We start from the raw sequence: 56,102 nt of genomic DNA on the forward strand, positions 1-56,102 counted from the left end.
GTTCCGACGGGAGCCAGAGCCGGCACCGGTCGCGCCGCGATGCTCGACTACCTCACCGGACGTCCCCCTGTCGGCCGGCAACATCGACTGCTGCGTCGCGCACAGGACGGCGACGTCCAGTTCGCCCAGGGAGCCGTCACCGAGCACGGCGATGTCGTCACGGGCTATTTCGTCGCGGCGATGCACCTCGACGAGAACGGACTGATCGACCGCTACCAGGTGTCGTTCGATCCTGACCACGCACTGGTGCCGTGGACCGGTTCCGACGCGACCTCCACCGACCCGACAGGAGCATGACGATGACGACCGATGCGACAGGAGTCCTGCGAACCTGGTTCTCGTACATGGACTCCGAGGATCCGGACCGGGTGCTGACCATGATCACGGACGACTTCCGGATGTCCGTGCAGTTCTCCCGTGGCGAGGGAGCGTCCGCCGAATTCGTCGGCGACAGAGCAGGACTCGTTCTCTACCTCGCCCAGCGGGAGAAGAGCACCCTCGTCCATCACATCGACGTCGGATCCCGGGTGGGCGACGTGGAACTCGTACTGGGGCGGACCACGCGAGACGGCGACTTCGAGGCGTCCTTCAACGCGAGCGCATCGGTCGACGCGGCCGGCTCGATACGCCGGTTGCTCATCTGCCGCACACCGGAACTCGCGTTCGACTGAAGCCGTCGACCAGAACTGACAGGAGACCCGCATGAGAAGGTGTTTTCGTACGCTCGCGGCACTGACATCGGCAGCTGCAGTCGGGTTGTCGGCGGCCTGCAGCGGTGGGGCGTCAGCGTCCGGACCGGTGTCGGGCACCTGGGACGAGGTGATCGCCGCAGCGAAGAACGAGGAATCCGTCTACCTGTACTCGTCGCAACATCCCGAGAACCTCGCCTCGGTGAAAGCCGGATTCGAAGCGAAGTATCCCGGCATCATGCTGGAGTTCACGCGGGGTTCCGACGTCGAGCTGAACCCCCGCGTGGACGCGGAGCACAAGTCCGGACGCGGGATCGGTGACGTCCACATGACCACCGACCCCGCGTGGATCCGCGCAGCCGCAGACTCGGGCGAATACTCGGTGAACGCCATCGGCCCCTCGTTCGACAACCCCGACTACGGTCGAGACACCAGCGTGCTGAACGACACACTCTTCCTCACCAGCGCCGCCGTTCTGGGGCTCGGCTGGAACACCACTGCGTTGCCGGACGGTCTCGACAGTCCGCAGGATCTGTTGTCATCGGACCTGCGCGGCCGTATCGGCGTCGTGAATCCGGCGGGCTTCGCCGCCGTGACCGATCAGTTCCGGTTCTTCGACCGGAACTGGTCACCCGACTACACCGACGAACTCGCGCAGAACGAGCCACGTGTCTATCCCGGCGTTCTGGCCGTCGCGCAGGGCCTCGGGTCCGGAGAGATCATCGCCACGCCGATGGTCCAACCCCTCGTGCGCGAGCAGGAGGCCGGCGCACCCGTCGGGTGGTTCAGGCCGGACCCGGCGTGGGGCGCCCCGTACTACTCGCATGTTCTCGCGTCCGCACCGCATCCGAATGCAGCGCAACTTCTCGCCGACTTCCTCATCTCCCCCGAGGGCCAGCAGGCGTTGTCCAAGGGGTACGCGAGTGTGCTGCCGAACATCCCGGAGGCGGTCGGGCGCGCACAGGACATCGCACTGACCGACCCCGCGGACCTCGACCCTGCAGCGGTCACCGAGTACCAAGCGGAGTGGGAACAGCGTTTCATCCGGTGACGTCGGGCTTCATCCGGTGATGCCGGCGGACGGCGAAGGGGCACGGGCCATGACACGACCACCGACCGTCACACTCCTGACGCCGTTGCGTGTGCACCGATTACGCATGATGTTGGGTTTCGAACTCGGCGCTGCGATCGGGATCTGGATCCTGGTTCTCGCGGTGCAGTGGACCATGACGCAAGCGGGAGAATCTGCGTTCGCAGTGTCGGCCGTCCAGTTCGCCGCCAGCCTGCCGTTCTTTCTGCTCTCCCTCCCCCTCGGCGCCGTCGCGGAGCACGCCGGCCATCGAACTCTGTTGACCGGCACGGCGATCGGTCTACTGATCACGTCGGCAGTGCTCACGGCGCTCCAGGCCCTCGACCTCGCTACGACGCCGGTTCTGATGGCGGCCGTGTTCCTGTCGGGGTGCGGTCTGGCGTCGGTGGCGATCGTCTGGCAATCGCTGCTGCCGACGCTGGCGACCCGCGAGATGATGACCGTCGTGCCCGCGATCGACGGTGCCATCTTCAACGGTGCGCGCGCCATCGGTCCGGTACTCGGCGGAGCGCTCCTGGCCGCATGGGGCGCTACCTCGACCTTCGGCCTCGTCACGGTCGTGTTCGCGATCTGCGTTGTCCTGGCCGCCAGTCAGATCCCGCCCCGGTCCGGGCGAGTCCCCAGGACCGAGTCGGTTCTCGAATCGGTGGCGACGAGTCTGCGGTTCATCCGTCACTCGCGTTGGACGCGGAGGTTGTTGTTCCGTGTCGTGATGTTCGGCCTGCCGGCGAGTTGCCTGTGGGCTCTGCTGCCGGTCGTGGCGTACGAGATGCTTCACGTGACGACGTTCGAGTTCGGAGTGTTGTCCGGAGCGATCGGTGTCGGCGCGGTGGCGGGCACCATCGCCTCGATGCCTCTGCGAAGCCGCTTGAGCTGGAACGTGTTCGCGGCCCTGGGCTCTGCCGCGTACGCACTGGTTCTGCTGGGTATCGCCGTCGTGGCGTGGATGCCCGTCGTGGTCGCTCTGCTGGTGATCGTAGGCGCGGCCTGGGTGGGCGTGCAGAGTACGTGGATGATCGCGACGCACGCGGTCATGCCACCCTGGATCAAAGCTCGAGTGATCGCCGTCGTGATGCTGACGTTCCAGGGCAGCCAAGCAGTCGGTGCCCTTCTGTGGGGATTTCTCGCCGACACGATGGGGCTCGTCTCCGCGGTCGTAGTCTCCGCCATCGCGATGTCGGTGTCGTCGATCGGACTACTGCGCCGAGGCATTCTGCCCAGCGATTCGATCGCGCCCGATCCGTCCGGTGCCGCCGGCCCTCCCGAACTCGAACCGCATCATCGTGGAGCGACGATCGTCGTCGAGACGACGTACGCGGTCCTCCCGCAACGGGCGGACCACTTCGTCCACGCCATGACTCGTCTGAGGTCGTCGCGCCTGCGCCTCGGCGCATCGCGGTGGGCGCTGACCAGGGTGAGCGACTCCGCCTCCACGTACGTCGAATCCTGCACCTTTCGGAACTGGGCCGAGTATTCCGCCCAGGAGACCGTCCGTCTCACCGTTCCGGAACGGCTCGTCCGAACGGACCTCGCGCTCGACCTGGCGGAGGAACCGCGTGTTCGAGTTCTCGTCCGCCCCCGAACACCCGCCGACAGAACCGAGTCCACATGAACGATCACTTCCCCCACCTGTTCTCACCGATCCGGATCGGCGGACTCACGCTGAAGAACAGGCTGGTCGCACTCCCGGCGGGCACGTCGATGGCGGTCGACGGTGTGCCCACCCACGGGGACACCGAGCACGTCGAGCGTCTGGCCGCGGGTGGAGTGGGCTTGATCATCGGGGGTGCCACGGTCGTGCACCCGACGACGACGCTGCGATCGCGCAAGCTGATCGAGGCGTACCGGGTCGACGTCATTCCGAGCACAGCGGCCAAAGTGTCTGCCGCGCATCGCCACGACGCGCGATTCATCGGCCAACTCTGCCATCTCGGACGTGAGTTCATCGGCGGCGAATCGGATGCGCCACCCTCCGCGCCCTCGGCGATCAAGACCGCGCGCGATGCCTACCCACCCCACGAACTGTCGGTCGCGGAGATCGAGGACATCGTCGAGGGTTGGCGCACGTCGACGCGAAACCTGGTGCGAGCAGGTGTCGACGGGGTGGAGCTCCACGCTGCGCACGGGTATCTCCCCGCTCAGTTCATGTCACCGCTCACGAACCGACGGACGGACGATTTCGGCGGCTCGTTCGACGGCCGAATGCGCTTCACTCGCATGGTGATCGAGGCGATGCGGTCGGAGATGCCCGCAGGGCTCGCGCTGGGAGTGAGGCTGAGCGGGGAGGAGGAGATCCCCGGCGGAATGACGATCGACGACTGCGTTCGTATCGCCGAGAACGTGGCCGCGGTCGGCGTCGACTACTTCAGCATCACCCACGGCACCCGCGGGAAGTACGTCAAGGATTCCACCGGCGCGGACGCGGTCGCGATCCCGTCGGCTGCGAGGGTCCGATCGGCGACCGCGACACCGACTCTCGTCGGACAGCGAATACGCGACGCGGGCGTTGCGGACCACGCCATCAAGACCGGACAGGTGGACATGGTCGGCATGGCACGGGCGCTGATAGCGGACCCCGAACTGCCGAACAAGTCCCGAACCGGTCGCCTCGACGAGATCCGCGGCTGCCTCGGCGTCAGCCAGGACTGCAGGGCCTTCGACCCGCATCTGCACTGCGCGGTCAATGCCGAGATCGGGCGTGGTCGCCACGTCGACGTCGGTCGACGAGCCCGCGCGACGAAGGACGTCATCGTGATCGGCGGCGGCCCCGCCGGCCTGGAAGCCGCTCGCGTGGCCGCGGGGAGGGGCCACCGCGTCACTGTGTTCGAGAAGAGCAGTGCCCTCGGAGGATCCGTACGCGTGGCTGCCTCGGCGCCCCATCGCGCGACGCTCATCGACATCGTCGACTATCTGGAACGTGAGATGCGTCGGCTGAAGGTCGAGGTTCACCTGTCGGCCGGAATCGGCGAGGACGACCTGGACGAGATTCGCTCCGCGTCGGACCACATCGTGGTGGCGACAGGATCGCGTCCCGCGGACGTGACCCCGTCCCTCCGGACGCGGACCGCCTACAGCGTCGACGACGTTCTGCTCGGCCGCGTATCGAGCGATGCGGGCAGGGTGGTGGTGTTCGACGACGGTGACGGCTTCTGGCCGGCGTACAGCGCGGCCGAAGCATTCGTGCAGCGTGGCTGGGAGGTCACCGTGGCCACGACGCTCACGGCTCTCGCGTCCCGAATCCCTACCGAGAGTGCAGGACCGCTGCTCGATCGACTGGGTGACGCAAGGGTCGACTTCAAGGTCGCGCACGCCCTTCACGTTCCCGACGACCCGGCAGATCCGGTGACCTTGCGCCCGGTCTTCGGGGCCGGCGACCTGCCCTACGAGGACGCCGCCATCGTGTGGCACCAGCCGCGAGTGGCACTGTCGTCGTTCGGACTCGACTCGAGCTCCACCGTCAGCGTCATCGGAGATTGCGTCACACCACGGCGCATCGGTCACGCGATCGCAGAGGGATATCGAACAGGCGCAGAACTCTAGAACTCGGAAGCCGCTGAACCACACCAGCGGCACATCACGAAAGAAATGGAGACACATCATGTCGTTCGTACTCGTGCACGGTGCCGGAATGGGCGCGTCGTGTTGGGACCGCCTCGTACCGCGGTTGACCGGTCGCGTGGTCGCGGTCGACCTTCCCGGCCGCGGTGAACGCGCAGACATCGACCTGCGCACCGTCACCCTGGAGGACTGCGCCGACGCAATCGTCGCGGACGTGGAGCGTGAGGATGTCACCGACATCGTGCTGGTGGCCCACTCGTTCGCCGGAGTGTCGGTCCCGCGCGTCCTCGACAGGCTGCAGGACCGTGTCCGGCACGTGGTCTTCGTGGCCGCGGTAGTCCCGCCGGACGGAACGGCGGTGATCGACGGGATCGACCCTGCGGTTCGCGACATCGTGAAGGCGTCCATCGTGGACGGCAGATACGTCCAGGGCCCCGAGGGGGCACAGGCCATGTTGTGCAACGACATGGACGACGAGCAGACCGCGTGGACTCTCGAGCAGCTCGTCGACGACTCCGGCGCGCTGCTCACCGAGACCGTCGATCTCTCCGGCCTCCAGGTCGACGTCCCCCGCACCTACATCCGGACGGCGAGGGACACGTGCTACCCGCCGGAACTGCAGGAAGCCTCGTCCGCACTGGTCCGCGCCGGAGCCGGGTCGGGGCACGTCGTGCACATGGACTCCGGACACATGCCGATGATCAGCGCCCCCGACCGCCTCGCAACGCTGCTCGAATCCCTCTCCGCCGACTGAGTTCCGACGGTGACGCCCGCGAGGTCATCCCAGTCGGACGAGCGTCTTACCGATGTTCTCCCCTGCCAGCATCGAGACCAGTGCGGCCGGGGCCGAATCGAGCCCGTCGAATACCCATTCGTCGTACCCGAGACGGCACGCGTCGATGAGGGAGGTGATCTCCGCGCGCATGTCGGCTTCGAGGTGCAGGAACGATCCGGCCCGGTACCCCCGCATCGACAGATTCTTCGACACGAACTGGAACAGGTTGCCGGGAAGACTCGGCGCGTCGGCCGCGTCGTACTGGGACATCTGGCCGCACATCGCGATACGTCCGTTCGGTCGGAGTGCGTCGATCGCTGCAGTCAGGTGATCACCGCCGACACAGTCGAAGTACGCGTCGATGCCGTCCGGCGCCGCGGCGGCCACCGCCGCGGGTAGAGATTCGTGATGATCGAAGGCGTCCGCCAGGCCGGACGCTCGCAGGTGGGCCACCTTGGCCGCGGACCCTGCCGATCCGATGACGGTGGCCCCTCGTGCCACCGCGAGTCCCGCCGCGAGCCCACCGACCGCACCGGCAGCGGACGACACCCACACCGTGTCCGCGGGCCCCACGTCGAGGATGCCGATCATCCCCGCGTACGCGGTGAGACCGGAACTGCCCAGGGGCCCGAGGAACCATTGTTCGGGCAGACCGCCCGGACGGACGACGGTGGGCGACCCGTAGCCGCCGATCGTCGCGGTGTCGGCCGAGATGAGGGCGTGCTCGCGGAAACCCAGTGTGTGAGTGACGATGTCACCGACAGCGAAAGCGGAGCTTTCCGATCGTTCGACGACACCGAGAGCGAGACCTTCCAGTGCCTGCCCCGGCGCGAAGGGCGGTAGATAGCCTCCCGGCGTCTGCCTCGACAGCCGGATACGGATCGACGGATCGATCGAGAGCCACGTGTTGCGGACGAGCACGTCGCCGGAACGGAGCTCGGGCACCGGCGCCTCCACCACCTCGAGGTCACCACTCGTCAGTGCGCCGTTCGGCCACGAACGCAACACGACGTGACGGGTCGAGGTCACCCCGGTCATGCCGCACCGACCGCACTCGGGGTCATCCCGGTCCACCGTCGGAAGGCGCGCCGGAACGCCCGTGGTTCCGAGTAGCCCAATCGGGCCGACACGATGTCCAGGGCCTCGCCGCGCCGCAGTGCCTCCACCGCGCGGGCGGCGTCGTGTCGAGCACGCAGAGCACCCAGAGTGGTCGACTCACCGGCGAGCAGGCGCCGTAGGTGCGGCTCGCTGATGTGGAGAGCGCGGGCCACCGCGGTGGTGCTCGGCAGGGGTCCGCGGGCACAGGATGCGAACTCGCACAACACTCGTCGCGATACCGGTCCGAGTTCGACCTCTCCGGATCGCGTGTCGGTCATCGGTCCCCCACGGTCCGAGACGACCTGGCGGGCGTCCGCCGCACGACCGGCGGGCTCCACGCCCGGTCCGAGGGTCCGTACAGCCGCAGCATCAACCGGAAGTCTCCGGACGGCGTCGGGAGCCAGTTGCCCGCCCCCTCCGCGGGGGCTGTCGTCGCGAGTCGAACGACCAACGATCCGTCGTCCGCCATCGTCAGGCCGGGCGTGCGGTCGGTGATCGCATATCGGTCGATCGCGTTCTGACACAACAGTCCTCGCTTGTGGTAGACGGTGAGAGACCAGAAGAAGCGCGCCGGAGGCATCCGGTCGGCCGCGAAGGTGATGTCGTAGGAGTGCTCACCCGAGAGCTGGTGTCCGTCCTCGTCCACCTCGCACACCGGGTACAGCGCCTCGTCCGCGGGGTTGACGTAGATCTGAGACAACGCGACGGCCGCGCGCAGAAGATGGTCGTCGCCGAAATCCGTACCGAGTTCGTTGACCGACCAGCCGTTCGTCGTCCGGCCCAGCGACCCCACCCGGTCGGCGATCGCGTCCAGGCCGTCGGACAACCCTGCTGCGAATTGCGAACGTGCTCGGGTGGACTGCTCCCCTGTGTGCAACGCTCCGCGCAGTCGCGCCATGCTCTCGCGGACCACGGGTGGCACGTCGGCCGTCGCGACACCGGCGACGGCGTGGTCCAGAGAGTCGAGAAAACCCTCGGGATCGCGGAGCTCGTCGTCCCGTTCCCGAAGCACGAGCGCGCGGGTGGCTGCGTCGCCCGCAGGGCCGGGCGCAGGCGGCCCGTCCAGCACGATGGAGTCCTGCAACGCGATCACCCGCCGGAGATCCTCGGCATCGTCCGGTCGCACCAGGATGCGCACTGCCACCATGACATGACGTGTTCGGCAGGCCACCAGTAGTTCGTCGTCCGCCATGACCACCTCGCTGCCCGAGCGAACGATATGCAGTGTCGGCAAACAGCTCCCGTGTGTCCGCTGACCCTGTACCGCGATGGTCGTCGAGTCGGCCTCACCTATCTGAATGCAGTAGTAGCGGTCCCCGAGATCGGGCATTCGAAGCGTGAACGACCCGGCATCGAGGTCGACGAAGGCCAGTGAGTAGAGCGTGTCCACGTTGGGAGCCACTCCTGCGGTGAGGGTGGGATCGGACAACCTGCGTTGATAGCCCATCGTGTTCAGCGCTGCACCCGCCGATGTGAGCGGCCGGTCCACGTCAGGCTCCAGCGGGGATGTGAACCGGAGACGCAGTCGCTGAGCGAAGACGAGCGGAAATCCCCATATCTGCAGCGCGCGCGCGTCGCGGAACAGCTCGTCGCCACCATCCGAGCATTCGGGTGCAGTCACACCACGACCATAACTGAAGTGAGTTCGATTAGGCTAGGGAGTCGAAGTGACATCGCGAGCCCTCGACCGTCAGGAGAAGTCATGCCCCAGGAGAAGGCGCACGATCGTCGGCGCCCGCGCCGGGTCTACTCCGTCGGTGCCGAACCGGACGCACGGTTCAGCCTGGCGAACGAGCGGACGTACCTCGCATGGATTCGAACATCGTTGGCGTTCATGGCAGCCGGAGTCGCGCTCGACGTGTTCGACGTCGGAGGGGACACGACGCCCGCACGCATCGCATCGGTGCTTCTGATCGGGTGCTCCGTCGTTCTCCCGCTGCACGCGTGGTGGGCCTGGGGCGCAGTCGAATCGAGCCTGCGCCGAAGTCGACCGCTTCCGTCCCCTCGCGTCGGAGCACCCCTGGCCGTCCTGCTGGCGGTGGCCGCAGCGCTGGTCGTCTGGTCGGTCTTCTCGTGACGGGACCACCCGAGGGAAGGCCTGCGGGCGCACTCGGGGACGGTGGTCTCCAGGTCGAACGGACGGCGCTCGCCTGGCGGCGCACCGAGTGCTCGGTGGCGGTGTGCGCCCTGGTGGGTCTGCGCCTGGCCACCCACCAGGGTGACGTACCGACGGCTGTAGCCGCCGGCGTCGTACTGACCGGCGCCGTCGCTGTGCTCGTCGTCGACATCGTTCGGATACGGAAGCGCAGGCGCGCGGACGCCGGCCCGGACGCGCCGCGAGGGATCCCGGTGCGCGCTCATGTACTGGCAGTCCTCACTGCGAGTCTCGGCATCCTGGCACTGATCGTGGCCCACACCGTGACGTTCGGCCCCGGGTACTGAGCCCGGGGCCGTTCCGTGCCTCGGTCAGCCCTGGAACTTCTGCTCCCACTCACGTGATTCCCGCTCGATGAACTCGGGAGTGAGTTGTGTCGGATCGGGCCCGGCGATGTCATGGGCGTCGGCGGTTGCGCCGTCGATACCGGGCAGCGCAGTCGCGACCCCGATCGCCTGCGCCCGTTGCCCTTCGGGGCTGACCAGGAAGTCGGCCAGAACCTGCGCAGCGTTGGGATGAGGCGCGACCGACGTGACGTGACCGTAGAACGGTGTTCCCCACGACGGCGTCGGGAGCGCCCAGTTCACCGGAGCGCCGGACGCGACCTCCTGCACGAGAGGCTGGACCATGGGGGAGACGACGACCTCACCGGAGGTGAGTGCCTGCGCGACCCCCAGCGAGCTCGGGTAGATGCGAGGCTGCTGCTCGGCGAGCTGGTCCACGAAATCGTCGCCGAAGTTCTCGCGGTAGAAGCGGTAGAGATCCACGTAGGACGCGATGCCGACGGGGTTGACCACGCCCACCTTGCCTCGGTATTCGGGGCGCAGGACATCGCGCGGATCCGTGAGTCCGGCCGGCACGGTTCCCGTGTTCCACCCCATGCCGAAGGTGGCGGCGACGTCGAGGAAGAATCTGTCGTTCTTGACGCTGCGGTCCCGTCCGTAGTCCGGATCGTCGAACGCGTCGCCCTTCAGAGACTGGGAGTACGCGCCGGACTCCGCCGCCGACGCGATCCATGCCGTGTCCGTGACCACGTGTACGTCCGCGGTGCCCTTGCCGGTCTTGTTCTCGGTCTCGACACGAGGATTCAGATCCGCGTCCGTTCCGCGAACGAAATCGAGAGTGATCTCGGGGTACGTCTCACTCCAGGCCTTCTTCACGCTGTCGAGGATCGTGGTGTTCTGGCTCGAGTACAACATCACCGACCCCTCGGACTTCGCCGCGGCGACGACGTCGTCCCAGCTCCCCTCCACCGGAGAGGTACCCCCTCCGCCGCCGCTGCCGCACGCTGTCATCGTCAGCGCCACCACCCCGACCACAGCGATCGTGGTCGTCCGGATCGATCTACCGAGAGCACTCATGTCCATCTCCTTTGTTGAACTGACCTCAGTTCACCAAGTAGGGTGGGCAGAGTCAAGAGCGATGGCGGGGTCGCGTACAGGTCGGTGCGCCGGGTGAAGGAGTGTCGGATGACTCGAGGACGGGAAGCGGCCACCGTGAGTGGCCCGACACCGTACGACCCTGCTCGAACCGACCAGTACCAGGAATCGACGTCCGACGACGTCCGACCCGTGGCCGCCGACGAGGCGCTCACACTCGCGTCCGTGCTCGCGCAGCAGGCAGTGCTGTACGGCGTGCCCGCCGTCTACCAGTACGCGAGCATGTGTGCACAGTGCGCTCCGGATGCCGACGGTGCACCGTGGTCCGTCAACACCTTGGTCCACGAGAGAAGCACGGCCCGTTCGGATTTCCGCCAGTTCCGGGTTCCGAACGTCGACACGGTCTACTCCAATGCCTGGCTGGATCTGACCGACGGACCGGTGACCATCGAGCTACCCGACTTCGGTGGCAGGTACTACACCCTCGAATTCCTGGACGCCCACAGCAACGTGAGCAACGTCAGCGCGCGGACGCACCCGGACGGCCCACGCAGGATCATGGTGATCGCGCCGGGCCAGGACGACCCCGGCACCGCGCGGTCGTCCGACGTCGTGTCCTTTCCCGTGTCCACGCCGCTGATGTGGCTGCTCATGCGCATCCAGGTTCACGGCGCTCCCGACGACATCGACACGGTCAGGACACTGCAGGACTCGGTCGTCCTCACCGGTCCGCCTCCCCGCTCTCGTTCGTGGCCCGTTCTGCTCCGGGAGGAGGTGGAGTCGTCCGCCGCCGCGTTCCTGACGGCCCTCGATGCCGTGGTGGCCGTCAACGGTGTTCCTGTGCAGGATGTGTCGCACGTTCACCAGTTCCGTCAGCTGAACGTCGGTCCCGGTACGCCGAAGGTCGGCGATCTCGACGAGGTGGTGTCACGAGGCGCCGACCTCGGCTTCACACGCGCCATGTCCCTGCTCGACACGTCCCGATCCCGCCTCGGGCGGCGCACGGCGTCCGGGTGGACGCGGGTACTCGACAAGGGCGCACACGGACACAACTTCGTGGCACGCGCCGTCATGAACTTCGTGGGGCTCGGAGCCAACGTCGTCGAGGAGAACTGCTCGTACAACACGTACGTCGACTCGGACGGGAACGCACTGACGGCCCTCGGAGGCCGCACCTACGAGATCACTTTCTCCGAACCCCCACCCGCAGAGGCGTTCTGGAGCGTCACTCTGTACGAGGCCGATACCGGCTGGCTGTACGACGCACCCGGCGACGTGTTCTCCGTCGGGTCGACGACCTCGCCGGACGGCGTGGTGTCCAATCCCTCTCGCATCATGGTCGGGTACACGAGACCTGATGACCTCGACCTTCTGGAATTCTGGCTTCCCGCCCCACCACGTCCATTCTTCCTGGTACTACGCATGTATCGACCTCACGAAGACGCGGTGACCGAACGATGGTCACCGCCGCCTGTCGAGTCGTCGAGGGTTCCGTCACCGACGGGCCCGTGAGCCTCGAACCACGTCTCAGCACGACCCCACCGAGCGAACGCTCGTGGACCATGTGAAAGGGAACCACCATGGCGATCGATCTGACCTACGACCCCGTCGTCCGCGAGTGGATCGAGCGCACCCGCACGTTCACCCGCGAGCACGTCCTGCCCATCGAGGACAAGTTCCTCGGCGACGTGACCGCCGCGGGCGGCGACGACCTACGCCGGGAACTGCAGGCCGCAGCCAAGGACGCAGCAGTCTTCGCTCCCCACGCGCCCCGCGAGTACGGCGGCGGCGGACTGTCCATGAGCGACCGCGCCCCCGTGTTCGAAGAAGCCGGATACTCCCTCTTCGGACCGATCGCGACGAACATCGGCGCCCCCGACGAGGGCAACGTCCACCTGCTCGCCCACGTCGCCTCCCCCGCCCAGAAGGAACAGTTCCTCGCCCCCCTCGCCCGCGGCGACGTGCGGTCCGCGTTCGCAATGACCGAACCCGCCCCCGGCGCCGGCTCGGACCCCTCCGCCCTCACCACCACCGCCACCCGCACCGACGGCGGCTGGCGCATCGACGGCCACAAATGGTTCATCACCGGCGCGGACGGCGCCGGATTCTTCATCGTCATGGCCCGCACCTCCGGCACCCCCGGCGACCGCGGCGGCGCCACGATGTTCCTCGTCCCCGCCGACACCGCCGGCCTCACCGTCGGCCGCCACATCAGCACCCTCGACCGCGCCATGATCGGCGGGCACTGCGAAGTCACCTTCGACCGCGTCGTCGTGCCCGAGGACAACGTCCTCGGCGCCGTCGACGAAGGATTCACCTACGCCCAGGTACGCCTCGGACCCGCCCGCATGACCCACGTCATGCGCTGGCTCGGCGCCGCCCGACGCGGACACGACGTCGCCGTCGCCCATGTCGCTCACCGCGAAGGGTTCGGCAGCCGCCTCGGCGACCTCGGCATGGTGCAGAAGATGATCGCCGACAACGAGATCGACATCGCCGCCACCCGAGCCCTGCTCGTCACCGCCTGCCACGCACTCGACCTCGGCGACCCCGCGAGCAACGAGACATCCATCGCCAAGACCTTCGCCGCCGAAGCCATCTTCCGCATCGTCGACCGCGGCGTGCAGATGTGCGGCGGACTCGGCGTCTCCGACGACCTCCCCCTCGCCCGACTCTCCCGCGAGGTCCGCCCCTTCCGCGTCTACGACGGCCCCTCCGAAGTACACCGGTGGGCCATCGCCAAACGCGCCGTCGGCGCCGCCCGCCGCGCCGCGAAGGCGCAGCCGTGACCACCACCCTCCCCGGCATGAACGTCGCCGCACTCGAGACGTTCCTGCGCGACAACGGCATCGACATCACCGGAAAACTGCGCGTCGACCGCATCGCAGGAGGCCGGTCCAACCTCACCTACCGCGCCCACGACGACACCACATCCTGGATCGTGCGACGCCCCCCGGTCAGCGGACTGACCCCCTCCGCCCACGACATGGCCCGCGAGTGGACCGTCACCCGCGCCCTGGCCGGCACCGACGTCCCCGTCGCCACCACCGTCGCCTTCGACGCCGACGGCGCCACCCTCGGAGCGCCGATGACCGTCGTCGAGTTCGTCCCCGGACAGGTCGTGCGCACCCGCACCGACCTCGACGCCCTCACCGACGACGACATCGCCGCGAACACCAGCGAACTCGTCCGTATCCTCGCCGCGCTGCACGCCGTCGACCACCACGAGGTCGGACTCGCGGACTTCGGTCGGCCCGACGGATTCACCGCCCGACAGGTCGCCACCTGGGGACGGCAATGGCACCGCGTCAAGACCCGCGACCTGAACGACATCGACCGACTGCACCAGGCCCTCACCGACGCCGTCCCCGCCCACTGCGCCGCCGCCATCGTGCACGGCGACTACCGCGTCGACAACACCATCCTCACCCACGGCGAGCCCGGAACCGTTGCCGCACTCGTCGACTGGGAGATGTCCACCCTCGGTGACCCCCTCACCGACATCGCCCTCATGTGCGCCTACCGCCAACCCATGTTCGACACCGTCCTCGGCGTCGACGCCGCCTGGACCTCCCCCCGCTACCCCGACGCCGACGACCTCGCCCAGCACTACGCCGTCGCCTCCGGACGCGACCTCGCCCACTGGAACTTCTACCGCGCCCTCGCCGACTTCAAGATCGCCGTCATCGCCGAAGGCATCGCACACCGCGCCGCCACCTCCGACGACACGGACGGCACCGCCGCAGCAGCCGCGCACGCCACAGCCGAATTCGCCGCAGCCGGGCTGAGTGCGTTCTCACGGTGACCCGCACACACCACTTCTGATCGAGAGGCCGACAGCAATGAACGACATCGAGTGCGACGTACTGGTGATCGGCGGTGGGATGGCCGGTCTGACCGCTGGAGCCCGCGCCGCGTCCGCAGGCAGATCCGTCGTCGTGGTGGAGGTCGGTGATGATGTCGGCGGATCCGCGCGCTATGCCGGATACGTCTGGACAGCACCGGATCACACCGTCATGGACGCACAGAACCCGCACGGCGACCCTGCCCTGAGGCGACTGCTGGTGGACCGGTTCCAGGACGGCGTGCAGTGGTTACGTGACACCGGCGTGGAGGTGGGCGATGCGCAGCGAATCCTGTCCTTCGGGCAAGGACACAAGTTCGACACCAACCAGTACGTCGATCTGTGCAGGCGGGTCGTCCTCGAGTCCGGCGGATCGGTCCTGCTGAACACGTGCACCGAGAACCTGTCGTTCGAGAACGGCGTTGTCACCGGTGCGGTGATCCGGACCGGCGCAGCGGAGCCACGGGACGTGCGGGCGGCGCACACCGTACTCGCCACCGGCGGTTTCCAAGGGTCCGCAGCGCTGCTCGAGAAGCACGTTCATCCGAATGCAGGGCGCATGCAACTGCGCTCGAACCCCCACAGCACGGGCGTGGGCCTGGCACTCGCCGAGAGCGTCGGCGCTGCCGCCGGTGCGATGAACGCCGGCTTCTACGGGCACCTGATTCCCAGCGGGGTGACCCTGACGGACCCGTCCGATTTCGTCGACATGTCGCTGTACTACAGCGAACACGCGCTCCTGTTCGATCTCGACGGGACGCGCTTCGTCGACGAGACACTCGGTGATCACCTGACGACGATGGCTCTGCTCGACCGGCGCGAGGCACGCGGGCTTCTCGTGGCGGACGCTCGCGTGCACCGGGACTGGGTCTTGGCGTCGTACGTCGAGGGCGCCGTGGCCGTCGACAAGTTCGCACTGGCGAGCAAGCGCGGGGGTCGGGTCGGACGAGCGGACACGCTCGAGGAGCTCGAATACCTGCCGGAGGACTGGGAATACGACGGAGCCGCCATCGCGGCCGCGATCGCCGACTTCAACGAGTCCACCACGTCGGCGGAGGGCCCTGTGCCGGGCCGAGCGCTGGATGCGAGCCCGCTGAGCGAACCCCCGTACTACGTCATCGAAGCCGTCCCGGCCGTCACTTTCCCGTTTCACGGCGTCAGAGTCGACGGCGACGCCCGTGTTCTGACACCGAACGGCGAGCCGATTCCGGGCCTGCTGGCAGCCGGTTCCGACACGGGCGGCCTGTGGAACCGCGCGTACGCAGGCGGTCTGGCGGCCGCTCTGGTGCTCGGACTCGTGGCCGCGGAGACTGCCGGGTGACCCCTCGGGAAGGATGATGCCGCCGCCGCGCTGCGCGTGTCACGGCCCCTCGCGGCCGTGGAGGGTGGCGATGATGCGCTGCGCCTCCTCCACCGACGAATGCTCCCGAGTGACCGCTCCGGCCCGCAACATCGCCGACGCGACATCGACCGCCACGGCATGCCGCGCGACCAGGATGCCGATGGCCACGCTCGTGAGATCGGTTGCCTCGTCCCCGTCCACGATCGCCAGCGCGGCGTCGCCTGCGACCACGGGCCCGATGACCCGCACCAGGTGTCCGATCAAGACGTCCGTTCCTGCCGGCAACGGCCCGCTCCGCACCGAGCGCCGGTGCAGTTGCACGCACCCGAGTGGGGCGTCCACCGCGCCCAGTGGGAGCACCCTCACCCACCCGACATCCAATGCCACCAGGTCGTCGATCAGCAACGGCCACCGCGCCCCGTCGTGGCGGTCGCCAACGATGATCGTCCGGCCCACCGCACGGTCACTCGACACGAGATCGACATCCGCGCCGTGCAGGTACAGCAGGTCGGCGATCCTCTCCGCCGACGAGTCGGTGGTGTGCAGCACGCGTCGCGTATCGGGGTGACGCGGGGACGACACGACCACCGCGCCACCGTCCGCGCCGGCGACCCCGACACACACGTCGACGAAATCCGACAACCGCTCCCCCGGGCCGAGTCGAGGCCCGTCGGACGCGGTCGCGTCACCGGGGTCGTTCATGGTCCAACCCTCCACCAGGCGTTCGCAGATCGACTCGCGTACGCCTCGTTCAGCTTTCCCGTCCGCGACGACGGGGGCAGGTCGCATCCTCACGAGACGGCGGACGTGCTCGCGTCCGATACGCCGCCACGACAGAATCGGCGATGCGCCCGCGGTCGGCGATGGCGAAACCATGTCCACGCGCCCACGTGCGGATCGCCGCGGTCTCCGCGCGGTCCGCTGCCGTCCGACGCCGCGCCGTCGAGATGTCCTCCGACCGACGTCCTCGGTTGCTCCACTCCGTGAGCAGGCCGTGGATCTGCGCTGCGTTCTCGGCCGACAGGTCGATCTCGAACCACGTTCCCCGGTAACCGAACACGACGGTGTCGTCCGCGGACATCCCGTCCAGGTCGTCGATCAGCGTCACGTCAACCTTGCGAACCACGCGGAGCTCCTCGGACACACGTACGAACGACCACGCAGGGTGACCCCGCACGGGCCGATCTGCCGTTGTATCGGTAGGTAGTAGGAAGCCGCCACACTCTGGACGCCGCTGTCTGTGCGTGTCCATACCCTGTCCGGTGCCACTCAACCTTCCGTGGGGGGAAATTTTCTCTCTCGACTCCATGTGATCTTCGAGCGGTGTTTCAGGGTGGTCCCCCACTGGGCACAATTCTCCGCAGGTGCCCCGCTGCACCCGGAGTTCGGTGCTCGACTGTCGAAACCGACGGCGGTCGGCACCGACTTCCCGAGTTCGCGAGGCCCGTCACCGGTCGGCGCGACCTGAGACAGTGATGGAAAGAGCGCCGTGACCACGTCGGACCCCACACCGCCCGAGCTGCGGCTCGCTCTGGCCGTCCGGGCAGTTGCCGCACTCGCCGACGACGACCACGTCGCCGAGCTGCTCGATCGACTGACCGACGTCGCCTGCACCCTCGTCGATGCCGCCGACCACTGCGGCATCACGCTGTCGATCGGCGATGTCACCTTCACCGCCGCAGCCTCGAGCACGGAGATCGCGCCGATCAACGACCAGCAGTACTCCGCCGACGACGGTCCCTGTCTGCACGCGGCTCGCACGGCCGCCACCATCGTCGTCGATTGCACGGTCGACGACGATCGATGGCCGCATCTCGGACCTGCTGCTCGCCGCGTCGGCATCAACACCATGCTGTGTGCGCCGATCGTCTGCGACGATCGGCCGGTCGGATCGCTGACCCTGTTCGCCCGTGCACCACAGGGTTTCGACGATCTCGATCACCGCCTCGTCGAGCTGCTCACGGGAGTGACAGCGGATGCTCTCGAGAGGGCTCGACGTCGCCGCGAACTACACGGAACCATCGCCGGACTACGGGACGCGCTGGTGCACAGGGCTCCCATCGAACAGGCCAAGGGCATTCTGATGGCACTGCGTGGCATCGACGAGGATGCGGCCTTCACTGTGCTGTCGACCCGCTCCCAACATCTCAATCGCAAGGTGCGCGAGATCGCCACCGAGTTCGTCGAGTCCGTCAGCGCCGCCGCGCCGACCGGCGATCTCTGACCACCGGCGGAGGCACCGTCGCGGTGCAGACAAAGTCGGTGGGACCGCCCCGACGTCCGAGCGAGAGCAGCAGCGGAGTTGCTCGCGACGCGCGAGCAGTCCGCACTCCTTGCAGAATATGCATTGCATATGCAATATTCGCAGTACGCACGTGGGAGGGTCCGGGTGCGGAGACCGGAGGGGGTTCGATGATCACGGTGACCAGTGCCGCAGGCGGTGTCGGACGGCTGCTCGTCCGACAGCTGGCATCACGGGGTGTTCCGATACGAGCGGTGGTGAAGAACGACGACCAGGCCCGTACGACTCGGCGGGACGGGGCCACCGAGGTCGTCGTGGGCGATCTGAGAGCCCCGCAGACACTCGACACGGCCCTCGCCGGCACGACCGTCCTGTACCACGCGGCTCCGACGCAGATCATCGACGAGCGACCCATCATCGATCACCTCATCGCTTCAGGACCATCACATGGTCTGCAGCACATCGTGTTCCACTCGGTGATCCACCCCGAACTGCACCAGCTGACCCATCATCGGCAGAAGCACATCGCGGAGGGGATGCTGCTCGACAGCGCGATCCCCACCACCGTCCTGAGACCGTCGCACTACATGCAGAACTACCTCGAGGTGTGGGACCTTCTGCACGCGGGCGTCATGCCGTACCCGGTCTCACCGGACAGCGTCATGGGAGTGGTCGACCTCGCCGATGTCGCCGAGGTGGCCGCCACCATCGCACTCGATCCGGACCCACACACCGGGCGTACCTACGACCTGTCCACCGTCGAACTGACTCGCCACCAGATGGCGGCGATCTGGTCGACGGTGTTGGGCCATCGCGTGACTGCTCTCCGCATCCCGCCGTCATCGCTCAGACACAGGACAGCCGCCCTGCCCGCGCTGGGACCGATCCTCGTCGAGGCCGTCCGGGCGACCGGAATGCACTCCGCGAGCCACCTCGTGCGGGAAGTCGGCGCGGCCGCCAATCCCCGCGGCATGAACGACTGGCCGCACGATGCGCGCGAGGCGTACCGCACGATGATGTCGCATTACGACCGGCACGGACTTCCCGCCGGTGATCTGACCGTGCTTCCCGCACTGCTCGGACGCGAACCCACCTCCTACGAGGATTTCGCCCGACGGTCCGCCTCCGAGCGTGGGCATCGGTCGAAGGACTCCCGAGGATGAGTCGCTCGCAGGATCCATTCCGACCGGCGCGGTCCATGGTGACCGGGGCGAGTTCCGGCATCGGGGCCGAGTTCGCCCGAGCCCTGGCCGCGCGCGGCTCCGACCTGGTGTTGGTGGCACGACGGGAGGACCGGTTGACCGCTCTCGCAGCCGAACTCGAACGTGCACACGGCATCCACTGCCGTACGGTCTCCCATGATCTGTCTGAACCCGCAGCCGGGCGTCGACTGCGGACCCTGGTTCCCGAGAGACTGGACCTCGTCGTCAACAATGCCGGCTTCGCAGTACAGGGCCCGTTCGTCGACAACGATGCCGACGACCTCGCGCGGCTCCTGGCGGTCGATGTCGCTGCAGTGGTGGACATCTGCTCTGCCTTCCTCCCCGACATGATCTCCCGCGGCACCGGATCCGTCGTCAACGTCGCCAGCACGACGGCGTTCCAACCCGTTCCCACCCTCGCCGTCTACGCCGCAGCCAAGGCGTTCGTCCTGAGCTTCACGCAGTCGTTGTGGTTCGAGTCCAGGCGCCACGGTGTCCGAGTGTTCGCACTCGCCCCGGGTCCGACGCGCACCGAGTTCTTCGATGTCATCGGCGAGTCCGCCGCGACGACCGGCTCGTACCAGTCACCCGCCGAGGTCGTCACCACCGCGATGCGCGCCCTCGACGCCAAAACCTCACGTCCACACGTCATCTCAGGACGGAGAAACACCATCGCGGCCGCCACGGCAGCGCTGACGCCACCTCGGGTACTGCTTCCGGCGGTGGCGCGGCTGCTGCGCTGATCTTCCGAGTTGCCGTTCCCGCTCGGCCGACTCGGACTGTAGTGTCACGATCATGGCCAGGGCCTCGAAGTTCACTGCGGCCGACCGTCGCGCCGCTGTGGAGCGTGCCTTCGAGGGAACAGAGAGTCCCACCGCCGTCGCATCTGACCTGGGTGTCCACCCGACCACTCTCTATCGGTGGGCCGCGTCCGACACCACGGACGACCCGGGGCCGGCGCCGACTCGGCTCGTCCACGCCACCCAGACGCTGCTCGAACACTCCGACTACGGCGACATCACCGTGGAGGCCGTGGCGCAGCACTGCGGGCTCGCGGCTCGGACCGCATTCCACCACTTCCCCACCAAACGCGACCTGTTCCACGCAGCCGTCAACGATGCCGCCACCACGCTGATCGACCGCATGGCAACGCGTTCCGAGCAGGCGACGTGGCCGGACGATCCTCTGGGACAGCTGCGATCGTTCCTGCACATCGCCGCGGCCGCCATCTACGACACTCCGGCGACCCACGTGCTGTTCCGCAACATCGGTGTTCCCCGCAGCGAAGGAACCGCCGAGGGGTGGCACACCGACTTCGTCGTCGCGATCGAACAACTGCTGCACAGAGCGGCCGATGCCGGTCAGATCGACCGCCACACCGACGTGGCCGCGGCAGCGCAACTCGTGAGCGGCGCCATGCGCGGGATCCACACCGCCGTGTTCGACGGCGCCTCTCCCGATGTCGCACTCGACCTGGTGGACCGCGTTCCCCTGCTGATACCCGGCCCCCGGCGAGCGTGATTCGCGGCGGTGACATAGACCTCCACACCGCCTGCTCTGCACAGGCGCGCCATGAAACGTGCAGGCCTCGACGGACGCTTCACCAGCTCGCTGCGGTGACTCGACCGATCTCACCCGGCCCGAGCCGATCAGCCGGCCGCTGCCCGTAACCGCTCGACCTCGCTGCGAGAGTGGCGTACGGACTCGGTGTCCTCCCCCTTCTCGCGGGCGACATCGTGCGCCAGGTCCAGAACGGCGCGACGCAGATGTGTGCGGGCTCGTCGGGCCTTCCGAGTGGGCGCGGACTTCACGAATGCCTTGCGTGCCCTCTTGTCCAGCACACCGTCGACCTCGGCATCGGTGACGACACCGGCCTCGACTTCCGGGGCGAGGATGTCGCGGACGAACTGATACTCACGCGGTGCGGCCCGGCGGAACGCGATGGTCAGCACCGTGAACCCGATGACGACCGACGCCAGGAGCACCACGAAGTTTCCCAGACCGCCGCCACCGAGACCGCCGGCGTCGTCCCATGTGAAGTGGAGGAACATGCCGGCGACGACGAAGGCCGCACCACGCCAGACCCGCCGGGGTTGCGCTGCCGTCCCGATCAGATAGACGGCTCCGGTGCAGACGAGGGCACTGAACAGAGGGTGGGAGGCGAAACTGACAGCGATGCGTACGACGGACATGTGCACCGCGTTGCCCACGGGATCGGTGCCGAATGCCCGAGCAGTGGAACTCGCCGCGTAGAGGAAGTCCTCGAACACGGCGAATCCGAGCCCGATGAACGCTCCGACGATGAGGCCGTCGTTCGCGGTGCGGATGAGACGCGGGGCGAGGCTCATCAGGAGCAGGAAACCACAGAGTTTTGCCGCCTCCTCGGTGAACGGTGCCGTCGCACCTGCCGCCCAGTTCGCGCTCCATTCCTGACCGAACAGCTTGGGGTAGATGCCGAGCATCGCCGTGTTGACGGTCATCGCAAAGGCGAACGTTGCCGGGACAGCGCCCCACACGAGGGCAGCGACCACGAGCCCGCCTGGTTGCCGCTCCCATCGGTCGATGTGATGGAACCAGGCGAGCCACGCGAGTCCGCACAACCCGCACAGCACCGCTGCGACCGCGAACCCTTCGGCGTAGAACCCGGCGTCGGGTGCGAAGAACGCCCACGCCTGGAACGCACCTATGGCGGTCAGCGCCAGGTAGACCCAGAAGGAGAGGTTGTGAGGCTGCACGAAGTGGAATCTCGCACCCCACCCGGAGATCTCGACTGCTTCCGCTCGGCGCTGACCAGCTTCCGTGCCGACCGTCTCGGGAGACGTGCGGGGGTCGACAGTGCTCATGCGTCGTCCCCATCCACGGTACGGATGCTCGCGATCATCGCTCGGACGTCGTCGAGGGCTGCGGTCATCTGGGTGGGTGGCCCGTAGGCAGTGATGTCGACCCCTGTGCCGCCGAGAACGAAGGCCGCGATCACCCCGTCGCTTCGCACGCTGTTGTAGGGCTGCGCGACTCCGGTCTCGCCGGCCGCCGTGGTGAGAGTGGCCCTGTTCCCGTCGACCCGGAAGGTGGGGTCGTCCGTCCGGGACGTGACCTTCTGCACCTGGTCGAGCAGCTGATCGGGAGTGCCGTCGTACGAGTCTGTCGACACCTGGAAGGTGATGCCGGCCCCGGCGAGGGTGGCATCGCCGAACGTGCCTCCGTCTCCGACACGGAAGCCGGACTCGACGTCGTAACCGGCGACGGGGGTGAAGACGAGGGTGTCGGTGAGTGCAAGCTGCTGCCCTGCCAGAACGGGGTCGTCCCAGTCGAGGGCAGCGTCGATGCGCGGAACCACCACGGTGAAGACCAGGAACACGGCGAGCACGACGAGCGCCGGTGGCCACGTTCGACGGTCGAGACCCAGCACACGATGGTCGACCGGTACTCGATGTCGATGTGCAGGAGCGTTCAACAGTGGTGTCACGGATACCCCTCGAACTCGTCGTTGTTCGTACTTTGTCACAAACCACGCGGTCCGTGCAGTCCGCTGTGAACGACCTCGACGAGAACGGCGAGTCGAGTGTCAGAGTCCGGCGATCACCCGATCGAGCCACTCGACCATGACCGCGCGCTCGGCGGCGCTCAACGTGTCCAACGCCGGCGTGATCGCACGAAAAGCGACCGCGGCGGCGGCGTGGTCGTCCTGCTCGCGGTCGGGCGGGTCGGTGAGGATCTGCCGCATGACGGCATCGAACATCGCGTCGGCCAACTCGTCGTCGCGGTCCTCGGCCGGAGTCGCGAGAAGCACCGAGATCGTGCCCACACCCGCTGCCTGGACGAGTCCGAGCGCCCGTTGTTCGCTCACCCGCAGTCGGCCCGTCTCGGCGACCCTGTGTATCCGAGCCCGGAGGACGTCCATGCCGGCCTGCGCCGCGCGAGATCGTGTCAGGTGCTGCGGGCCGTTCATCATCCGGAACAGTTCCGGGTTGGCGATGCCGAACTCGACCTGCGTCAGCCACCCGTCGTGCAGGTCCACGAGGGGATCCACGCCCTGCGACGCGGCCGTCTCGGTGATGCGTCTCTTCATCGAGACATGCTCGGCCAGAACATGTTCTGCTACGGATTCCAGGAGACCGTCCTTGTCACCGAACAGTCGATAGATGGTCGGGGGCTGTACGTCGGCACCCTCGGCAACCCCACGAGTGGTCACTGCGGCCACGCCGTGATCGCGCAGCAGGGCGGCCGCGACCTCGATGATCCGCGCCCGGACGTCGTCTCGAGTGCTGGTCGGCTTGATCACGTTCCAACGATAACAGTCTCGTGATACCGTTGGGTTTCCATCGATAACACCGGTGCGATACCAACGAAACTGAGGCACTCATGATCGTCATCACCGGCGCCACCGGCGCGCTGAACGGCGCCACTGTCGACCACCTGCTCAGACATCGCCCCGCTTCGGAGATCGCGGTGGCGGTCAGAGACGCGTCCAGGGCCCGACGCTTCGCCGATCTCGGCATCGAGGTGCGCCACGGCGACTACGCAGACCCGGCGTCGCTGCCGGACGCGTTCGCGAATGCCGATCAGCTGCTGCTCGTCTCGTCCAGTGATCCGAGGGCCGACGCAGTCTCCCTGCACCGCAACGCGATCGACGCGGCCGTCACCGCGGGCGTGGGGCGAATCTTGTACACGAGTCATCAGGGGGCCGCGGACGACACGCCATTCGGTCCGGGTCGAGACCACGCGGCGACGGAGCGGCTGCTGGCGGGTTCCGGCCTGCCGTGGACCTCGCTGCGCAACGGCTTCTACGCCCACAGCCTGGCCTGGTCGACTGGCCCCTGGCGCGAGTCCGGCGTCATCACCGTTCCGGCCGACGGTCCGGTGTCGTGGACGTCCCGAGCGGATTCGGCGGAGGCTGCGGCGGCGATCATCGCATCGAACGGCGCGTACGACGGACCGGTTACGGTGACCGCCGAGTCCGCACCCACCTTCGAGGAGGTGGCGGCGATCGCTTCCGACGTGGCCGGGCGGACGGTACGGCGAGTCCTGATGGACCCTGAGGACTGGATCGCAGCCCGGGTCGCTTCGGGACAGCCGGAATTCGCGGCTCGCTTCACACTCGGGATGTTCGACGCTGCAGCCGGCGGTTGGTTCGCCGGAATCGATCCCCTGCTGGGACAGTTGCTCGGCAGGTCGCCTGCGACCGTGCGCGACGCGCTGACTCTCGCGTAGCCTCCACGGCGCCCGTCAAAGGTCGAGGGTGGCACTCCAGGACAGCGAGACTCAGACCGGTCGTTCCGCCCTCACCCGCAGCCGTTGTGCTGATCGGCATGTTCGGAGGACAATCACCGGATCGGTGACGTGTTCGGTGAGAGGGTGTGCGATGTCTGTGTCGTGGGAGTCTCTGTCTCGTCGGCGCGGCGTACGGGTGACCGGCGGGCTCGTCGGCGTGTACGTCGGCCTGGTGGCCTACTGGTTCGTGCAGGATGCCGCCCACCGTGTGGCAGCGCGGAAGGCTGAGGCATAGCCTCCGTTCGTGCCGCTCCGCGTCTTCGTCCGATGTGAGGGGTTGTCGGACAACAGGATACCCCTATGACGCCGACCCTGAGTGCCGCATCGACGACGGGGACCGACCCATGGTGCGGGTGAACGCTCGCGAGAACGCCGCGTCGGACCCGTATCCGAACGAGGCCGCGACCGAGGAGATGGTGGCGTTCGACCTCGCGAGCTCCGCCGCCGCGAGCTGCATGCGCCGACGGGTCAGGTGTACCAGCGGGGCCTCACCCACCAGCGCGGTGAAGCGCGCGGCGAAGGCGGCTCGAGACATCGCCGCCGTCCGAGCCAGATCCGCCACCGTCCACGGCCGCTCCGGATACCGATGCATCGCGATGACCGCGGCACCGATCTGTCTGTCGCGCAACGCCCCCAGCCAGCCGCCGATCTCAGCGCCCTCCTCTCGGAGCCACGCTCGGACGAGATCGATGATCAGGATGTCGGCCAGCCGCGTCACCACGGCCTCCCCACCTGGCCGGCGGGCAGCGGCCTCGTTCGCGAGCAGTTCCAGTACCGCGGACGAGACCGCAGACCCGCGATCACCCACCAGCACATCGGGCAGCACGTCGAGGAGTGAGCGAGCAGTCGGATGATCGAACTTCACGGCGCCACAGATCAACACGGCCCGCTCGCCCCCGCCGCCGTGCTCGAGAACGATGAAGCGGTCCGAGATCCACTCGGGCTCCGGGTCGTACATCGACACCGACAGGGACGACGGATCGTCCACCACCCGGTGGCCTCGACCGTGCGGGACCAGCACGCACTCACCCTCGCCCACCAGCCGAGGTTCCGTCCCCGGCAGGTCGAGCAGGCACGATCCCACCACCGGTGCGTGAAACCACAGGCAGTCCTCCATCGCGGGGATGTCGAGACCCCAGGGAGCCGTCAGTTCCGATCGAACGTAGAACACCCCACGCATCCGCAGCGAGTGCAGGGCGTCGCCGAGCGCATCGTCACCGCGCCACATCCTGGACGATCGATCATCAATGGTGGACTCCACGGTATTCATTGTCCACCACGAACCCGGCACCGTGAACATCGTGACCACACAACGAACCATCACTGTTCTCGGCGCCACCGGCCGAACCGGACGACGCCTCACCGACACGCTCCTCGGCCGCGGATGGAGAGTACGCCGTGTCGCGCGCACCGCACGGCCCCACCCACACCCGGCTGCCACCACGCACACGGGCGACCTGACCGACACCGACTTCCTCACCACCGCGTTCACCGGCGTGGACGCGGCCTACGTCCTCGTCCCGTTCGACCCCACGGCACCCGACGTCCGAGCACACATGAACGACATCGGGTCCTCCATCACCGACGCACTCCGACGAGCACGGGTGCCACGCGTCGTCGCACTCAGTTCTCTGGGCGCCGAACTCGAGTACGGGACCGGATTCCTCACCGCACTGCACGCTCAGGAGCAGCGACTCACCGCCCTCGAGACCGATCTCGTCCTTCTCCGACCCGGCTACTTCTTCGACAATCTCGACCCCGTCCTGCCCCACCTCCGCCACATCGGGGCACTGCAGGACTCCATCGCCCCCGACGTGCCCCTGCCGATGGTGGCGGCCGGAGACGTCGGCGCAGCCGCGGCCGACGCAGTCGAGGAACCCAAGCACCAGGGCACCACCATCCGCGAGATCAGGACCGCGGTCGATCTCACCCTGATGGACGTCGCCGCCGCGGTCGGCCGAGCACAGGGCATCGGCCATCTCCCCTACCAGCAGCTCCCCGACGAGGAGACGATCACCCAGCTACTCCAGGTCGGATTCTCCGACGATGCAGCGAGATTGCAGGTCGAGATGCACCACGCGTTCTCTGCAGGACGCGTCGCCGCGACGGGGGACGACCCCCGCGCCCCGACGACGGTGGACGACTACCTGGCGTCGCGGGCGTGAGCGTCTACCGAAAGCGTGGCGTTCCCACGTGTGCTCACGACGCCGTGGTCGAGCCCCTGATCACAGCTGCCACGAGATCAGGATCGTCCCACGTGGGAACGTGCCCCAGATGCTCGTGGACGATGACGGCGGCGAGGGACGGCAGCCCGTCGAGGTCCGTCTCCGCTGCACGGATGAGCGGGTCTCTGCCCCCGTAGACCACGGTGATCGGGACATCGATCTCGTCTCCGCCGCCGAAGCGGGTGCCCTCGAGGGCCGACATCGTGCGGTCGAAGTCGCACGTGGCGAGGTTGCGTGCATCGTCGGCTGCCACCACCGACGGGATGCGCCACGGACGGCCGAACAGCCCGAACAAGGCGACGGTCCGCAGCAGTGGCCGGCGCAGAAGGAACCCCGCACCCGGAACGCGAGACCCGTGCACCCACACGGAGAAGAGCACCTGCCGACGCACACGGGCTGTGCCGCCCGTCGAGCGCCACAGCCCGGCGGGCATGAGTGCACACACGGACGTCGCCCGACCACGGCGCGCGAGCTCCAACGAGAGCCACCCGCCGAGCGAATTGCCCACGAGGTGCGCACTGTCCCAGCCCAGTTCGTCCATCACCAGCTCCACCCGGTCAGCCAGTCGCGACGGCGTGGGTGCGTCACCGTCGCCGAGGGGATCGCTCTCTCCGAAGCCCGGGAGATCGATCGCGACGGTGTCGAAGTGATCTGCCAGTATCGGAATCACGGGGTCCCACATCTGATGTCGATGCCCGATCCCGTGAATCAGGAACATGGGGGCTCCGCGGCCGGTCCTGCTGTAGCGAGGCAGTGCGGAGACATCGATGTCGGTCACGGGACAAGTATCGGTCCGAGACGTGCACCACCGATGTGGAGTGTGGCCAGTATCTAGGCGATGGGTCGGGACATTCGACAACCGAGCCGCGCGCGTGCACCACGCGGGAGCGACGACCAGCTCGGGTGGAATCGTCTGAACGGCTCAGAGGTGGCGCGCAGCGAAGTCCACCGCGCTCCGCAGCGTCTCGCGGCCTTCCGGAAGTACGCCTGCCAGCACGGGAAATGCGTGCACCTGACCGCGCCACACATGGGTCTCGACGATCCGGCCGGCGTCCTCGAGCTTGCGCGTCATCGCCTCCACGTCCGGGCGCATCAACTCGTACTGCGCCGAGGACAGGAACACCGGCGGAAACACCGATGGATCGGCATCGATCGGAGACGCTGCGCCCGGGATGGAATCCGGCCCGTTCATCCAACGATCCTCCAGCGCGAGAACCTGTTTCATCGGAAGATACGCGTCCCGCTTCATGAACGCACGGGAATGGCTCCTCAGGTCCAGATTGAGCAACGGCGAGAATCCCAGAACGGCCGCGGGTGGTGTCAACCCTTCCAGCGCAGCCAGTTCGGCGACCTTCATCGCGAGGTAACCGCCGGCCGAGTCTCCCGCCACGATGATCTTCGACGGATCGGCCACCGTCGCCGACGCGGCGCGGTAGGCGGCCATGGCATCGAAGATCGACGTACCGATGCCGCCGTACGGAATCTGCCGGTACTCCACGGAGTACACCGGAACACCCGCACGGGCGGCGATCATGGCACACGCACCGCGGTGGGTCGCCAGTCCGCAGAAGACGAAGCCGCCGCCGTGAAAGTAGAGAACCGTCGCACCGGCCAGAGAGCCGGTGGCCGTCCGAGGATGTGTCGTCTTCTCGCAGGGCACACCACCGAGAACCACCTGGTCGATAGTGACGCGAGGCGGCTTCGGCAGTCGGTCGACGACGCGATCGAGGTGCCCGATGGCCTTGATGCCGCCGTCGGTGAGCGGCCACATACTCAGGGTGGGCTTGAGGAGCGCCTTCATCGCCGTCGACAGGACGCGTGCTTGCGGACTGATGTCGTCGTGCCAGGTGAGTGTGCCCGTCATCGTCTCGTCGTTCCCCTCGTGCGATGAAGCGTGGAGACGATCGACGCTATCAGCCCGGCTCCGTGCACCGATTCCGACAGACTCGAGCTCGGCTGTGCTCGTGGGAGCTCGACTCGGGTTTCCCGCGTGAACGTGCTGGGTACGCACACGATGAACATCCCTGGACGCACTAGACAAGTTCGGTGGTTCACCGTGAAACGCATCGTCGTCGCCCTGTCGGTACTGGCTCTCGTCGCCGGCTGTTCCACCGACGACACTGCACCCGGGCCGACGCAGACACCCGCCGCCGAACCGGCTCGGGCGCCCGCAGCGCAGGATCCGATCGGCACCGTCGTTCCGCTTCCGGGCGCACCCGAGGGAATCGTCGTCACGTCGTCCGGCATCGCCGTCGCCGCAGTGCGTGAACCCGATGGCCTGAGGCTGCTCGACGCGGCGACCGGAGTCGAGCGATCGTTCGTGCCGACGGTCGGTGCGCCGCGACACCTCTCCCTCGCCGGCCCGGACGGACCGGTACTCGCGCCCCTCGAGTCCAGTGACGAACTGCTCCTGGTCGATCCGGCGAACGGAGCGACGCTCTCCACCACCCGCGGCGTCGGACGGCAACCGCACGATGCCGTGGTGACCGCCGACGGCGCGACCGTCGTGACCAACGAGATGGGCGGCGGAGTCGTCTTCGTACGCAACGGTGTCGTGACCGCATCTCTCCCCGCTGGTCCCGTGCAACCGGGCGGCGTTGCAGCCGTCGGCAATTACGCAGCTGTCGCAGATGTGCAGGGCAACGGGATCTGGATCTACAGCGGGCCGGACCAGGAACTCGTTGCACAGGCCCCACTGGGAACCAAACTGACGCATGCGACATCCCTCGGCGCCGACCTCGCTGCCTTCGCCGACACCGACGGTGGCGCGGTATACCTCGAACGCATTACTCCCGACATCAGCGAGGTCGCTCGCATCGACGCACCCGGCAATCCTTACGGGCTCGCCTACGACGCCGATCGGAAGCTCCTTCTGATCACGCTGACCGAGAGCAACATCCTTCGTGTCGTCGATGTGGCCGAGCCGGCATCGCCGCGGACCGTGGTCGACTTGCCGACGGTTCGTCAGGCCAATTCCGTCGCCGTGGATTCACGAACGGGAAACGTGTTGGTGACAGGCAGTGATCCCGGCGCGGACTCTAGCCTGCAGATCATCCCGGCCGACAGTGTCGACGTGTCGTGACACGTGCTCGTGCTACGTTCACGATCGGTGTTCGGTGAACACCCGGCGCAACCCGACGAAGCGCACGACCGTGGCCACGAGGTTCGCGGCCACCAGGACGGACACCTCGACTGCTCTCGATGCATCGGGTGCCCACCTGTGCAGGAGCACCAACGACCCGCTGGTCACCGCCAGCCCGAGGGCGAAGACGACAAGTCCTTGCACGTACTGGCGAACGATCGCGTCGGTACCGCGAATACCGAAGGTGAACCGGCGGTTGATCGCGGTGTTCGCGAGCGCGGAGACCAGGAGCGCCAGCACATTCGCAGCCTGAGACGACATGACGACTCGGAACACGAGAAACAACAGTACGTACGCGACGGCGCTCGCAGCCCCGACCAGGTAGAAGCGGAACAGCACACTCCGGGTGCCGGAGGTCGCGGTCAGAGTGTCTCCCCCGTCGGCCTCGGAACGGGCAGCGCATCCACGCATCGGGCGAACTCGCTGTCCGGGTGGCACTGTCGTGCGATCGGGTCGAGATCGACGAGTTCGTCGGCGTCACGCAGAGTCGGTGCTGCACCGACGACGAGGCCACAGCGCTGCAGGGCGTCCCGCGTGTCGTCCCCGGTGCGGTCGGTGGACATCTCCACTGCTCGTAGGGCCTGCGCATCGGATGCGTCGTGCAGTCCGAGCACCCACCATCCTCCGTCCTCGGCACGGCCCAGGATCGCCGACGACGGCTCCAAGGCTCGACCGATGTCGGCCAGCATCGCGGGGTCGACCTGCGGTGTGTCCATGCCGATCTGCACGACGGGGCCTGATCCGGCGGCGTCGTGATGTGCGTGGATCAACCGTTCCGCGAAATCGTCGCCGCGCTGGTCGATGACGTCGAAGTCAGCCAGTGACCTCTGAATGTCGTTGCTGCGCATCGCCTCGGCCAAGTCGCCGGTCATCGCGACCACCCGCCGGGCGAAAGGAGCCTGCCTCGCCGCGGCGAGTGTGTCGAGCAGCGCCGCGGCCGCCACCGACGCGGCGTCCTCGGCGGTCATGGCGGCCATCAGTCGAGTCTTGGCAAAGCCGGGTACCGGCGCTTTCGCGATGACGAGCAGCGTCGCATCGATCATGGAATCACCTTCGCAAAATCCCAGACGGCCACCACCGTGCCGCGAACCGACCCCGACACCTTCGACACTCCCCCGGTCCGCGGGCGGTACGAGATGTCGCGCTCGACCACTGTCCACCCTGCCCGAGCGGCGAGAACCAACAGCTGCAGCGGGTAGCCGGAGCGTCGGTCCGGGACGTCGAGCGAGAGCAGATCGTCGCGGCGGGCCACCCGAAGAGCGCCGATGTCGTGGACGTCGATCTTCAGTCGTCTGCGCAGACGCCAGGCGATGGCCGTGTTGCCGAGGCGGGCGTGCCACGGCGAGCCACTGCGGTGCACCGGGCGGCGCCGACCGACGACGAGCTGAGCGGAGTCCAGCGCTGCGACGAGGCCGGGCAGTTCGCGCGGGTCCATCGACCCGTCCCCGTCCATGACGGCGACGACCGTCGTTCGCGCGGCGATGATTCCGGCGTGCACGGCGGAGCCGTACCCGGGAACAGCCTCGACGACCACTTGCGCCCCGTGCGCGCGGGCCACGTCCGCGGTGCCGTCGGTGGAGCCGTTGTCGACGACCAGGCGGTGATAGCCGTCGGGCACGGCGTCGAGAACATCGGGAAGAGACTGCGCCTCGTTGCGGCACGGGAGTACGACGGTGACATCGGAAGGATCGATCATCGTCACACCACCGGGGCCGAGCCGTCGGATGCCGCCCGCAGCGGTGCGGACGCGAACCGCGTCAGCCCCTCGTCCGGACCGACGGCAGCTCGGAATCCGAGAATTCTGTCGGCCCGAGCAGCACCGGCAACGATGTGCCGCACGTCGCCGGGACGGAACTGACCCGTCACCGCCGGTTCGATGCCGCCGCCGTGTGCACGACACAGAATGCGCGCTACGTCACCGATCGAGATCGGGTGTCCCGAACAGACGTTGCAGGCAACGAACCCCGCTCCGTCGTGCTCGACGGCGGCAAGGTTCGCGGCGGCGACGTCCCGGACGTCGACGAAGTCTCGCATCTGCCCGCCGTCCTCGTACACCGTCGGCGGCTCACCAGACTCCAGCGATGAGCGGAACATCGCTGCGACACCCGAATACGGTGTGTCACGGGGCATTCGATCGCCGTAGACGTTGTGGTACCGCAGCGCCGTGACCGATCCGCCCGTCGCCAGCGACCAGGCGAGTGCATAGTTCTCCTGCGCGAGTTTGCTTGCCGCATAGAGACTCCGAGGCTCGAGCGGAGCGTCCTCGTCCACCGTCTCCCACGTCACCGGCTCGTCACCCTGCGGGCACTTCGCATCGAAGACCCCGTTCCGCAGATCCGACGGGTTCCGGGGGCGCGGACGGACGACACCGTGCACGGGGCAGCGGTAGCGACCTTCGCCGTAGACGACCATCGACGACGCGAGAACCAGCTTCCGGCACTCGGCTCGGGCCATCGCGGCAAGTACTTCGGCAGTACCCAGGTCGTTGTGGCTGGCGTATGCGGGTGCGTCCGCAGTGCTGACGCCGGCTCCGACGACGGCGGCCTGGTGACACACCACGTCGACCCCCGCCATGACATCGTCCAGAGCGCCGGGGTCGCGGACGTCGACCGTCGTGACGTTCGGCGCGTGCAGTGGCGTCGAGCCGTGCGCCGAGGGTAGGAACGCGTCGACAGCCGTCACGTCGTGGTCGGCCGCCAGTAGTGCTTCGTGAATGTGTTCACCGATGAAACCGGCCGCGCCGGTGAGTAACACGTGCATCGTTTTCTCCTTGTCGTGTCGATCGAGGGGGGCGGGTCGCTCACCAGTTCGTGTACGTCAGATGGTTGATCGCCAATGCCAGCACGACTTGCGCTGCCAGCCAGAAGCGCACCGAGCGGTCCCCGATCGCGACAGTGGCAACCGTCATCCACACCTGGAACGGCAGCCAGATGCGTTCCGTCTCCGCCTTGCTCAGCCTGCTCAGGTCGGCGAAGGTCACCGCCAGCAGAGCTGCCATCACGAGTAGCGTCACCGGCTCGGCACGTCGCACACGTGGCAGTGACACCACGCGTGACAGGGCGGCGGGCACCGCGAGTCCCACCGCACACACCAGAGCCGCGATGTTGCCCCAGCTCCAGTACTGGAACGGACGTGCGGACGCGATTCCCTGCCAATACCGTTCCTGGACGGCCACATACCCGTCGAACCACCAGAAGCCCGACGCGGTGAAGAGGCCGGCGACGACGAGGGCGCCGCCGATCGCCGGTACCAGTGGCCGCACGCGGCGAGAGGCGATCAGGACCGCCAGGGCCGGCAGTCCCATCAGGGCGAGGCCGTAGTTCAGGTAGACCGAGAACCCGAGCAGGAGGCCCGCCGCGACGGCCGCGGCATCGTGCCGAGGTCGTCGACCGGCTGCTGCGACGGCCAGAAAGGCGATGCCCCAGGCGGACACACCCGTGAAGAATCCGTCCGCGGAAACACCGATCCAGATCGCGCTGGGGGCGATCACGGCGAACGGGATCAACCGTCGGGCGGTGTCGCGGCCGACGAGCGCTGCCACGGCGACAGCGGTGGCGACGGCGGCCGATGACCCGACGATCACACACAACCATGCGGCGGCCGCGCCTCCCCCGAGTCCGATGCGGTCCAACCACACGAACGTCAGAATCGCGCCGGGGGGATGCCCGGAGACGTGCGTGGTCCAGGACTCCGCCTGGCCGTCGATGATCCGGTCGGAGAAGCCGCGCAGTGTGGCACCGATGTCGTCGATACCACCCACTTCGGACAGATACTCGTCGCGGGACGTCAACTTGTCGACGAACCCTTTCTGCCAGCCGTCGACCGCAGCCAGACCGACGGTCCAGACAAGGGTCGTCGCCCAGGTGACGAGGAGCAGCGGACGCCACGACATGCGTGCCGCCACGGACGGGCCGAGGATCACCACCAGGACGCCGCCGATCACCGCGACCGGAGTCCCCGGCCCCACATGAGCGCCCCACCGCCCGAACAGCGGCGCGAGCGACGCGAAATCGTCGAAGTCGAAACCCATGCCGCCGATCAGCGGAGTGACGACGGCATTCTCCCGCCGCGCCACGACCACTGCCGCGACGACCAATGCAGCCGCAAGTAGTGCGCCGATCAGTTCCGGAACTCGAGGAACCCACCCGCGCCGCCGATCGGTCGCGGTCGGGCCGCTCACTCGGAAGTCTCGGGGGCCGAACCGTACGGGGGTTTGACGAAGTGAGCGAAGTGCCGACCGGCGATCGCGGTCACACTGACCGGTACCAGCCCTCGTGCCGCGGCGAGTGGCGCCAGCGTGTCCGCATCGATTCGCGCCCAGTCGTACCAGGGCCCCGCAGTCTCGTCGTTCTCGATACGCAGACATTCGGCGACGAATCCCGTTCCGGGCGTTGCCACTTCGACGTGCACCGTCCCGCTCTCGCACGCGATGTCGTGCGCACGACCGATGACACGGCCGGGATCACCACCGATGCCGATGTTCCCGTCGACGAGAAGCACTGTGTCCCAATGCCCTTCGTGTGGAACGATGTCGAAGATGTCGGCCAGCTCGGCTTTGGCACCACGTTCGCGGACCAGCGCGACAGCTGCCGGGGACGTGTCCACACCCATCGCCGATACTCCCCGTCGCCGCAGTTCCTCGACCAACCGGCCCGGCCCGCACGCGAGATCGATCGTGCGCCCCCGGCAGAGGGCGAGCAACGTCTCGTCCACTGCGCGGTCATCGGCGTCTGCGTGCTCGCCGCCGAGCCAACGCCCGACCGGCAACAAGTTCCGTCGGCCGTCCCGGTGCCGCACCCACCACGCGGTACCGGTGGAGGCAGTGTCGAACAGAACATCGAAATTGTCAGGGGCCTCGCCCGCCGAAGTCGCTGTCACGCTTGTCCCTTCTACAGACCCCGACTGGTCCGGCACTTCCTCGATGTGGATGATTGTCCATTCCCGGTGGACGTCGGCGACAAACGTCGCGTTCAGTCGTTTTCCACGTTCAGGGGCCGTCGCCCGACTCGTCGACACGATCCGGCCCACATCGGTGTCGATGTGGGCCGGGTAGGAGGCAGTGCCTCGTTACTGCGTGTTGACGGTGATCGTGGCGACTCCCACGAGCAGTCCCGGGGTGACGGCGTCGGTCTTGAACGTCTCGTTCAGCAGGCCGGCGGCGGTCTCGGAGATATGCACGGTCGTGCCCTGCAGAATCGCGGTGTTGTTCGGGCCGGTGGCCAGCGGCTCGAGCGTGCGGCCGTCGAGATCGAACAGCACGGCGTCGGTGGCGGCGCTCTCTCCGTTGACGGTCACATCACCCATGAGCAGTGAGGTGCCCGGATCGATGACAAAGTTGGTCAGCTCCACCGTGGTGCCGCCGGCGGTCAGCGACAATCCGCTGCCTTCGTGGTCGATGGAGCCCTGCACGTACGGATCGACCGTGCCCGGCGTCCAGTACTTGACGTTGCCGCCGGTGATCGGGAATCGAAGTGATCCATCCGCGAGGGTCGCCGTGCCCACGGTTCCCGGGGTCAACCCGAGCGTGGTCAGAGCGTCCGTGAAGCCGGTATCGAGCGCAACGGCGGTGTCCACGCCGGTCAGAGCGTCGACCTGCGCGGCGGGTTCGGGCTGTGTGGACAACGATGCGGCAGCGGAGGACGAACTGGACGTCGTTGCCGCAGCCGATCCGCCGTCGTCGCTGGACGAGCAGGCGGCGAGCGGGACGAGGGACATCACGCCGATCGCGGTAGCGGCCACGGACTTACGAATGGTGAACATTGCAGCTCCTTGTCGTCGGTAATGGTCACTCCACATTCGCCGCGACACGGCCCATGGATGGTGTTCGACCGCAATCCTTCCCGCGTCCACCTGCGTGGCAGCGATGATGGAACGTCACCGGAGCGGACGTGAAACGTTCTCGCGGAGGTCTTTTCGCACGCCCCCTAGACGCCCTGTGTATCCGTCCGATCGTGGCCGCGTGGCGTCGCAGGTGACGGCCGCCTCATCGCCGCGAGCACCCGCACCAGGAACATCGCGACGCTGATCGCGATCATGGCCGCCACGACCCACAGCCATCGCTCGAGATACGGGTCACGGTTCAGGCCCGTGGCCGCCACGATGGCAGTGTCGTCGGTGTTCAGGATGCCCGGGAAGAACACCAGCAGCGTCAGCGCGGCGCCGAGGGCCGGCACCCGGATGTGCTGCCGCACCGAAACCTGTCGAACCGTCCAGTTGCGAGTCGGGCGCGTCGCCCGATCCGCCAGCGAGTACAGCGGGTACAGAACGAGGTCGTGCAGGATGGCCGCACCGATGAACCACACGGCGATCGACTGCCACCACCTGTCCGAGTTCCACAGTGCATCCACCCCGAGAGTCAGGACGGCGGCACCCGCGAGGACGAAGGACACGACCATGACGGCCGCGTGAGCCGCGCCTGCCCCATACAGCCGCCTCATCGATCGGCCCCGCCTGCGAAGTCGATACGCGACACCCACTTGGTGTTGTGGACACCGGGAAGGCCCGGAACGATCACCCGCGCGGGATAGCCGTGGTCGAGTGACAGCGCCGCACCGTTGACGGTCAACGCGAGAAGCGAATCCGGATGCCACACCTGGTTCTGCGCCAGCGTCGCCTGCGCGAACGCACCTCCCTGTTCCAGCGAGGCCACTGTGGCGGTGCCGTCGGTCACGCCGGCGAGGCCGGCGAGGTCCCGCAGGCGCACCCCGGTCCACTCCTGCGTCGTCGACCACCCCTCGACGCACGCGATCGGCAATACCGCGGTGTGCTGATCCATCGCCTCGAGTGCTGCTCGGTCGAGAACCACGCTCGTCGTTCCCGACAACTCCACACGCCACGAATCCCCGGTGGACGCCGGATCGATTCCCGCTGCGACCGCCGTGCGATTGATCTGGAAGTCGTTCGGCCCGTCGCCGTAGGAGCGGCCGCGGGGCACCAGCAGAGCGGTGGATCGCAACGGCCCGTCGATGGTCTGCCCGATGGTGAGTGCCGCCAGCAGTCCGCTCCCGCCGGCCACGAGTGCAAGGGCCCCGCGCCGGGAGATGCCGTCCGGCGCCTTCTGCTCGTGCTCCGGTTCCATCCCGGCCGCTCGGTTGCGCTCCCGGAGCACCTCGGACAGCGACGTCTGTCGCAACGTCCTCCACATGACCGGAACTTTGACGGCCACGTGCGCGAGGAATCCGGCAATGAACACCCATGCCCCGAAGTAGTGGGCCGTGTAGAAGTCGAAGCCGAAGACGTAGTCGTACTGGATGTTGAGCACACCGGTGACGATCTCGAACAGCACACCACCGACGAGCATCAACAGGCTGAGCCGCTCGAGCGCCTGCGCCGGGGATCGGACCGGCGGCCATTGCACCAGCTTCGGCATCACCGACCACAACTTCGCGAGAACCAGCGGAATCACGACGAGTCCGAGGGTGACGTGCAGGCCTTGGTTCAGCCGATAGATCCACGACGGATCGGTCGGCCAGTCGAACTGGGGCAACCTCAACCACCCCACGTCGCCGGGGCGAGCTTGACCGAACTGCGGCCCGTACGCGATGTAGGACAGCAGACCAGTCACGGTGATCACCGGCAGCGACACGAGAAGAACGGCACCGAACACCGACGTCAACCACGGACCGCGGATCGCGCTCTGGAACTGGGGCAGAGGAGGCAACGGCACGACCCTTCGACTACCCCGACGACTGATGCTCACCACCATGGCACGTCGACGATCGCCGCGCGAGCGAACTGGGCAGCGAGCATCCCGATGGCCGTGTGCACCTCCGTGCGCGAAACTCCTCCACAGCGACGTGTTCGAGCCCTGCTACCTCGTCGGTCGGGCTGGTGGCGGCGACCTCCGCCACCAACGCCGACCCGATCATCGCGGCTGTGGTGTGCTGCACGACGGTCAGCTCCCCCGGCGGGGTGCGGTACAACTCCAGTGAACCGGTGGTCGACTCCCCGACAGCCAGCGCGAACGTGACCACAGAGCGCACCTCGAGCACCGCCTCGACCCGATGCGTTCAGTCGGTACGACCGGCCCACATGATTCTCGCAACCCGAACGTGGTTGCAGGACTGCGTCAGGACATGACGCCTGTGAACTTGGGTCGCCGCTTCTCCATGAAGGCGCGCCCACCTTCCACGGCATCGTCCGAGCCCGCGCACATGGCCACGAAAGCCTCGGCCTCGGAGAGCATCTCCGGGTAGAGGTCGCTCGCGAGGGCCACCTTCGCAGCCCGCACCGACATGGGTGAATTGGCCGCGATGGTCGTCGCGAGTGTGCGTACGGCCTCGTGCAACTGGTCTTTCGGAACCACCCGATTCACGAGACCGATGGAGAGCGCGGTCTCTGCCGTGACGCGACCGCCGGTGTACAGCATCTCGGCGGCGTGACCGGAGCCGACCATGCGCTGCAGCACGCGCGTCGGCGGAACCGGGTATGCAATTCCCAGACGTGCGGCGGGAATCGCGAACGCGCACGCCTCATCGGCGATGCGGATGTCCGCGGTGAGCGCGACGGCGACGCCGGCGCCCATACAGAAGCCGTGCACCATCGCGATGGTCGGCGTGTGCATGGCGGCGAGTCCGAAGAACAACGCGGCAATGGCGTCGTCGGCGGCCTGCTTGGCATCGGTGGAACCGTGCTGCGATTCGAACTCCGAGATGTCGGCTCCGGAGACGAATGCCTCCGAACCTTCCCCGCGCAGCACGATGGCGCGGATGTCGGGGCGTTTGTCCAGCTCTTGCAGTCGCGCGTGCAGATCGCGCATCATCGCTGCGCTCAATGCGTTGCGACGGGTCGGATTGCTGATCACGGCCCATGCGACCGCACCGTCGATCTCGACGGAGACAGAGCCTTTCTGCTCCACTGTGGCAGTCATGACAGGCCGTTTCGACGAACTTCTGGGTGCTCCATGCATGAATTTTAGATTCGGGCCTTCCACCGAGAGCGCGGCCGAACCATTGTCTGGCGGTCTCACAACCCGGCCGCACTGTCCCGTGGTCGTGACCGCGCATTCCTGCCCCGTGTCACCTCCCGCGCACCCACACGTCACTAGTCGGTCTGCGTCGGACGAGCATCGACCGGACGTCCAGTGGTCGCGCGTTGCGACATACCGTGTGTGGGGTCGACAGTCATGACTGCACCACAGAGGACTCCGCATGACGGATTCGGTCACGCCCGGCCTGCCCCCGGACGATCACAGCACGGCGGCAGCACTGGCCGCCGCGAACGCCTTCGACGACGAGATCGCGGGAGCGCTGTCGTCCCGCACGGCCAGTGGTGTCCGCACGGCGATCACGATGCAGTACTTCGCCGCGGACACCTTCGACGCATTGGACGCCTTTCGTGGACTCCTGCTGTCGCACAGTCGGTTCGAGACTCTCCTCCAGGGCTTGTGCGAACAGGCGGTCGCCGCGATCCCCGGAGCGGACATGGCCGGGGTGACCCTCCTGCATCACGACGCGGCGAACCCTGAGACCGCGGCGCGGTCGGATTCCCGAGTCAGCGACATCGATGCCGATCAGTACCGCGTGAACGAGGGGCCCTGCCTCGAAGCCGCCCGGACCGGGCGCATCGTGTGCGTGCACGTCGAGGATGCTGCGGCGCGATGGCCGCTCTTCGCCGCTGCAGCCTCCGAGGCCGGTGTGCGCAGCTTCCTGTCGGCACCCCTGGGCGTCGATTCCGAACATGCGGGATCGCTGAACATCTACAGCTTCGGCGATCACGGCTTCAGCGACATCGACGAGGTGCTGGTCACGGTGCTCGTGACCGCCGTGGAGGTCGCGGTGTGGGAATCGCGGCACACCGCGGACGCTCGGGAAGAGTCAGGCAATCTCCGCAGAGCGATGAAGACCCGGGCCTGCATCGAACAGGCGAAGGGCATCGTCATGGCAGTTCGGGGTATCACCGCGGACGCGGCCTTCGCCGCTCTGGTCGAGCAATCGCAACGAGAGAACGTGCGTGTGTCGGTGCTTGCGGAACGCACGGTCACCTCGGTCGTGGCGGTACCGCTGTGACCCTTGATCGCGCACGCGAGCAGGACGTCGACCGACGATCCGTCCAGGTCACCGCCGCCCGCAACGGGTCTGTACTCATCGTGTCGGTCCGCGGCGATCTGGACCTCGAGTCCACGCCCATGCTGACGGCAGGTCTCGACCGAGCACTGTCTGACAACGTGCCCTCCGCGGTGATCGTCGACCTGACCGACGTCGATTTTCTCTCTTCCACCGGCATGACGGCCCTCATCGACACGCACCGCCGACTCGGCGCACTCGTCGCGCTCGCTGTCGTGTCGAACGGGCCTGCGACCACCCGTCCACTCACGCTCGTCGGAATGGACGAGATGCTCTCGCTCCACCCCGACCTCGACGCGGCACTGGCCGCGGTGTCGTCCTGAACGGTCGCACGGCGGGCGTGCTGGACGCGACCCATGACGGTGTCGCAGACAGCACTCTCGGTCCGAGCGTCCGGAACCCGGGCCTCGTCATGTCAGATGTCCCCGCTGACGCCCTGTGCATCGGCGCCGTACGCCGAGCATTGTCCGCCTGGCTCCGTATCCTGCCGTTCGACGACGCGCGCAGAGCCGATGTGGTGCTGGCGGTGTACGAAGCGATGGCCAATGTCGTCGACCCACGCGTACCTCGACACGGACGGTGTCGGCACGATGCAGATCAGCGCCACCTACTCGGTCGACCTCGGCGCGCTGGACGTCACCGTCGCTGATCTCGGGCGGTGGAAACTGCCTGTGCACAACGCTCTTCGGGGTAACGGCCTGCCGCTCATCACGGCACTGAGCACATCGTCGACAGTGGATCGTTCGGGCACGGGGACCACCGTCCGCGCGACGTGGTCCTCGACGGCGCGTCAGCACCCGGAGTCCGCTTACCACTGACTGAACGCTCGGGATGACCCACTCGCGCAGGTCACCTGGATCCGTAGCATCGAGTCGGTCGAACCCACGTGTCGGTGTCCGGACATAGAGTTCGACCATGACCGACCCTGTGAACCGCGTGGAACCGCCGTTCGTCGCGGACGAAGTGACCATGCTCGAATCGTGGTTGGACTACCACCGAGCAACTCTGCTGTGGAAGTGCCACGGTCTCACCGACGCGCAGTTGACAGTGCGGTCGATACCGCCGTCCACTCTGTCCCTTCTCGGCTTGGTGAGACACCTGACAGAAGTCGAACGTAGTTGGTACGCCAGACGGCTCGCCGGCCGTGAACGCCCACCTCTGTACTACTCGGACGCCGAGCCCGACGGATACTTCGACAGCCTCGACTCGACACCTGTCGCGGAGGTGTTCGCCGCCTACGACAGGGCCGTCCAGGAGAGTCGGGCCCTCGCCGCGAACACCGACCTGGAAGCGTTGTCGATCGGCACGGTCGATGGCCTGCAGGTCTCGCTGCGCTGGATTCACCTGCACCTGATCGAGGAGTACGCCCGACACAACGGACACGCAGATCTCCTCCGCCAGTGCATCGACGGGGACACCGGGGAATGACCGCCGATCGTCGCGCGACAGACCACGCTCGGCGATCGGATCGCGGTGAACGGTCCACTCGCGCAGAACTCTGATGTGTCCGCGCTGGGTCCTGACAACAGTGCACGGCGCGGTGGCGGCACACCGCCCTCGATCTCCTCGGTGTCGATACGCTCGAGTCATGAGTCCCGACCCGACCTCGTCTGTCGGGTCGCCATCAAGTGACGAGCCATCAGATGTCACGCTCGGAGTCGTTCTGGCGGTGAGTATGTTCCTGCCGGCCTATCTCGGTGCCACTCTGGTCACGGATGCACTTCTCGGTCGACCGGGACTACCGACGTCGCCGCTGTTGTGGCTCCTCGTCGCTACGCCACTCGGAATCGCGATCGTCCGCTTCGAGGAAGCCGTGCAGGCCAGACCGGACTGGGACAAGCGACAAGGCCTCTGGTACGGGACGGGGGTGGGGCTGATGACACTGCCCCCGCTCGGTCTCGCGCTGTTCGCAGCCACACCGGTTCTGACCTCGCTACCTCGGGGCGGACCGTCTGCGCTCGTCATCGCGGCACTGGTGATCCTGGTCGGAGTCATCGTCGTACGGGGGAAGCTTCGCGGGCCTGCCTGACGTGGTGGCGCGAACAGTCGTACGGCGGTCGGCCCGCTGGGCCGATGTTTCGGCGACGACGTTCCTGACAAGTTCGCGCCTCGGCCATCGACGGCTCAGCCGTTCGCGCCGACGGCGGTGTACTCGCCACGATCATCTGACAGTGGATCGACCTCGCCGACCGGACGTCATGGCAGGGGATGCACCAGTGCGACTGCGCTCTCGTGCGCTCGGGTGAGGGCGAGATCGAGTGGCATGCACCGGAAGTCGTGGGACAAGATCTCGACACCCCAGGTTCCGTCGTATCCGACCTCGCGCAGAACACTGATCAGTCCGTTCAGGTCGAACACTCCCTCACCGCACAGTCGACGGTTGTCCATCGTGTCGTCGAACAACGACCCGACGACGTGCTCGTCGGCGTCATCGAGTTCCACACCGAACACGACGTCGCCGGTCAGGGAAGATCGCAGTTCGTCGAGGGTGGTGCCGGCACGGAAGACGTGCCAGGCATCGACGATCACGCCGCACGCGGGATCTCCTGTGGCGCGGGCGAGGTCGGCCCCGTCCAGGATGGTGGAGATGATCGAGAACGGCATCGGTTCGATGGCGATGCGGGTGCCGCGCTCCACGGCCTCGCGGGTCAACACGCGTAACGCGTCGACCACGGGTTCCAGGTCACGAGGCGGCGCATTCTCCGAGCCGATCTTGATGTGCGTCGGCTGGAGGATCTCAGCGGCCTCCAGCAGCAGGTCGCGAGTGTCGTGGGTGCTTCCGTTCTCTCCTCTGGGGATCCACCACCGTTCCAGCAGTTCGATCTCGACATACCTCAACGGCGAATTGTCGAGCATGCTCCGCAGGGCCGGTAGTCCGATGTCGTCGCGAATGGCCGCGAGGTCCGCGGCGACGATCCCCATGCCGGCGAACCCGGCATCGGACACCGCCGTGATCCGGTCCGCGATCGGAATCGGACTCACAGGGTGTGGCGCGTCGGGGCGGACATCGCCCGCCGACGTCCAACACGCTGCGATCAGATCCGGCGCCATCGGTGCGATGCGTCGGTCCGCTCCTCGGGTCATGGTCAGGATCCTGTCTGCGTCGGGGTACCTCGCGGCCACCGCGATGAGGACTGGTGCGACGTGCTCCGGATGCAGGAGGTGGCACCGGGGGCGAGGTGGTCACCTGCAGTGTGCCGATTCCGACATCGTCGGATCAAGCAGGTGGAGCCATCAAAAACCCCTCGTCGAGGTGAGCCGGCGCTGCCCCGGTTCCGGTCGTCGCCCGATGATCGAGTCACGCCGAGTGGGTACGACCGAGCTTCTGCGGCAATGTTAAAAACGGCTGGAGCCGCGCAGTGATCGTCGTCAGCGCGATCACGGAGTTGGAAGCAATGGCCGCCGTCGTCGTGCAGTCTGAAATTTTGCATAGCCTTACCTAAGTAGCTACGCTCCAGCGGGTAAAGGTTCGGTCAAGACATCACACCCTCTGGAGCCTCGTGAAGACCCCGAAAACCCCGATCCTCGCCCTCCTCGCCACCGTGATCACGGTGAGCGCGCTCGCGAGTTGCAGCACCGACGACACCACGTCCGCGGACTCCGCCACCACCGTTTCGATCGACACCGCCACCGGACCTGTCGAGGTCCCCCAGAACCCGCAGCGTGTCGTCGCCCTCGACAACACGTCGCTGGAGACCCTGCGCGCGTTCGGCGTCGAACCGGTGGCGCTGCCCAAGCCGATCATGCCGTACGAAGGGTTCGAGGACTGGATCGACGACGACGCCATCCTCGACGTGGGGACGCACAGGGAGCCGAATCTGGAGATCGTGAACGAGGCGGAACCCGATCTCATCATCGGCGGTTACCGCTTCTCGGAGTACACCGACAAACTCGGTCGCATCGCCCCCACGCTGGACATCGCGCCGTCCGACGATGCCGAGGGTGGTTACGTCGAGTCACTGAAGCGCCAGACCGCCTCTCTCGGCGTCGTTTTCGACCGCGAGGAGCAGGCGGCCGAGATCATTGCGGCTCTCGACGCCGCCGAAGACAACGCGGCGGAGCGGACCACCGGCCAGTCGGTGTTCCTGTCCGTCGTCTCGGGCGGCAAGATCGACAACGGTGCCGGACGGATCGGTCGGATCATCGAACCACTGAACCTGCGCGACGTCTTCGCCGGTGAGGCCGGCGACGTGCACGGCGACTCCGGCCTCGCGCCGGAGGCCGTCGCCGCGGCGAACCCGGACTGGATGATCGTGCTGGACCGCGACGCCGCGGCCGGTGAACCCGGTGCCGCTCCGGCGAAGTCGGTGATCGATGCACAGGAAGCGTTCGCCCGCACGACGTTCGCGTCCGAGGACCAGATCGTCTACCTCGATCCGTACTTCTACACGCGCGAGAGCATCCAGGCGTACGCCGAGACGTACGAGCAGCTCGCGGATGCCTTCTCGAATGCATCGTAGGACAGCACTTCTGGGCTTGGCGGTGGTCACCGCCGCCCTGGTCGCGGCGTCGCTGCTCGTCGGCGAGTTCGACATCTCGCTCGGCACACTGCTCACCGACCCGGTGGCGCGGGAGATGTTCCTCATCTCCCGCGTCCCGCGGACCCTCTCATTGATCTTCGCCGGCGTCGCGATGGCGGTGTCCGGTGTGGTCATGCAGATGATCACTCAGAACAAGTTCGTCGAGCCCACTACCGCCGGCACGAGCCAGTGGGCGGGGCTGGGCATTCTCGCGGCCCTGTTGCTGGCGCCGAATCTCGGGCCGATGCCGAAGATGCTGATCGCCACCGCGTTCGCCTTCGTCGGCACCATGTTGTTCGTCGGCGTCCTGCGTCGAATCTCGTTGGAACAACAACTGGTGGTCCCCCTGGTCGGCATCATGCTGGGCGCCGTCGTCGGCGCGATCACCACCTTCCTCGCCGGCACATTCGACCTGCTGCAGTCCATGTCCGCGTGGCGGTCCGGCGGATTCAGCGGCATCGTGCGCGGTTTCTACGAACCCTTGTGGGCCGTCGTCGTCATCGCCGTGCTCGTCTACCTGCTCGCGCACCGCTTCACCGTCGCCGGCCTCGGGAAGGACCTCGCCACCACGGTCGGACTGAACTACGACGCGACCATCGTGCTCGGCGTCGCGATGGTGGCGGTGTGCACCGGTGTCACCAGCGTGGTGGTCGGCTTCATCCCGTTCCTGGGCCTCATCGTGCCGAACATCGTGTCCATGGTCCTGGGAGACGACGTACGGAGGAACCTCCCGTGGGTAGCGGTGCTGGGCGTCGGACTGCTGCTGGCCTGCGACCTGATCGGGCGCACGGTGGTCGCGCCCATGGAGATTCCGGCCTCGGTGATTCTCGGCGCGCTCGGCGCCGCGGTCTTCGTCCTTCTCGTGGTGAGGCAGCGACGTCATGTTCTTGCGTGAATCACCCTCGATGCCGACGCCGGTGCACGCCGACTCGAGACCACGTCCGCGACGACGACTTCTCGTGGCCTCCGCGGTGCTGGCGGGGGCGATCGCCTGCTTCCTTCTCCTGTTCGTCCGGGGTTCCTTCGAGTTCGCGGTGGAACGCCGCGCCACGATGCTGGGCGCCATGGCCGTCGCGGCCTTCGCCCACGGGCTCGGCACCGTCGTCTTCCACACCGTCACAGACAACCGATTGCTCACTCCGTCCATCGTCGGTTTCGACTCGCTGTACGTGCTGATGCAGACCGTCATGGTGTACGTCTTCGGCGGCTCCGTCATCGCTCGGACCGACGGCACCCCGAAAGTGATCGCACAGACCCTCACCATGGTCCTGTTCGCCACGGTCCTCTATCGCTGGCTCTTCTCCGGTCGCCTCGGCAGTCTCTTCACGATGCTGCTCGTCGGCGTCGTCCTGGGACTGGCCTTCGACAGCCTCTCGACGTTTCTGCAGCGACTGCTCTCCCCCACCGAGTACGACCTGCTGTCCGTTCGCCTGTTCGGTCGCCTCAGCGGGGTGGATCCGGACATGCTTCCCCTCGCGTTCACGGTGTGCGTCGCGGTGGGAGTGGTGTTGTGGCGCAGACGTTTCCGGCTCGATGCTCTGTTGCTCGGCCGTGACTCCGCGACGACCATCGGCGTCGACCACAAGCGTGAACTGACGCTCGTGCTCGTTCTGGTGGCGCTGCTGGTGTCGTTCTCCACCGCGCTGGCAGGGCCGATGACCTTCTTCGGCTTCATCGTCGCGACGATGGCCTATCAGGTGACCGGCAGCTACAAGCACCAGTACGTGCTGCCGATGGCGTTCCTGCTCGGCATGCTCACGCTCGTCGTCGGACAGTTCGTCATGCAGCACATCTTCTACGCGGCCGGTTTCCTCACGGTCGTCATCGAATTCGCGGGTGGACTGCTCTTCCTCATCGTCGTCCTCCGGAAAGGCAGACTGTGATCACGTTCTCGGACGTCTCCAAGACCTACCAGAGCGAGACGGTGCTCGGACCGGTCAGCGGCACCATCGCAGAGGGTGGCATCACCTCGGTCGTCGGGCCCAACGGAGCGGGCAAGTCGACCCTGCTCTCGATCATGGGCAGACTGCTCGAGCCGACCACCGGAACCGTGACCATCGGAGACGCCGTGGTGCAGCACACGGCCACGAGAGACTTGGCCCGCATCGTCTCGGTGCTGCGCCAGGACAACCACCTGACCGCGCGGCTCACCATCCGCGAGCTCGTCTCGTTCGGCCGGTTCCCGCACTGCGGCGGCCGACTCCGCGCACACGACCACGAACACGTCGACCGTGCGCTCGACTTCCTGCACCTCGACACCCTCGCTGGGCGCCACCTCGACCAGGTGTCGGGTGGTCAACGCCAGCGGGCGTTCGTCGCCATGGTTCTCGCGCAGGACACTCCGTACGTCCTGCTCGACGAGCCGCTGAACAATCTGGACATGAAGCACTCGGTGGCGATGATGGGCCATCTCCGACGCGCGGCCGACGAGTTGGGGCGCACGATCGTGCTCGTGGTGCACGACATCAACTTCGCGGCGGCCTGGTCGGACGACATCGTCGCGATGCGGGACGGCCGGATAGTCGTCAGCGGGCCCGCCGGCGCGATCATGCACGACGACATCCTGAGCGACGTGTTCGATACCCGGGTGCGCGTCCACGACATCGACGGCGCGCGGACCGCCGTGTACGCCCGCCCTCGGAACGAGGTGCGTATCGCGGCCTCGACACAACCATGACACGCACGACAGTGCTCTCGAAAGGATTCGCCATGGTGCACTCCCCCCTTCGCCGGCGAGGCGTCCGCCTCGTCGCCGCTACGTCGATGGCGCTCGTCGTCCTCGGCGCGTCCGCGTGCAGTTCGACCGCCGACGACACCGCTGCAACTGTCGAGCCGACACCGAGCGAGACCCGCGTGATCGCCACCGACAAAGGAGAGGTGACCGTGCCCGCCGACCCCCAGCGCATCGCGGTCCTCTCCGCCGGATTCGCCGGATACCTCTACACACTCGACGCGCCCGTCGCCATCACCGACACCCGACTGCTCGGTGTGACCAACCTCGACGGCGGCTTCCCTCCACAGTGGGCCGACAAGGCTGAGGCCCGGGGCACAGTGGAACTGCCGGCGGGGGAATCGCTGAACATCGAAGCCATTGCGCAGGCCGAACCTGATCTCATCATCGGTGGCGGGCAGGGCTACTCCGCCATCCTGGCCAATGATGCCTACGATCAGCTCGCCGCGATCGCACCCACCGTGCTGATCCCGTCCACGGTCACCACCTGGCAAGGCGAACTCGCGGCAGTCGCCGACGCCGCCGGGGAGAGCGACAAGGTCGACTCTCTCCTGCAGGCATACGAGGACAAGGTCGCCGATGTCAGGGATTCCATCACCGTTCCCGGGTCTCCCGTCGCCTATTTCCTGTCGCTGAGCACCAATGAACCCTCCTTCATTCCGCAGACCGCGGCATTGCCGACGTTGTTGTCGGAAGTCGGTTTCGAAGCCGACGACATTCTCACCAAGGCCGGGAATCCGGAGTTGTACGGTTCCGGGGACTCGTTCATCGTCAGCCCCGAATTGCTCGGTTCCGTCGCCACCGCCCCGGTGATGTTCGTCGTCCCGGTTGCCGGGCGCACCCTCGAGCAGCTCAAGCAGGATCCGGCCTACGCGGTGTTGCCGGCCTTCGCCGCGAGCACTGTCCACGAGCTCCCGGCGACGAGCTACCGACCCGACTACGACGGGGTCATGGCCACGCTGGACCAGATCCAGCAGACGTTCGCCGCGTAGCAGTGCCACTCGGTGAGAACGGATCGAGAGGTAGGGATTCCTATGGCGGTAACAGTGCGCGACGTTCAGGTCTTTCCGATCTGCATGCGAGAACTCGATGTCCTGCGGGTGGAGGACGTGACCCCCGGGATGCGACGGGTCGTGGTGGGTGGGCCGTCGATGGACCGGCACGTGCGCGACGGTGTCGAGCTGCCTCCGGTGCGGACCACCGGATTCGACGACGACGTCAAGATTCTTCCGGTCGACCCGGTCACCGGGACCCTGCCGTTCCCGGTTCCCAGGAATCAGGACGACGGCACCGTCGACTGGCCCTCTGGATCGTTCCCGTACGCACGGACGTACACCGTGCGCCGGTTCGACGAGGCCGAGCGAGAGATGGTGCTGGACTTCGCAGCCCACGAGGGCGGACTCGCCGCGACGTGGTCCCGGACGGTGGAGCCCGGCGACACGGTGCTGATCGCCGGACCGAAACACTCCGCGAGCCTGCCGCGCGAGGTGGAGTGGATGCTCGTCGCCGGCGACGAGACCGCCCAGCCCGCCATCGCGCACTGCCTCGAGATGCTGCCCGCTGATCTGCCGGCGACGGTGGTCGTCGAAGTGGCCGAGCGCTCGCACCGGCAGGAGCTGCGCTCGGCTGCCGACGTCGACATCACCTGGCTGTACCGGTCCGAAGCCGGAGGCGACTCCCGGCTCGTCGACGCGGTCCGCACGGCGCCGTGGCGACCCGGGCAGCCGTACCTGTGGGTGGCCGGCGAAGCACAGACCATCACGCCACTACGTCGATGGGCGAAGCAGGACAAGCAGATCGACAAGAAGTTCGTCGAGATCGCCGGGTACTGGCGTAGACGCGAGGAACGAACGGACGCGTCCCCGGCCGAGAGCGGCCAGGCGAGGGACGCCGCGGCGCGCCTGCACGAGATGGCGGACCTGGCGACCCCGCTGGTGATCAGGACCGCGGTGACGCTCGGGGTGTTCGCTGCTGTCGACGGCGGCGCCGACACCGTCGACGCGATCGCCGCAGCATGCAGCACTCACCCCGGCGCCACGGCGAAGCTGGTGCGGCACCTCGTGCTGCTCGACCTTCTCTCCACCGACGGTCAGCGTTGCGCCCTCACCGAGGTGGGGTCCCTGCTCGCCGACCAGGACGCGTTTCTCAACCAGTCGCTGCACGACGACAGGATCCACACCCGTCTCGAACTGTCGCTCCTCGGACTCACCGAGACGATCCGGACCGGGACACCCGCTGCGACAAATCGTTTCGCCGACAAGATGGCCGAGCCCGGTGTCGCGGACGAGTTCCACGAGGAAGCGGCGTTCTCCGCTGTCTACCGCGCTCCCGCACTGCCCGACGCGGTCGATCTCGACGGAGTCCGGACGGTCGCACTCCACGGCGACGGGGCAGGCGTCTACGCCGACACCCTCGTACGGGAACGTCCCGACCTCGAGATCACGCTCGTCGGACATCCCGACCGCAACCGCCGGAACCTGGCAGACGTGGCCGACGAGCGGCGCGGTGCGGTGCACTGCATCGACTCCACCGATATCACCCCGTCGGGATCCCCCGTAGACCTCGCGATCGCCGTCGACCTGATCGACGCTCACCCGGACGCTGACGCCCTCCTGCTGCTGTCGATGCTGGCGACCTCCGCGCGCAGGGTCGTCCTCGTCACCGACGTGCTCGACCCGGCGACCACCGACGATCACGACACCGAAGACGACTTGGTCCGAATGTGCCTGTACGGATCCGGGCGACGCACCGAAGCCGAAGTGCGCGAGCTGATTGCCGAGTCCCTCGGTGCCGACGCACGTGTCGGAAGCCTGGGGTGGGGTCCACGGTGGTCGAATTTCGGGGCCGACAGGGGTCGGCGACGTGATCCGCCGGACGACTCTCGTCTGAACCTCGCCGGAAGCCGACCGGCTGCCTCGCGCACGCGGCCTCGACGACCCGGACAGGTACCTGCGTTCTCACCGCGGGACGAGCCGGAACGCGAAGACGCGCTGTCGCCTCCGGGGTATCTCGAGATCATCAGCGAACGCGAATCGCCACGCCGGGGACGTGGTCCCGAACAGTCGTACCCGGCGAAGAGTGGCCGACTCGAACGCTGGGTGAGCGGATGCCATCGGTCTTCCGGAACCCATGCGTCGACCGGGCATTCGCGTACTGTCAACTGTATGACGCTGAATTATGTCAGATTCGGACATGGCAGCCCGCTGTTACTGGTGCACGGCTTGGGCGTCGGATGGCGATCCTGGTCCCCGATCATCGACGAACTGGCGGAACACCGTGACGTCATCGCGGTCGACCTGCCGGGGTTCGGCGACACGCCGCCGTTGACGGGCGACGTGTCGATTGCCGCTTTCGCCGACTCCGTCGCGGACTTCATTCGCGAACACGATCTGGGTGGCATTTCCACCGCCGGTCAGTCGATGGGCGGTCGAATCGTCCTCGAACTCGCGCGGCGAGGAGTCGGCGGCGACACCGTGGCACTCGACCCCGGCGGTTTCTGGAGCGACCGCGAACGTGCTGTCTTCGGCGCCACACTCCGGCCGTCCATAGCCCTTGTCAACATGTTGCGGCGTTTCCTACCTGCACTTCTCGGCAACCCTGCGGGAAGGACCCTGCTGCTCGCTCAATTGTCCGCGCGGCCATGGGCACTCTCGCGCGACACCGTGTTGCCCGACGTGCGCGGGCTCGCCGACTCCCCGTCGACCGGGGCCGCTCTGAACGCCCTCATCCACGGGCCGAAGCAGGAAGGCGCACCGTCCGGCACAGTGCCCGGGCGGGTCACGATCGGTTGGGGACGACGAGATCTGGTGACAGTGCCGAGGCAAGCGGCGCGCGCTTCGGAGCTGTTCCCCGATGCCGTTCTGCACTGGTTCGAGCGATGCGGTCACTTTCCGCAATGGGACGCACCGAAAGAAGCCACTCGACTGATTCTCGACCGCACCGAAAGAGGATGATCTTCGAACGAGTCGGACCAGTTCATGTAAATTGCGGGTCGACAATTCGCCGGTGACCTCGCCCGGGCCGTCGGCGAACTCGCCGCGAAGGAACGACCGTCGCGAGGTTCGCGGCGTGCCTACCGGGGGATTCGCGTAGACCTGCACATCAGCTCCGAGGCGGCGTGCGGGCAGCGCCGGAGGTTGCTCAGCCACCCTCGACGATCACCCGGCGGGTCCCCTCCGCACCGGACGCAGGAGTCGGATTCGCCCATGAGCCGACTCGCGGAGCTCCGTGTCGCCATCTATGGCCGACGACGCGCCCATGACGGGATCGGCCGGGTCCTCAGGGGTCGACAGAGTTGATCGAGTCGATGACGCGATGTGCTTCGCCCGCGGAGCCGTGCCCGCGGGAGTAGGCGCCCGCTCTCAGCAGCGCAGAGGCCACCGCAACGGCGGGGGCAGTCCTCGGCGAGGAGGTCGACAGGGGCGTCGTACTGGTGCGCTGGCTCTTCCTGGACCCGCGTGCGAGGGAACGCATCGTCAACTGGTCCGTTTACGCGTCAGCCGCGGTAGGAGCGATGCGCTACGAGGTCGGACGCCACGTCGCCGACGCCCGATTGACGGTTCTGATCGACGAACTACGTCTGGCAAGTGAAGACTTCGCCCGGTGGTGGGATGATCACGGTGTAGCGGATCGCACGTCCGTCGACAAGAAGATCGCTCATCCCGTGGTCGGCCGACTCGTATTCGGCATCGAATCTCTTGTGTCGCCCCACGATCCGGAGCAACGCTTGATCGTCTACACCGTCGAGCCTGAGTCGTCCACTGCTCGGGCACTTACGATGTTGGCGTCGTGGGGCCCGGCATCTGCCGAGTCGATGGGCTGACGCGCGGACGATCACACGATCGGCCGAACCCCGCGCGGGTGGTATCGGCAGTACCTTCGACTGTGCCCAGATCGTCTCGTCGTTCACCGCCGCAACCTCCACGGGTCCCGACACGTTCGTCACGCGGGTGCCGAATACGTCTCGTCCGAAAGCCGAGCCGTACTCCTGCGCATCTCGCTTCGCCCACTGGCTGGACTCGGTGACGTGCAAATCGAGGATGTCGCCGACCACCGGTAACGCCGCGGTGGATGCGGCAGCGCGCGATCGGACGCTCGTACAGGTCTCACGGTGTTGTCGCTCATTGGTGCTCCCCCTGCGATGAGTCGGTGGGCGGAGTGACAGGCCGGAAGCGGGCAGCGCACTGTCCACCGAGGTCCGCACACATCCACGCCATCCGCTGACACAGCTGGAAGCGAGTAGAACCCATCCACAAAAGTCCTCGAGGATCCACGGACTGTCGTCCACGCGCCTGCCGAAAATCCACCGACAACCACACACGTCCACCTGCGTCCATCGAATGAGTTACGAACAAGTTGTGAAGACTCGTGACATCGAGCGGCATTTCGGGAGATGTCGCAGGTGCGTGGACTCCCCTGGACCTCGGCGGACCTGCACGGACGTACCGGCAAGAGTCGTGAAACGAGAGGTCAGATCACGCTATTTCGGGGCATTTCTGTTGCTCAGAGGCAAATCGAGAGCCTCCTGTCAGGATTGAACTGACGACCTTTCGCTTACAAGGCTCCGACGACCCGATCGGGTGGATCCACGTGGACTCAGCAAAACCGGCCTGAGCTTCGCGTTCGTCCATCTGCGTCCGCCTCGGTCCATCTCCGTTCGCCCCGACTTGTGACACTCTCGTGACACCGAGAATCCCGTTCGACGAAGCCAGTAGTCGCTCATCTAATTGCTGGACAGCATATTTCATCACTGATCAAAGCGGCGACTGACCGATGACCTCCAACTCGATCACGTGTTCATATCCGGTGACGAGGTCACCGGAATCACCGATTAGATCGATTAGTTCGAAGCTCGCTCGAATATCTCGATCGCGGATCGACGTGAAAGGTGTGACGACCGTTCGATAGGTACACCCGGAGGGCTCGCTGGGCTGCACCATCAAGTCCTTATTCGCATACGTCATGATTTCCTCGTACGCGACGTAGGTTCATCTGAGACGGATCGATTCCTCCGACCACCGCGACAGTCGGCGCGGTCGATACCTTCTCAACGTCGATCACAGCGTCGACTACGCCTCGTCTCGCCCCACATCAGTTCGCGAACGCCACTACTGCGACCGCCGCAGCGAGAATTGTAAGGCCAGCGGCGGCAGGGACAGACCGGGGCTGAGCTCGTTCGCCGCCGATCCGGTCGTAGACCCGTTGGAGGCGGGAGGTGATGTGGTCACGCCACACCAACCCCGCGGCGAGCAGGATCAGACAGGGGATCAGTACACCAGCGCCTACACCGCCAGGACGGCGACACCAGCACCGACCGGGACGTCGGCGGCGTTCAGTCGCTCGATCGCGATCAGGTACGGAAAAGCGTGGGATACCTACTCTCCGTCGCGTCGAGGAACGCCATCCCTACTCGGGTCGCTCCTTCCTGTTCGAGTGCGGGATTGGTACGCGGTGGAGCCGGATGCCGCGGTGAGAAGCAGAAGCAGCACGGGCCGAGATCTCCACCCGACGGTGGCCGGCTGTACAACCTAAAGTCACCATTGTTCGACCCTGCGCCACCCAACCCAGGCATCTGGACAAGGAGCTCCATGTCATCGACGTCGCCGGCCACCCCGGCAACCGACAACGGCCCGGCACCCACCCCTCCCGCCGATCCTCCCTACGAACCGCCGGAATCCTGGATACCCGCCGATCAACGTACGTTCGGGCTCGATCGCCGCACCATCGTTCCCGGGGTGGCGGTCCTGGTACTCGCCGCCGTCATCTCGTTCGTGCCCGCCCTCGTGGACGGAGCGGTCGAGTACGACGACCCGGTCCGGTCCGGCGACGTGCTGGCACTCGACAAGAACGTCACGTTCACCCCCGCGGTGGGATGGAACGTCACAGACGGTGTGCGTCTCGGTAATTCACTGGCGGGTGGCGGATACCCGTCCACCGCAGCCCTGTCCGAGGCCGGTGTCACGTTCGACCTCCAGGTGGCCGACTTCTCCGGGTCGCCGGAGGAACTGCTCGATCAGATCCGTGACACACGGGAGGCGTACGGCGTCGAGTCCCCTGTGGTCGAGAACGACGCGGTCGCGATCACGTCCACTGACGGTCACCGCGGTGTGATGGCCAGCTTCGACGGCCCGGACGTCGACGGCGTGATCGCGGCCTTCGTCGGCGGCGACGTGGGTGTCGAGGTGATCGCGGTGTCCCCGACGACCCACGACAAGCAGTCGTCGGTGGACGTGGCGCAGATGATCGAAAGCATCACCATTGCGGAGGAGGATCAGTGACGACCACGAACGACGGCGCCCACGCAGTGGCGGCCGGGGACGGCAGAACTTCCGAACTGATCGATGCGCAGCTCCGTGCCGTCGAGATGTCCGGTCGCGCCAGGAAGTTCCGATTCTTCCAGCCCCGCAATCTGTGTTGGTGGGTGTTCGTGGCCGCCGTCGCCTACGGAGTACTGAGCATTCCCACGGTCTTCGCTGCTCCGGTTCACGCGTTCGGCAGCGCCATCGCAGGGTCGATCGCGCTCCTGTTGATCTACGGCGCAGTGCTGTGGTGGTTCACACGGCACATCGACCGCTACTCACCGATCTCGGGCTCACTGGTTGCTGCCGCCATGGCGTGGGGCGGAGCCGCAGCAACATTGGGAATCGCGATCTGGGCCAATACGCCGATCATCTCGTTGTACGCCAAAGCTTTCGGCCAGAACTTCGCCGCAGACTGGGGCGCAGGCCTGACCGCACCGTTCGTCGAGGAGATCGCCAAGGGCCTCGGCGTGGTGCTGCTGATGTTCCTCGCCACCCGGGTGATACGGACCGCGTTCGACGGCTTCGTCGTCGGCGCGTTCGTCGGCCTCGGTTTCCAGATTTCTGAAGACATCCTGTACGCCTTCAACCAGGCCGGCGCAGACTTCGGAGTGGGAGCCACCACACTGGCCCTCGAGACGTCCGTGGTCCGAATCATCACGGGACTTTCCGGACACATCGCTTTCTCGGCGATGTTCGGAGCGGGACTGGTCTACCTGATCGGGCGGCGAGGCGAACCGCGGAACGCGGGTCGAGGACTCGCCCTGATGGGTCTGGCGATACTTCTGCACGGGATCTGGGACTCGCAGTCGGCACTTCTCCGTACGTCGTCGACGGTGGGCGCTCTCCTCGCGACTGTCGTTCTCGTCCTAGTGTACCTCGCCATCGTCATCATGGTGTTCCGATCGGTGGTCGTGCGCGAACGAGAACTGCTGCGCGCCATCCTCGCTCCCGAAGCCGCAAACGGAATCCTGGACGACGCCGAATTGACGGCCATCACCGGCGATGCGAAGCACCGCCGGCAATTCCGCAAGACTCGGGGCGGCCGCGCAGCGGTGCGCAGAGAGAAGTGGGTCACCGCCGCAGCGAGCGACCTCGCCGATCAGATCGCCCTCGCAGGAGGACGAGACACCGCAGCCGTACGGTTCGCTCGATCGGAAGTCGTGCGTATCCGGCAGTCGTAGCGATGAGCACCGTCGTCCCACAACGCGACTGTGCTCCCCTACGCCCACAGTGATGGTGCTGCCTGCACCACAGTGGTTACGGCGGTACTGCTCACGAGCTACTGCGCTGACGAAACGAGGTCGGTGTCGCTTCCGTGATCCCACTCGTGTCAGTCGCCGTCTCCCGGGTGCGGCCTGCGGGAGTATGTGCATCACCCTCAGCGCCGCAGCCGATGGCGCCGTGTGTGATTCAACCGAATGACACGGCAGCAGTGGCGTGCTCGCTCCATCTCGCACCCGGACAGCCGTGGCCT

56 protein-coding genes and 1 pseudogene (1 of these 57 cut by a window edge) are annotated in these 56,102 nt (G+C 67.0%); 34 read left to right on the forward strand and 23 right to left on the reverse strand.

Translation table 11 applies throughout. The features are described from left to right. The 6 genes in view from OHB23_RS21455 to OHB23_RS21480 are tightly spaced (at most 58 nt apart) and all read left to right on the forward strand, a layout consistent with a single transcriptional unit that may run on beyond the window. Positions 1-297, forward strand: partial view of a nuclear transport factor 2 family protein gene (locus OHB23_RS21455; RefSeq protein ID WP_328810389.1) — the 3' portion only. The gene continues 96 nt to the left of window position 1, outside the view; the window shows 297 of its 393 coding nt (coding positions 97-393); the start codon falls outside the window, past its left edge; the stop codon is at positions 295-297. A 2-nt stretch (positions 298-299) separates the two neighbouring features. Then, positions 300-671 carry a hypothetical protein gene (locus OHB23_RS21460; RefSeq protein WP_328810390.1) on the forward strand — a complete coding sequence of 124 codons (372 nt, stop codon included), beginning with the start codon at positions 300-302 and terminating at the stop codon, positions 669-671. A gap of 31 nt (positions 672-702) precedes the next feature. After that, positions 703-1,740, forward strand: a complete 1,038-nt coding sequence (locus OHB23_RS21465; protein ID WP_328810391.1) for an ABC transporter substrate-binding protein — start codon at positions 703-705, stop codon at positions 1,738-1,740. A 49-nt stretch (positions 1,741-1,789) separates the two neighbouring features. Then, entirely contained in the window at positions 1,790-3,391 is a 1,602-nt protein-coding gene (locus OHB23_RS21470; protein WP_328810392.1) for an MFS transporter, read from the forward strand. Further along, positions 3,388-5,319 carry an oxidoreductase gene (locus OHB23_RS21475; RefSeq protein WP_328810393.1) on the forward strand — a complete coding sequence of 644 codons (1,932 nt, stop codon included), beginning with the start codon at positions 3,388-3,390 and terminating at the stop codon, positions 5,317-5,319. Before OHB23_RS21470 ends, OHB23_RS21475 begins: the two co-directional genes overlap by 4 nt. A 58-nt stretch (positions 5,320-5,377) precedes the next feature. Then, complete coding sequence (locus OHB23_RS21480; RefSeq protein ID WP_328810394.1) at positions 5,378-6,091, forward strand: alpha/beta fold hydrolase; 714 nt, start codon at positions 5,378-5,380, stop codon at positions 6,089-6,091. A gap of 24 nt (positions 6,092-6,115) precedes the next feature. Here OHB23_RS21480 and OHB23_RS21485 read toward each other — a convergent pair whose 3' ends face one another. The 3 genes from OHB23_RS21485 to OHB23_RS21495 are packed head-to-tail and all read right to left on the reverse strand — an operon-like array spanning position 6,116 to position 8,831. After that, positions 6,116-7,150, reverse strand: coding sequence for an NADP-dependent oxidoreductase (locus OHB23_RS21485; protein WP_328810395.1), 1,035 nt, complete (start codon positions 7,148-7,150; stop codon positions 6,116-6,118). After that, positions 7,147-7,488: a helix-turn-helix domain-containing protein gene (locus OHB23_RS21490; protein ID WP_328810396.1), complete on the reverse strand. Its 342-nt coding sequence runs from the start codon at positions 7,486-7,488 to the stop codon at positions 7,147-7,149. Before OHB23_RS21490 ends, OHB23_RS21485 begins: the two co-directional genes overlap by 4 nt. Beyond that, complete coding sequence (locus OHB23_RS21495; protein ID WP_328810397.1) at positions 7,485-8,831, reverse strand: DUF1214 domain-containing protein; 1,347 nt, start codon at positions 8,829-8,831, stop codon at positions 7,485-7,487. The genes OHB23_RS21490 and OHB23_RS21495 overlap by 4 nt, the downstream gene beginning before the upstream one ends. An 81-nt stretch (positions 8,832-8,912) precedes the next feature. Here OHB23_RS21495 and OHB23_RS21500 point away from each other — a divergent pair, with 81 nt between their 5' ends. Beyond that, entirely contained in the window at positions 8,913-9,287 is a 375-nt protein-coding gene (locus tag OHB23_RS21500) for a YidH family protein (protein WP_328810398.1), read from the forward strand. Further along, positions 9,284-9,652 carry a DUF202 domain-containing protein gene (locus OHB23_RS21505; RefSeq protein WP_328810399.1) on the forward strand — a complete coding sequence of 123 codons (369 nt, stop codon included), beginning with the start codon at positions 9,284-9,286 and terminating at the stop codon, positions 9,650-9,652. The genes OHB23_RS21500 and OHB23_RS21505 overlap by 4 nt, the downstream gene beginning before the upstream one ends. Positions 9,653-9,676: 24 nt before the next feature. Here the strand turns inward: OHB23_RS21505 and OHB23_RS21510 are convergent, their stop codons facing one another. Continuing rightward, the gene (locus OHB23_RS21510) at positions 9,677-10,726 is read right to left on the reverse strand and encodes an ABC transporter substrate-binding protein (protein WP_442973001.1); all 1,050 of its coding nucleotides are present in this window, start codon (positions 10,724-10,726) and stop codon (positions 9,677-9,679) included. A 108-nt stretch (positions 10,727-10,834) separates the two neighbouring features. Between OHB23_RS21510 and OHB23_RS21515 the strand changes: the two genes are divergently transcribed. The 4 genes from OHB23_RS21515 (at position 10,835) to OHB23_RS21530 (ending at position 15,909) form a co-directional block, all read left to right on the forward strand. Beyond that, positions 10,835-12,256, forward strand: a complete 1,422-nt coding sequence (locus OHB23_RS21515; protein ID WP_328810400.1) for a DUF1254 domain-containing protein — start codon at positions 10,835-10,837, stop codon at positions 12,254-12,256. A 68-nt stretch (positions 12,257-12,324) separates the two neighbouring features. Next, positions 12,325-13,533, forward strand: coding sequence for an acyl-CoA dehydrogenase family protein (locus tag OHB23_RS21520; RefSeq protein ID WP_328810401.1), 1,209 nt, complete (start codon positions 12,325-12,327; stop codon positions 13,531-13,533). Positions 13,534-13,550: 17 nt separating this feature from the next. Continuing rightward, on the forward strand, positions 13,551-14,549 hold the full coding sequence (locus tag OHB23_RS21525; RefSeq protein WP_328811689.1) for a phosphotransferase family protein: 999 nt from the start codon (positions 13,551-13,553) through the stop codon (positions 14,547-14,549). Between the two features lie 37 nt (positions 14,550-14,586). Next, complete coding sequence (locus OHB23_RS21530) at positions 14,587-15,909, forward strand: FAD-binding protein (RefSeq protein WP_328810402.1); 1,323 nt, start codon at positions 14,587-14,589, stop codon at positions 15,907-15,909. Positions 15,910-15,948: 39 nt separating this feature from the next. On the opposite strand, the gene OHB23_RS21535 is transcribed toward OHB23_RS21530, so the two are convergent. Together OHB23_RS21535 and OHB23_RS21540 are read right to left on the reverse strand one after the other, a co-directional pair. After that, positions 15,949-16,632 (reverse strand): hypothetical protein, encoded by a 684-nt coding sequence (locus tag OHB23_RS21535; protein WP_328810403.1) that lies wholly within the window; start codon positions 16,630-16,632, stop codon positions 15,949-15,951. A 49-nt stretch (positions 16,633-16,681) separates the two neighbouring features. Further along, entirely contained in the window at positions 16,682-17,056 is a 375-nt protein-coding gene (locus tag OHB23_RS21540; RefSeq protein ID WP_328810404.1) for a histone-like nucleoid-structuring protein Lsr2, read from the reverse strand. Between the two features lie 363 nt (positions 17,057-17,419). On the opposite strand from OHB23_RS21540, the gene OHB23_RS21545 reads away from it, so the two are divergent. The 4 genes from OHB23_RS21545 to OHB23_RS21560 all read left to right on the forward strand — a co-directional run bounded on the left by OHB23_RS21545 (position 17,420) and on the right by OHB23_RS21560 (position 20,895). Then, positions 17,420-18,154: a GAF and ANTAR domain-containing protein gene (locus OHB23_RS21545; protein WP_328810405.1), complete on the forward strand. Its 735-nt coding sequence runs from the start codon at positions 17,420-17,422 to the stop codon at positions 18,152-18,154. A 188-nt stretch (positions 18,155-18,342) separates the two neighbouring features. Then, on the forward strand, positions 18,343-19,335 hold the full coding sequence (locus OHB23_RS21550) for an SDR family oxidoreductase (RefSeq protein WP_328810406.1): 993 nt from the start codon (positions 18,343-18,345) through the stop codon (positions 19,333-19,335). After that, positions 19,332-20,117, forward strand: a complete 786-nt coding sequence (locus OHB23_RS21555; protein WP_328810407.1) for an SDR family NAD(P)-dependent oxidoreductase — start codon at positions 19,332-19,334, stop codon at positions 20,115-20,117. The genes OHB23_RS21550 and OHB23_RS21555 overlap by 4 nt, the downstream gene beginning before the upstream one ends. A gap of 52 nt (positions 20,118-20,169) precedes the next feature. After that, positions 20,170-20,895, forward strand: a complete 726-nt coding sequence (locus OHB23_RS21560) for a TetR family transcriptional regulator (RefSeq protein ID WP_328810408.1) — start codon at positions 20,170-20,172, stop codon at positions 20,893-20,895. 128 nt (positions 20,896-21,023) lie between these two features. Here OHB23_RS21560 and OHB23_RS21565 read toward each other — a convergent pair whose 3' ends face one another. The 3 genes from OHB23_RS21565 to OHB23_RS21575 all read right to left on the reverse strand — a co-directional run bounded on the left by OHB23_RS21565 (position 21,024) and on the right by OHB23_RS21575 (position 23,656). Continuing rightward, positions 21,024-22,217: a PrsW family intramembrane metalloprotease gene (locus OHB23_RS21565; RefSeq protein WP_328810409.1), complete on the reverse strand. Its 1,194-nt coding sequence runs from the start codon at positions 22,215-22,217 to the stop codon at positions 21,024-21,026. Beyond that, positions 22,214-22,840 (reverse strand): hypothetical protein, encoded by a 627-nt coding sequence (locus tag OHB23_RS21570; protein ID WP_328810410.1) that lies wholly within the window; start codon positions 22,838-22,840, stop codon positions 22,214-22,216. Before OHB23_RS21570 ends, OHB23_RS21565 begins: the two co-directional genes overlap by 4 nt. Positions 22,841-22,939: 99 nt before the next feature. Continuing rightward, the gene (locus OHB23_RS21575) at positions 22,940-23,656 is read right to left on the reverse strand and encodes a TetR/AcrR family transcriptional regulator (RefSeq protein WP_027504472.1); all 717 of its coding nucleotides are present in this window, start codon (positions 23,654-23,656) and stop codon (positions 22,940-22,942) included. An 80-nt stretch (positions 23,657-23,736) separates the two neighbouring features. On the opposite strand from OHB23_RS21575, the gene OHB23_RS21580 reads away from it, so the two are divergent. Beyond that, complete coding sequence (locus OHB23_RS21580) at positions 23,737-24,585, forward strand: NmrA family NAD(P)-binding protein (RefSeq protein WP_222628089.1); 849 nt, start codon at positions 23,737-23,739, stop codon at positions 24,583-24,585. Between the two features lie 151 nt (positions 24,586-24,736). Further along, positions 24,737-24,880 (forward strand): hypothetical protein, encoded by a 144-nt coding sequence (locus OHB23_RS21585; RefSeq protein ID WP_155956917.1) that lies wholly within the window; start codon positions 24,737-24,739, stop codon positions 24,878-24,880. 63 nt (positions 24,881-24,943) lie between these two features. Here the strand turns inward: OHB23_RS21585 and OHB23_RS21590 are convergent, their stop codons facing one another. Continuing rightward, positions 24,944-25,906 carry an AraC family transcriptional regulator gene (locus OHB23_RS21590; protein WP_328810411.1) on the reverse strand — a complete coding sequence of 321 codons (963 nt, stop codon included), beginning with the start codon at positions 25,904-25,906 and terminating at the stop codon, positions 24,944-24,946. Positions 25,907-25,946: 40 nt separating this feature from the next. Between OHB23_RS21590 and OHB23_RS21595 the strand changes: the two genes are divergently transcribed. Continuing rightward, positions 25,947-26,810, forward strand: a complete 864-nt coding sequence (locus OHB23_RS21595; RefSeq protein WP_328810412.1) for an NmrA family NAD(P)-binding protein — start codon at positions 25,947-25,949, stop codon at positions 26,808-26,810. Between the two features lie 34 nt (positions 26,811-26,844). Here the strand turns inward: OHB23_RS21595 and OHB23_RS21600 are convergent, their stop codons facing one another. Then, positions 26,845-27,648: an alpha/beta fold hydrolase gene (locus OHB23_RS21600; RefSeq protein ID WP_328810413.1), complete on the reverse strand. Its 804-nt coding sequence runs from the start codon at positions 27,646-27,648 to the stop codon at positions 26,845-26,847. Positions 27,649-27,792: 144 nt separating this feature from the next. After that, entirely contained in the window at positions 27,793-28,734 is a 942-nt protein-coding gene (locus OHB23_RS21605; protein ID WP_328810414.1) for an alpha/beta hydrolase, read from the reverse strand. Between the two features lie 192 nt (positions 28,735-28,926). Between OHB23_RS21605 and OHB23_RS21610 the strand changes: the two genes are divergently transcribed. Beyond that, on the forward strand, positions 28,927-29,952 hold the full coding sequence (locus tag OHB23_RS21610) for a hypothetical protein (protein WP_222628095.1): 1,026 nt from the start codon (positions 28,927-28,929) through the stop codon (positions 29,950-29,952). A gap of 18 nt (positions 29,953-29,970) precedes the next feature. Here OHB23_RS21610 and OHB23_RS21615 read toward each other — a convergent pair whose 3' ends face one another. The 10 genes from OHB23_RS21615 to OHB23_RS21660 all read right to left on the reverse strand — a co-directional run bounded on the left by OHB23_RS21615 (position 29,971) and on the right by OHB23_RS21660 (position 38,881). Continuing rightward, a complete protein-coding gene (locus OHB23_RS21615) occupies positions 29,971-30,423 on the reverse strand; it encodes a GtrA family protein (RefSeq protein ID WP_328810415.1) in 453 nt (150 codons plus the stop codon). Beyond that, positions 30,375-31,055, reverse strand: a complete 681-nt coding sequence (locus OHB23_RS21620; protein ID WP_328810416.1) for a TIGR04282 family arsenosugar biosynthesis glycosyltransferase — start codon at positions 31,053-31,055, stop codon at positions 30,375-30,377. The genes OHB23_RS21615 and OHB23_RS21620 overlap by 49 nt, the downstream gene beginning before the upstream one ends. Beyond that, positions 31,052-31,708 carry a glycosyltransferase family 2 protein gene (locus OHB23_RS21625; protein WP_328810417.1) on the reverse strand — a complete coding sequence of 219 codons (657 nt, stop codon included), beginning with the start codon at positions 31,706-31,708 and terminating at the stop codon, positions 31,052-31,054. Before OHB23_RS21625 ends, OHB23_RS21620 begins: the two co-directional genes overlap by 4 nt. Positions 31,709-31,710: 2 nt before the next feature. Then, a complete protein-coding gene (locus OHB23_RS21630) occupies positions 31,711-32,772 on the reverse strand; it encodes an NAD-dependent epimerase/dehydratase family protein (RefSeq protein ID WP_328810418.1) in 1,062 nt (353 codons plus the stop codon). A gap of 40 nt (positions 32,773-32,812) precedes the next feature. Continuing rightward, positions 32,813-34,192, reverse strand: a complete 1,380-nt coding sequence (locus OHB23_RS21635; protein WP_442973002.1) for a hypothetical protein — start codon at positions 34,190-34,192, stop codon at positions 32,813-32,815. Beyond that, positions 34,189-34,890, reverse strand: coding sequence for a class I SAM-dependent methyltransferase (locus OHB23_RS21640; protein ID WP_328810419.1), 702 nt, complete (start codon positions 34,888-34,890; stop codon positions 34,189-34,191). Before OHB23_RS21640 ends, OHB23_RS21635 begins: the two co-directional genes overlap by 4 nt. Before the next feature lie 189 nt (positions 34,891-35,079). Next, positions 35,080-35,772, reverse strand: coding sequence for a hypothetical protein (locus tag OHB23_RS21645; RefSeq protein ID WP_328810420.1), 693 nt, complete (start codon positions 35,770-35,772; stop codon positions 35,080-35,082). A gap of 164 nt (positions 35,773-35,936) precedes the next feature. Then, positions 35,937-36,449 (reverse strand): hypothetical protein, encoded by a 513-nt coding sequence (locus OHB23_RS21650; RefSeq protein WP_328810421.1) that lies wholly within the window; start codon positions 36,447-36,449, stop codon positions 35,937-35,939. Next, positions 36,446-37,717 carry a molybdopterin-dependent oxidoreductase gene (locus OHB23_RS21655; protein ID WP_442973003.1) on the reverse strand — a complete coding sequence of 424 codons (1,272 nt, stop codon included), beginning with the start codon at positions 37,715-37,717 and terminating at the stop codon, positions 36,446-36,448. The genes OHB23_RS21650 and OHB23_RS21655 overlap by 4 nt, the downstream gene beginning before the upstream one ends. A 363-nt stretch (positions 37,718-38,080) precedes the next feature. After that, positions 38,081-38,881, reverse strand: coding sequence for an enoyl-CoA hydratase-related protein (locus OHB23_RS21660; RefSeq protein ID WP_328810423.1), 801 nt, complete (start codon positions 38,879-38,881; stop codon positions 38,081-38,083). Between the two features lie 280 nt (positions 38,882-39,161). Here OHB23_RS21660 and OHB23_RS21665 point away from each other — a divergent pair, with 280 nt between their 5' ends. The 5 genes from OHB23_RS21665 (at position 39,162) to OHB23_RS21685 (ending at position 42,105) form a co-directional block, all read left to right on the forward strand. After that, the gene (locus tag OHB23_RS21665; protein ID WP_328810424.1) at positions 39,162-40,019 is read left to right on the forward strand and encodes a GAF and ANTAR domain-containing protein; all 858 of its coding nucleotides are present in this window, start codon (positions 39,162-39,164) and stop codon (positions 40,017-40,019) included. Continuing rightward, on the forward strand, positions 40,016-40,399 hold the full coding sequence (locus tag OHB23_RS21670) for an STAS domain-containing protein (protein WP_222628122.1): 384 nt from the start codon (positions 40,016-40,018) through the stop codon (positions 40,397-40,399). The genes OHB23_RS21665 and OHB23_RS21670 overlap by 4 nt, the downstream gene beginning before the upstream one ends. Positions 40,400-40,621: 222 nt before the next feature. Next, entirely contained in the window at positions 40,622-40,894 is a 273-nt protein-coding gene (locus tag OHB23_RS21675; protein WP_328810425.1) for an ATP-binding protein, read from the forward strand. A gap of 97 nt (positions 40,895-40,991) precedes the next feature. After that, entirely contained in the window at positions 40,992-41,504 is a 513-nt protein-coding gene (locus OHB23_RS21680; protein WP_328810426.1) for a DinB family protein, read from the forward strand. Positions 41,505-41,745: 241 nt separating this feature from the next. After that, a complete protein-coding gene (locus tag OHB23_RS21685) occupies positions 41,746-42,105 on the forward strand; it encodes a hypothetical protein (protein ID WP_328810427.1) in 360 nt (119 codons plus the stop codon). 167 nt (positions 42,106-42,272) lie between these two features. On the opposite strand, the gene OHB23_RS21690 is transcribed toward OHB23_RS21685, so the two are convergent. Continuing rightward, entirely contained in the window at positions 42,273-43,160 is an 888-nt protein-coding gene (locus OHB23_RS21690; RefSeq protein ID WP_328810429.1) for a sugar phosphate isomerase/epimerase family protein, read from the reverse strand. A 416-nt stretch (positions 43,161-43,576) separates the two neighbouring features. Here OHB23_RS21690 and OHB23_RS21695 point away from each other — a divergent pair, with 416 nt between their 5' ends. The 9 genes and pseudogenes from OHB23_RS21695 to OHB23_RS21735 all read left to right on the forward strand — a co-directional run bounded on the left by OHB23_RS21695 (position 43,577) and on the right by OHB23_RS21735 (position 55,809). Beyond that, positions 43,577-44,536 (forward strand): siderophore ABC transporter substrate-binding protein, encoded by a 960-nt coding sequence (locus OHB23_RS21695; RefSeq protein WP_328810430.1) that lies wholly within the window; start codon positions 43,577-43,579, stop codon positions 44,534-44,536. After that, positions 44,526-45,491 carry an ABC transporter permease gene (locus OHB23_RS21700; protein ID WP_328810431.1) on the forward strand — a complete coding sequence of 322 codons (966 nt, stop codon included), beginning with the start codon at positions 44,526-44,528 and terminating at the stop codon, positions 45,489-45,491. The genes OHB23_RS21695 and OHB23_RS21700 overlap by 11 nt, the downstream gene beginning before the upstream one ends. A 64-nt stretch (positions 45,492-45,555) precedes the next feature. Continuing rightward, positions 45,556-46,479 carry an iron chelate uptake ABC transporter family permease subunit gene (locus OHB23_RS21705; RefSeq protein ID WP_328810432.1) on the forward strand — a complete coding sequence of 308 codons (924 nt, stop codon included), beginning with the start codon at positions 45,556-45,558 and terminating at the stop codon, positions 46,477-46,479. Next, positions 46,476-47,273, forward strand: a complete 798-nt coding sequence (locus tag OHB23_RS21710; RefSeq protein ID WP_056449125.1) for an iron ABC transporter ATP-binding protein — start codon at positions 46,476-46,478, stop codon at positions 47,271-47,273. Before OHB23_RS21705 ends, OHB23_RS21710 begins: the two co-directional genes overlap by 4 nt. A gap of 32 nt (positions 47,274-47,305) precedes the next feature. Next, a complete protein-coding gene (locus OHB23_RS21715; protein ID WP_328810433.1) occupies positions 47,306-48,319 on the forward strand; it encodes an ABC transporter substrate-binding protein in 1,014 nt (337 codons plus the stop codon). A gap of 54 nt (positions 48,320-48,373) precedes the next feature. Beyond that, positions 48,374-51,280, forward strand: a complete 2,907-nt coding sequence (locus tag OHB23_RS21720) for an alpha/beta fold hydrolase (protein WP_328810434.1) — start codon at positions 48,374-48,376, stop codon at positions 51,278-51,280. Between the two features lie 440 nt (positions 51,281-51,720). Further along, positions 51,721-52,149 (forward strand): annotated as a pseudogene (locus tag OHB23_RS21725) (MmyB family transcriptional regulator); the annotation flags it as partial. A gap of 1,765 nt (positions 52,150-53,914) precedes the next feature. After that, complete coding sequence (locus tag OHB23_RS21730) at positions 53,915-54,604, forward strand: hypothetical protein (RefSeq protein WP_328810435.1); 690 nt, start codon at positions 53,915-53,917, stop codon at positions 54,602-54,604. Next, on the forward strand, positions 54,601-55,809 hold the full coding sequence (locus OHB23_RS21735) for a PrsW family intramembrane metalloprotease (RefSeq protein WP_328810436.1): 1,209 nt from the start codon (positions 54,601-54,603) through the stop codon (positions 55,807-55,809). Before OHB23_RS21730 ends, OHB23_RS21735 begins: the two co-directional genes overlap by 4 nt. Positions 55,810-56,102 lie beyond the last annotated feature (293 nt).

The sequence above is a fragment of the Rhodococcus sp. NBC_00294 genome (assembly GCF_036163995.1).
In the GTDB taxonomy this organism is placed as follows: domain Bacteria; phylum Actinomycetota; class Actinomycetes; order Mycobacteriales; family Mycobacteriaceae; genus Rhodococcoides.

Excerpts from the sequence above, each read along its gene's own strand:
- OHB23_RS21620 (WP_328810416.1), bottom strand. The coding sequence starts at position 31,055 with ATGATCGATGCGACGCTGCTCGTCATCGCGAAAGCGCCGGTACCCGGC.
- OHB23_RS21515 (WP_328810400.1), top strand. The coding sequence starts at position 10,835 with ATGACTCGAGGACGGGAAGCGGCCACCGTGAGTGGCCCGACACCGTAC.
- OHB23_RS21485 (WP_328810395.1), bottom strand. The coding sequence starts at position 7,150 with ATGACCGGGGTGACCTCGACCCGTCACGTCGTGTTGCGTTCGTGGCCG.
- OHB23_RS21580 (WP_222628089.1), top strand. The coding sequence starts at position 23,737 with ATGATCGTCATCACCGGCGCCACCGGCGCGCTGAACGGCGCCACTGTC.
- OHB23_RS21715 (WP_328810433.1), top strand. The coding sequence starts at position 47,306 with ATGGTGCACTCCCCCCTTCGCCGGCGAGGCGTCCGCCTCGTCGCCGCT.
- OHB23_RS21490 (WP_328810396.1), bottom strand. The coding sequence starts at position 7,488 with ATGACCGACACGCGATCCGGAGAGGTCGAACTCGGACCGGTATCGCGA.
- OHB23_RS21655 (WP_442973003.1), bottom strand. The coding sequence starts at position 37,717 with ATGGTGGTGAGCATCAGTCGTCGGGGTAGTCGAAGGGTCGTGCCGTTG.
- OHB23_RS21680 (WP_328810426.1), top strand. The coding sequence starts at position 40,992 with ATGACCGACCCTGTGAACCGCGTGGAACCGCCGTTCGTCGCGGACGAA.
- OHB23_RS21605 (WP_328810414.1), bottom strand. The coding sequence starts at position 28,734 with ATGACGGGCACACTCACCTGGCACGACGACATCAGTCCGCAAGCACGC.
- OHB23_RS21535 (WP_328810403.1), bottom strand. The coding sequence starts at position 16,632 with ATGAACGACCCCGGTGACGCGACCGCGTCCGACGGGCCTCGACTCGGC.
- OHB23_RS21565 (WP_328810409.1), bottom strand. The coding sequence starts at position 22,217 with ATGAGCACTGTCGACCCCCGCACGTCTCCCGAGACGGTCGGCACGGAA.
- OHB23_RS21645 (WP_328810420.1), bottom strand. The coding sequence starts at position 35,772 with ATGTTCACCATTCGTAAGTCCGTGGCCGCTACCGCGATCGGCGTGATG.
- OHB23_RS21460 (WP_328810390.1), top strand. The coding sequence starts at position 300 with ATGACGACCGATGCGACAGGAGTCCTGCGAACCTGGTTCTCGTACATG.
- OHB23_RS21500 (WP_328810398.1), top strand. The coding sequence starts at position 8,913 with ATGCCCCAGGAGAAGGCGCACGATCGTCGGCGCCCGCGCCGGGTCTAC.
- OHB23_RS21465 (WP_328810391.1), top strand. The coding sequence starts at position 703 with ATGAGAAGGTGTTTTCGTACGCTCGCGGCACTGACATCGGCAGCTGCA.
- OHB23_RS21480 (WP_328810394.1), top strand. The coding sequence starts at position 5,378 with ATGTCGTTCGTACTCGTGCACGGTGCCGGAATGGGCGCGTCGTGTTGG.
- OHB23_RS21520 (WP_328810401.1), top strand. The coding sequence starts at position 12,325 with ATGGCGATCGATCTGACCTACGACCCCGTCGTCCGCGAGTGGATCGAG.
- OHB23_RS21650 (WP_328810421.1), bottom strand. The coding sequence starts at position 36,449 with ATGAGGCGGCTGTATGGGGCAGGCGCGGCTCACGCGGCCGTCATGGTC.
- OHB23_RS21560 (WP_328810408.1), top strand. The coding sequence starts at position 20,170 with ATGGCCAGGGCCTCGAAGTTCACTGCGGCCGACCGTCGCGCCGCTGTG.
- OHB23_RS21660 (WP_328810423.1), bottom strand. The coding sequence starts at position 38,881 with ATGACTGCCACAGTGGAGCAGAAAGGCTCTGTCTCCGTCGAGATCGAC.
- OHB23_RS21510 (WP_442973001.1), bottom strand. The coding sequence starts at position 10,726 with ATGAGTGCTCTCGGTAGATCGATCCGGACGACCACGATCGCTGTGGTC.
- OHB23_RS21525 (WP_328811689.1), top strand. The coding sequence starts at position 13,551 with ATGAACGTCGCCGCACTCGAGACGTTCCTGCGCGACAACGGCATCGAC.
- OHB23_RS21630 (WP_328810418.1), bottom strand. The coding sequence starts at position 32,772 with ATGCACGTGTTACTCACCGGCGCGGCCGGTTTCATCGGTGAACACATT.
- OHB23_RS21530 (WP_328810402.1), top strand. The coding sequence starts at position 14,587 with ATGAACGACATCGAGTGCGACGTACTGGTGATCGGCGGTGGGATGGCC.
- OHB23_RS21470 (WP_328810392.1), top strand. The coding sequence starts at position 1,790 with ATGACACGACCACCGACCGTCACACTCCTGACGCCGTTGCGTGTGCAC.
- OHB23_RS21690 (WP_328810429.1), bottom strand. The coding sequence starts at position 43,160 with ATGACCCGAGGAGCGGACCGACGCATCGCACCGATGGCGCCGGATCTG.
- OHB23_RS21475 (WP_328810393.1), top strand. The coding sequence starts at position 3,388 with ATGAACGATCACTTCCCCCACCTGTTCTCACCGATCCGGATCGGCGGA.
- OHB23_RS21625 (WP_328810417.1), bottom strand. The coding sequence starts at position 31,708 with ATGATCGATCCTTCCGATGTCACCGTCGTACTCCCGTGCCGCAACGAG.
- OHB23_RS21700 (WP_328810431.1), top strand. The coding sequence starts at position 44,526 with ATGCATCGTAGGACAGCACTTCTGGGCTTGGCGGTGGTCACCGCCGCC.
- OHB23_RS21585 (WP_155956917.1), top strand. The coding sequence starts at position 24,737 with ATGTCTGTGTCGTGGGAGTCTCTGTCTCGTCGGCGCGGCGTACGGGTG.
- OHB23_RS21555 (WP_328810407.1), top strand. The coding sequence starts at position 19,332 with ATGAGTCGCTCGCAGGATCCATTCCGACCGGCGCGGTCCATGGTGACC.
- OHB23_RS21615 (WP_328810415.1), bottom strand. The coding sequence starts at position 30,423 with ATGCGTGGATGCGCTGCCCGTTCCGAGGCCGACGGGGGAGACACTCTG.
- OHB23_RS21550 (WP_328810406.1), top strand. The coding sequence starts at position 18,343 with ATGATCACGGTGACCAGTGCCGCAGGCGGTGTCGGACGGCTGCTCGTC.
- OHB23_RS21675 (WP_328810425.1), top strand. The coding sequence starts at position 40,622 with ATGTCGTCGACCCACGCGTACCTCGACACGGACGGTGTCGGCACGATG.
- OHB23_RS21730 (WP_328810435.1), top strand. The coding sequence starts at position 53,915 with ATGTCATCGACGTCGCCGGCCACCCCGGCAACCGACAACGGCCCGGCA.
- OHB23_RS21665 (WP_328810424.1), top strand. The coding sequence starts at position 39,162 with ATGACGGATTCGGTCACGCCCGGCCTGCCCCCGGACGATCACAGCACG.